Genomic DNA, 57,671 nt, shown 5'->3' with positions numbered 1-57,671 from the left:
GGCCGCACGAGTGGCCTCATTTTTTGCTGAGTTCTCATCTGGTGTTGTTTGAAAGGCTGACGCTTCAAAGCCAGCACCTTCCAGAATATCCAAGACCTCGGCAACATTTTTTTTCATAATTTCTTGTCCAGATGTTGGATTATAAATTAAGCGGGCACGTTTTTGTTTCATATTGAACTCCTATAAATCCAGCAACCAAGCCTCATCTTTTACTTCAATTCCTAGGCTTTGTGCTTTTTCCAACTTACTTCCGGCATCACTACCAGCAACTACTAAATCTGTTTTCTTAGAGACAGAACCTGTCACCTTAGCACCCAGAGCTTCTAGTTTTGCCTTTGCTTCACTACGTTTAAGATGTTCCAATTTTCCTGTCAAAACAACTGTCTTACCAGATAAGATAGCATCATCTGCCACCTTTTGTCCAAGATAGGACAAATTAACGCCATAGGATTCCAGTTCTTTCATAAGAACTTGGGCCTCCTCCTTAGCAAAATAGCGCTGGATGGACTTGGCAATAACCTCTCCTAAACCATCTACAGTAGCAATAGCCTCGACATCCGCACTGGCTAACTCTTGTATACTGCCAAAAGCTTCTAGCAACTGCTTACTAACTTTGGCGCCAACATGACGAATACCCAAGCCATAGAGCAATTTCTCTGCAGAATTTTCTTTTGATGCTTGAATGGCTGCGTAAAGTTTTTCAGCCGACTTTTCCTTGAAACCTTCCAATTGAAGGAAATCCTGACTGTTCAAGCCATAGATATCAGCCACATCTTTAACCAATTCAGCTTTAAAGAGCTTTTCAACCACTGAAGGTCCCATACCTGCGATGTTCATGGCATCTCGAGACGCAAAATGAATCAGGCCTTCCTTGATCTGAGCAGGGCAAGAAGGATTGATACAACGTAGGGCAACTTCATCTTCAAAATGTAAAAGACCACTGCCACAAGATGGACATTGCGTCGGTACTTCCATCGGCTCCTGTGTCGTACGCTTACTCTCTACTACACGAAGTACAGCAGGGATAATATCACCAGCTTTGTAGACAATTACGGTATCACCGATACGAATGTCTTTTTCGGCAATGTAATCTACATTATGAAGGGTGGCCCGACTAACCGTTGTCCCCGCTAATTGCACTGGAGTCAAATTAGCAGTCGGCGTTACTACACCCGTACGACCTACCTGCCAGTCCACTGAGAGAAGCTCTGCTTCCTTTTCCTCAGCCGGGAATTTATAAGCAATGGCCCAACGTGGCGCCTTAACTGTAAAACCGAGTTCTTCTTGCATAGCCAAACTATTGACTTTGATGACAACACCATCAATGTCATAGGCCAAGTGATCACGATCTTCTCCAACAGCTTGAATAAAGTCCCAAATCTCATCCATCGATGATGTGACAATGCGTCGTGGATTAACAGAGAAACCGAGTTCTGCCACTTCATTTAAGACATCATTTTGTGTGAGACGCTCCGTTGGACTAGCTTCCTGATAAAGGAAAGTCGCCAAACGACGCTCTGCAACCACTTTGGTATCTAATTGACGAAGAGTTCCTGCTGCAGCATTACGTGGATTGGCAAATTCGGCCTCACCATTTTCCTGGCGTTGGATGTTGATGCGTTCAAACTCAGCCCGTGGCAGGTAACACTCCCCACGCACCGTAATATTAAGAGGTTGGTCCAACTTCAGAGGAATATCTGAGATACGCTTGACATTTTCAGTGATATTCTCACCTACAGAACCATCACCACGTGTCGCACCTACCTGAAGAATACCAGCCATATAGGTCAAGGAGATAGAAAGCCCATCGATTTTGAGTTCAGCCATATAATCAGCATTAGGAAATTCGTCCTTAACCCTCTTATCAAAGGCATCTAGCTCTTCTCGTGAAAAAGCATCCTGCAAACTATAAAGCGGATACTCATGTTGATATTTTTCAAAACCATCAAGTACCAGCCCTCCCACACGATGTGTTGGACTATCTGCTTGAACAAGTTCTGGATGTTCAGCCTCCAAAGCTACAAGCTCACGATAAAGCTTATCATACTCGGCATCTGACACTGATGGATTATCTTCCGTATAATACTCTTTTGCATACTGGTTAAGTTTAACAACCAGCTCTTTCATTCGTTTTTCCATAGGAACATTATACCACAGCTCAGACAGCAGTCCAAAATGATATTATGCCTATAACCCAAAACAGGACGTCTATGTAAAGACGTCCTGTTTATTTTACGCTAAATCATGTAAAATATTTAAAAGTAACTTTGTTGACTCTTTCAGTTCTTCTACAGTATAGCTGTTATTTAGATTTTCTGGATGATGGATGATATTACGAATGAAGGTTGGAAGAGTTTTTTGCTCTTGCTGAATATCCCCGTTTTTTAATAAACGATGATAGTTTTTATCTTGAGCTACATCTTTATCTACAAGCCATTTTTCGAAATCTTTCTCGTAGTAATTTTTTTCATCCTCATCAATCGCTTTTGCTTGGACAAATCCATATAGTTCATTGTGAAATTCCACGCTGTTTACTTCAAAAGCAATGTAATTTATTTCTCCTATTGTCGGCGAGGTAGTTCCGAATAAATTTAATTTCCGCTTATCAGATACAGAATTCACCCCGTCGTCATTCTTGGAAAAAATATTGATTTGCTGAGTTCTACTATCAAACTTTTTCAATAGATAGGGAGAATGAGTAGTGATAAAAACTTGATATTTTTCAGAAATTTTATTGAGTGAATCAATAAGTTTATCTTGCGCTTTAGGATGTAAAAATGTCTCAGGCTCATCAATAAAAAACATAATTGGTTTAGACGGTGTAGCCTCTTCAGTATCAAGAACTCCAGCATAAACTTGAATTAAACTTAGAGCTAATGCACGTTGCATTCCAGTACCCTTTTCCGATACGGAAGTCGTTATACCATTATCCGAAAGAAGCAAACTGCCTGTCTTAAAGAAATTATCAATTTCTGGCAATCCAAAATTAAATTGAACTTCACCATCTCCATATTGTTCTTTTAGTACCTTTGAAATTTTAGTCGCAATTCCCTTAAGAATTTTGCCTAATCCTTCATCTCCAAAAGTCTTTTTATGGGCATCTTGAAACTCTTTCCAAATATCATCTTTTTGAAAATCTTTTGTTATGTCATTAATTATTTTGCCAATTATTTTCGTCTTACCAAAATCCTGGTAATCTTCATTTTTTATATCCGAATATACAAACTGAGCATCAAATAAAGCAGTAATCGTCCTATCAATGCCAGTAGGGTTTTCAAACCTCTTTATATCGTCTTCCTCAGTTGAATTTGGATTATAAATCCTTACTTTTGAGATATCTAAAGAAACTGTTTTTCTGCCTTGTGTCACTTCACATTCCTGAGATGACCTTAAAACCCTAAGACTATACGTACCATCTTCATTGTCGATTACATAGTCACTGTATTTACTCAGATTTAGATTTTCATCATTAACTATTTCACTGAGATCCGCGCCTTTGAATTCAAGTTCGACAGATACATTTTCAGTCTCAAAACCCTGAGTTACAAAATCTAACTTGTTTTTTCCACCCTGAATGAATTCAATTGCTTTAAAAATTGTCGTCTTACCACAGTTATTGTTTCCTACGAAAAAATTTACACCTTCCGAGAATTCAATAACATGCTCTCCTTTAAAACTCTTAAAGTTTACTAGTTTAATTTTAGAAATATACATTTTCTTATCTCCAACTCCCGTTATGTATTAAAGGGTCCGTAGTTGTTCCTTAACCTCATCCTTACTTACCGCATCATTAAAGAACGGCAAGCCAACAATGCGATAACGGTCATCATCAACCAAGGTTCTTGCCTCGTCTCGCTCAGAGATTTGACGCAAGAACTCTTGTTTCCAGCCTTCCTTACTATTTTTGAAAGTATTATTCGAATCCAAGAATTGACTACCTTTTGGTTCAATGAAAATCTGCCAAGAAACATTACCCGTTTTCTTGTCGTTAGCAAACATGAGAAAATCTGGTTCAAAAGCCTGTCCTTTGTCAAAACTATAAATTCTCACAGCTTTTTCGTTTCGAAGCAAGTAAATATCCGTCCATTTTTCCTCAAGTTCAACCATTAAATCCTTAACCAGGCGAACGAGAAGTTTTTCTTCGCTTGTACCAAAGTTGTCGTTGTAAGCATACCAATTTAGATTATCCAAGTCCTCGAAATATTGTGTCTCGGCTGAATTTTTCTGGGACAAACCGAACTCTGCCTGACTTTGGTGATTAATAGTATATTTCCGCAAAATATTATCTTCAAAGAGATCCTTAATTTTGTACTGTTCAAATTTCTCTGAACCAAAGAAACGCTCCTCGGTCGCAATCAAATCTTTTTCAATATAATGGAGAAGCTTTTCAGTAATATAAAGTTTGTTGTCTGGAGTTAAATCATTCACTCGTTTATACTTTGACTCCACTCGAATATCAATATCTGAAAGCATATCGATAAATCCAGCAACATTTGGCAATCCTACAAAAGCTTTCTGTAGATTATCGAACGAGAACTTTCTATTGCGATTGATAGCCGTTCTGACAATATTGTTGCTGATAACTTTGCCAAATTTGAAGGTAATCGCCTCTAATGAATCTGAAACATAATTTCCTTCATCAAATGCCTCGATATCTCGCACTCCGTTGGTTGGGAGTTTAACTTCGAAAGATTTAGGAATGAAATTTGTATCAAACAGACTTCCTTGACGTTGTTCAAGTAGTTGCTCATAAGAGAGGCGTTTATTCATCCAAACGACGCCATCTGTATAGGTTCGAGTTTTTTTGAAAGAGTCCTTAAGCTTGAGCTCACGTTCTTCCAGATTTTGGTCATCATAAATCCCAGATTCACGCAAGACTTGCTTGAGTTCTGAAATATAGCGAGGGTTGTTCGCAGAATGATAATGAAGTTGTTCAATCACTCGAAGTTCGTTGTTTTCATTCTCATCAAACTTTCGAGTGTATTTTTCATCAAAATTATCTCCAATCACAAAAGGATAATAACGGGCACCACGGCCAATCAACTGCTTCTCGGTATTGGTGGTTTTTCCAGCAATAAATCCGTTTCTTGTGGTCTTTCCATCACGGGTGTCATAAAGTCGGACAATATCGAAAAGATTGAGAACGTCCCAGCCTTCATTCAACATATCCACGGCAAAAATCGCACGGATTTCATTTGTCGGTTGTTCCAATGTATTGAGGAGAGTGAGGCTGTCTTTGTTCTTGTTTTTTCCGTCCACTAATAGCAAGCGTTCTTGTCGAAAATCTTCCTGAAGCTCTGCAATCAAGTCAGCATCAGAAATACTAGCTGTTTCGAAAAAAGCAAACGCTTTTTTTAAGATACTGGATTTTTCATCCATTTCTGAAACTAGTTTTTGCTGGGCTAGAATATCAGCAGGTACAAGATTTTCCAGCAAATTCAAAAATTCGTCCAAATTTTCTTGGCTCTCAGCAATCTTCTGCGATTTGAACATGACCAAAGGTTTCAGATTGATGCCATTTTTTAGCGCTATTTTCTTGCGGTATTGGCTGATAATAATAGCCTGCAGCATGCGATTTTTGACTTCGCCATCCACCAGATGAAAGAGAACGTCTTTCGAATACTTGTCCAGTCGAAACTCCTTCAAATCATATTTGAAAAGCAAGGATTTTTCGTACTTTTGAGCTAGGGTTGGATTGGTTAGATCAATCGTTGCCGTAAACTCAAAAATACTGGATTTTTTAGCGGTTTCCTGGATAGCTTCAATGGTAGCCGTCCAGCTAGTGTTGTCTTTTTTCTCGTTTGTATTCAGTCCAGCGTTCAAGTGATGGGCTTCATCTGCCAGCATAACTACGGAAATATCCTTGAACTGTTCATATGAAAGGCAATTTTCTCGAGGGATGTTCAAATCTTGGTGAAGTTTTTGGATGGTGGTAAAAACGATATTGATGCTGTCGCCACAGCTATCTGAAAAATCCGTCACTTCACGAACTGTCACGATTTGCCCGTCCATGACAATCTTCTCCGCAAAGAGATACTTTCCAGAAGCACTCTCCAAGAAATTATCCTTAGTTTTCGTCAGAATATTGTCGTTATTGACAAAGAAGATGAAATTCCGCTCGCCTTGGTGATACTTTTCCAAAATGACTGCTGCCATCAAAAGTGTCTTTCCAGAACCAGTCGCCATATTGTAGAGAACTTGCTCTGGAATAGCACGATTTTCATCGGTTTTATAATATAAATACCGTCCAATTGCTTCCTCTTGATAAGGACGTAAAGAGTGCTTCAGGTTTTTAGTAATGTAATCTGGCAAATCTACTCGAAAATTTTTGAAGCCAGAGCGACTGACGGTGTCATAGGTTTCGTAAATGAAAGGCATGGCTTACTGTTCCTTTCCGTAGAAAGCGTGATTGAGCTTTTTATCCTCATCTGAAATCCCATAGTCCCTATCATCAATATCAGAGTAATTCACGTAGAGATTATTGTTATCTATAATTTCAGATAGTATTTGCTTTTGTTCTGCTAATGAAAGTAGTTCAAAGTCAGTCTGTTTTAATTTTTTAGGGTCAATACGATAAGACAAGAAGGATGACTTTTTCGCCATTTCAAATAACTCCAGAAGTTCTTCTGTTGTTGTCGCTTCGGAAATAGCATTTTTGAAGTCTTGGGCGTCATTTTTAAGTTCAGCGTAAACAAAACTACCGCCACCAGTCCAACTCACAGCTTTGGAAATACCACCTCGCTCGCCTTCAATCACTTTTTTTAAGCGTTCAACAGCGAGCGTTTCAATATAACTCATTTGTTCAATACCGATATATTGGCGATTCATTTTGTGGGCAACGGCAGCGGTTGTACCGCTACCTAAATGGTAATCTAGGACAACGTCACCCTCTTTTGTTGTCATATCAATTATTCGGCGCAACAAGGCTTCTGGTTTTTTTCCTGTTGGAAAACTGACACCACCTTCATTTTGAGTATTTTGAAAATCTATATCGCCCCATAAATCACCTAATAATTGTACTAACTCCATTTTTCCATTCATATTTAAGATAGTTTTATTTAATGTTGAAAGGCGTTTTCCATTCAAGGCATAAGTAATATCTCCATCATTATTTTTTACAATAACGGTATCTTTTTGTTTTAAGCTTTCTTGTTTTAAGCTTTCTGAAATTGAATTAACTATCCGATAAATAAAATTCATATTTTCAATACAAAAATTCCTAAATTTTTCATTACCCCAACTATTTTCAGTAATTTTTTCCTTTGGATCTAAAACTTTATGTTCAATTAAGTGTTCAAGTAATTTTTTGGGTTTTAGCTTCCCATCTTCGCTAATTAAAATGGCGTTGTAATGTGTATCCCATTTTTGTTTTGCTGTATATTGTGGATTTATTTTTAAAGAATTTTTTTTATAAACAAGAATAGTGTCTTTATTTTTTAAAATTGTTTTTTCTTTATGTTGAGTTTTATTGCCTGAAATAGAATTTGAACGTACTGTAATATTTGCAACAAAATTATCTTCTGTAAAAATTTCATCTAATAAAACACGTAAATAACCATCTTCATTATAATCACAATGAACAAATAATACGCCGTCATCAGCCAATAATGTTTTCGCAATTTCCAGCCGATTTTTCATAAAAGAAAGCCAAGTAGAATGATTAAATTTGTCGTTATATTTAAAACTATCATTTCCCGTATTGTAAGGTGGGTCAATATAAATCAACTTAACTTTTCCAGAAAAGCGTTTTTTCAAACTATGCAGAGCGATAAGATTATTCCCTTTAATGATAAGATTATCAGTATCTTTTATCTCTTCCACGTTATGCTCGCCAGTTTCGTCATAGCGTTTAAAGTTAGTCAAGACCTTATCATCCAGTAAACGATTAATTTCCGTTGGAGCAAGCGTTTCGTTAAAGAAAATCTCTTGGCGTTTAGCATCGTCCTTAGTCTGTCCACCCTCCAGCACGCAGTCTTTGTATGGAAAATTCAGAACAACTTCTTGATTTTCAGAAATGTACTTGTCGCCTGTCGCTAAACCGATTTTCGTCTTGTAAGCTGTAAAGCTGTCAGGGAGAAACTCCTTGTTATTCAAAAACTGTAAAAAGACATCTTTCTTAAAGACTAAGACACCTGTTTCAAGGCTTGAAAAGAAATGATTTGCGATTTTCTCATCACTCATCAAGAGATTGAGAAGTTCAGGATTATATTGTCTTGCCAGCTCTGCTAATTTATTCTTATTGAGCACACCTTCCACCATAAAGGTGTCATTTTGTGCCAGAAGCCGTTCCAGTTCTTTCTTCATATTTTGGTATACCTTTCAGCTGAAAATATTGAAGGGCTGATAGGATTCCTTTATTATGAATATAATAAAGGAAGGGTACCCTTCCTTTATTATGAATATAATAAAGGAAGGGTACCCTTCGGGTTTATTTAATTTACTCGTTCTATTATAGCATATCTAGAGAACGTTTTCATAATATTCCTGCCACTTCGTAAATGCTAGTTTCTTCAGAAAAACACTGGACTTTTCTTGCAAAAAGAGTTATTTTCTGAGAGCATCAACCTAACTCGAAAGGAGATTTTTATGGAAAAGTTAAAATAAGTACCGTTCGCTGGATTAAACAGTACCGAATGACTTCCAGATGTTTACCATCAAGCATATCTTGAACTGGAAGTTAGAGATAGAATTAAACAGTCTCGTTTTGATAACTTTAAGGTAGATTGGAGGACTAGTCGAGGATAAAGAAACTTTCGAAGCATTTTACGATTTGGACGATGATAAAGTCCTGCAATACACCTGCCAGCTCGAAGCACCATATGAAGTTAATACCCTACTGGACAAGATTGAACAAACTGAGTTCTCTTCAGATTACACTCGAGAGTTAATGTCTCAGACGGCTGAAATTTGGGCGATAGATAGCCTTGAAAAGTAGGACAACATATACGAAAACGGCTGAGAAGTTCAGCCGTTTTACTTGCTTTTAATGTTCGCATCGCTATTCGCTTCGCGTGAGATTTGGTTGGCAGAGTGTCGCCGTTTCTTAGGTGTTTCGTCAGGCGACTTATTATCTATTCTGAGGTATTTTCAGGACGTCTGGGTACTATTTCGATAAATGAATAGAAAATATAAATTCCAGCATTCAAACAGTTAAGCTGAGCCATAAACCAAAAATTTAAGTAAGGCGAACATCACCAAGCTTTCAGTATTTACTAAGTTTTAATTTAAAACAATCAATTATTTTAGAAAATAACGTTAAACAAGAATTAACAAAACTTGGCAATAGAATCCGCCAACAAACCTTTTGGGGATTGATACCAGAAATGTCAGAGTGGGAGTTCGATGAACTTGGGGCATACCTGCCCGCTATCAGCCTACCAGTATTCCTTAACAATTTAACCGTTAAAAATAGCGTTATGGGGTTTAAGATAACGAGGTTCGAGCAATTTACCAAACATACTGAAATAGACGAAATTAATGCTACAATTAGAAAATTTAGCACAAAACCGCAAGCGATTATTGATAGCGAAACCGAACAAGAATTTTGCCAAAAGTTGCTTTAGATTTTGTAAAGTAATGAAACGATTAGAACTACCTCAACCGATATTCTTCCAACTCCTCCATACTTTCTGCATCCTCCATTACCTCAACTGGAGCAAGATAAAAATCAATTGGTAAATCAACGTGTTGCCGAACAAATAATTGACACAATTTTCTAAAGAAATCATTGTCTGTTTTCACCTCTAAAATTTCCAAAAGTTTTAAACCGACGGTTGTAAATGAATAACTATTAAAGTGTATATCAAAAGGTTTAGATTCAGTTGTAAACGCAAAAACCAGATTATCATTCTGAAATCCAGCAGGATCACTTTTTACAGAAATGGTGTTATCTACTCTCGCCCCGATATTGATAAGTCCAAACTCTTCCATCAAAAGAAATTCCGCATTGCCAATCCCAAAATCTTTGTAAAGTTCAACTTCCTCATTACTTACTGGAGCGTAGAGATAATATTCCCCATCTTCGTCAATAACAGCCAGCTTTGCTAAAGATTTAAAAATCGTAATTTCCTTGATAGTCATTTGCTTAATAGTTGCCCAAAATTTAGGCGGAAGAGCTTCATTGAGTGTCGCCTCCTCCAACTCATCTCCCCAAGCTGGCAGAGTTGGAGGATTTTTTGTTACAGGAATTGTTGTTGTTTTGTAGCCTATAGCTTTATCATGTCGAGAAGCTAAAGCATAGTAAAAGCACTCCGCTAAGAATAAGTACGGTCTATTGTCTTTATTTTTAGCATAAGACTTAAGCAAACCTCGGTAAATATCTTGATTCAAGTTTGTAGAGTCTTTCAATAGTCGATATGTCTCCTCAACCATCTTCAAGCTATCAAAATTACCATTTCTGAAGTTTTGGTTGTGTAGCCCTGTTTCAACTTTTGACAAATAAGTATCAATTGTTTTCTCAGAGAGAATATCAGTTATATCATTGTAAATGTTTCGACCTTGGTTGACACCAGAAAAAACTTTCGAAGCAATATCGCTAGGATAATGATAATCCGTAAGTACCATCAAAATGGTTTTTGTCATTGCAGTTGGATTCTTCCAGCTGTGATTTTCTTTTTCTAATAGATGAAGTAACTTTTTAATCGTAAACATATCACCTCTCCTTTTTAGCAATCAAATCGCAAGACTTTGGCAAAAAATAACTCTTTACACCTGTTATACTATAACCAAGTTAGCTAACTGAATTATATCAAAAGGAGACCCACTATGTCACATCTACCACAAAACTCTCAAAACCCAGAAGTCTTGCCAATTTCAACACTTAATCCACAGAAAATGGCAATTGCTCGCCAGCTCAACCAAGACATGGCAGTCATTCAAGCCAACGAACTATTGGCTCAAGATGTCTTAAATAAGATTGCTAACCTTTCGGAGTTAGAAAGTCATATCTTGGCACAAAATCCACAAGCAAAAGGTCGGACAGACTTCATTATCAAGGCATTCACTTATGCTTCAGCACAACGTTTCAAATAGGAGGTGACTATGAATTGGTATCTTATCGCTCTCTTGGTGCTCGCTGTTCTCTTCTTTCTCGGATTAGTCTTATTGGAATACGGTGAAGATGAGACAACTTCGAACAATCCAACAGAAATTTACTCGCAAGACGAAATTGCTCTGGCAGAATTTCTAGAAACCCGAGAAGCTATTAACGAAGATTTCCTGATAGCACAGAAAAAGCTACTGGAAACTCTCAACAATGAATGGAGGCGATTTTAAGATAGGACGTTGTATTTCTTACAACAACGAACAAGTCGAGCGAATTTAGCTCACCCGACCACTGTTCATCGCTTTCGCATCGCTCCAAAAGTTCAAAATACTTATGATTTGAAATACCCTAAAGCTAAAGTATAGTTGGAGCGTCTAACAAGACAGAAAGGATTTTCAAATGAAAACACAACAAGAGCAAACCAAACAACACGCATCAAAGAAATTCAAAACTATCCTCGCAGACCCACCTTGGGAGATTGCACAAAAAGGCAAGCTTGGTGCGAGTAGGCACTACAATTTGATGAGCTTGGAAGCTATCAAAAATATGCCAGTCGCAGACCTCGCTGAAGACAATGCTTACCTCTGGCTCTGGACATACCCTGCCGCCCTCGAACAATCTTTCGAAGTAGTGCGCGCTTGGGGCTTCGAACCAAAATCCATCTTTACTTGGGTGAAACCTCGACTTGGATTAGGAAATTACCTTCGAAACTGTACCGAACAAATGATTTTTGCGATACGAGGCAAAGCTCCTATCAAGTTCAAAGGGCAAATGAATTGGGGAATGTTCCCTGTTCAAGACCATTCTCACAAGCCTGAAGAAGTTTATTCGATTATCGAACGCTGTTCAGATGGAGATTATTTAGAGCTCTTTGCACGCCGTCCTGTTCCCTCAGATAAAAACTGGAGCATTTGGGGTAATGAAATTAAAAGTGACATTATCATTCCGAACTATCCCGTCCCAGAGTATTCTGAAAATGCTCGAGATTTCACTAACGGAGGCGATGATGAATGAAGAAATTTCTAAGTCTCGCTGTTTCGTTTTTCTTCGGCTCGTGGCTAATTTACCAAGGAGCGCTATTACTTCAAAATATTTGGCTCTTTCTTGTATTGCTGATTGGGGGAATATTAACAGTTGGTTTAATTGGCAAGTACTTTCTAAACAAAAGTAAATGGAGGTAATATGAAAAGACCACACTCATTAGTTTGGCAACGTGTTGAATGGACAAGACCGTTCGCATTTGAAACGGTTTGTGATTTTATGGCACAGCTCAATGGTTTTTCACGCAGACAGCCTTTCATTTGGGAAATTCGATTAAAACAAAATAAAGCCGACTTCCTGATTGGCGCCGACCCATTAGATATCAAATTTCTCAAAAGTATGATGACCGCTCATCATTCTGTCCGTTTCGATAGCGCAAAACGTTCGAAAGTTGCCAGTGCGTACCACTTAACGCTTTCGAAAAACCATTTCGCCCTCCAAACCAAACAAACAGAAAACTTGGTGCGCACTGTCCTCTCGCATTCTGGCTTACTTCGAAAGAATGAAGTTATCATCATTCAATTGGTTGTTGGAAAATCGACATCTCCAAAACCTCTTCCTAAAGATTTACCAAACCCAAACACAACTTTCTGGCAAACTGTGACAGGTAATATTCCTAAATTGTCATCAGATGAAAAAACGCTCCTTAAAGAAAAGCTTCATCATAGCCAGTTTCAGTTGTCAATGCGTTTAGGATTTCAAGCGGAAAGCAAGCCACGAGAACTTCAGTTACTGAAGAGTTTGTTATCCTCCTTTAGACTATTGGAGCGAGCTGAGGCAAAGTTCTCTGCAAAGCCAACTTCAAGCGAAAAAATAAACCACGGCATGATTCCGTGGCACTTCCAAACGATTGTATCAAGCATTGAACTCGCCAGCCTCTTTCTACTACCAGCTGGCAATGCTCCATACACAGGCGTTTTACCTCTTTCGCCTAAAGCTATTTTACCACCACTTGGACTATCTCATCAAGTCCAAAGACCATTTGGATTAAGTTTAGAAAATCCAGCAAGATTTGTGGGAATTTCAGCTCAAAGCGGACTGTCTCACACATGGATCTTGGGTGGAACTGGAAGTGGAAAATCAACCACAATGCTTAACCTCATCTTGGCAGATGCTAAAGAAAATCGCTCTGCTGTAGTGATTGACCCAAAAGCAACTCTTGTCTCAGATATTTTAGAGAGGCTCCCTAAGGGACGAGACCAAGATACGGTCATTTTAGACCCTAGCCAAACTGGGAAAGCCATTTCAATCAACCCATTTGATTTAGTCGCTTTCGGCGTTCCAGCAGAATTAGTTGCAGATATGTTACTTGGTGTCTTTCAAGAAATTTTCGAAGACTCCTGGGGTGTCTACACACAAGATATTCTCTCCCACACTTTTCACACACTGGCAAAAGTTCACGGATCGACTTTACTTGATTTAGTACCACTCTTAACTAACAAAAGTTTTAGATATCAGTTACTGAAAGGTATCTCAGACCCATTTTTATTGGATTTTTGGCAAGGTTATGACAGTTTGAGTGACTCTGCTCGACAGACCATGATTTCACCCGTTCTCAATAAATTTCGAGGGATTTTACTTCGCCCTGCCCTTCGAGGAATCTTAGGAAAATCTTCAAGCAATTTCTCTTTAAAAGACATCTTCGACCAGTCAAAACTATTATTAGTTCCCTTGAATAAAGGAATTATCGGCTCAGAAAATGCCAAATTTATTGGAGCAATCTTGTTAGGGTGCTTATATCAATTAACGCTTCTCAGAGCCAAAGAATCCTTTCGCAAGCCAGTTTTCATCTATATTGACGAAGTAGCAGATTACCTCAAGCTCCCAGTTTCTCTGGACGATGCACTTTCTATGTCTCGAAGCCTTGGTGTTGGTTATATTTTAGCGAATCAGTTTTCAAAACAGTTGTCTAAACAGCTCCGCCACGCCATTTACGCCAACTGCCACAACCAGATTATTTTTGGACTCTCAATGAATGAGGCGAAGGAATTAGCTGGACTCGTCCCTGAACTCTCCGATGAAGATTTCTACAAATTACCGCCTTTTCAGGTCTATGCTAGAGTCTCAATCATAAAGAATACTTTCAAATGGCTATCTGTTAAAACTTTGCCAGCGCCACCAGCTTTTCGAAAGAAAGACGAGATTTATGGTGAGAGTTTCAAACGATACGGCTCGACTCTTAGAGAAGAACCGCCACGCAAAAAACCAGCCAAACCAATTTCAAACATTGGCAGGAAGAAAAAGGAGGTACAAAATGGAACTGATTAAACAAGATTATGAACTGTTAAGTTTACTTAATCATTGTCGTTATATCACAACCAAACAAATTGTTCGGCTGTATTTCCCAGACAACACTCTTAAAACTGCCACAAGGCGAGCTAACCTTTTTACCAAGAAACTATCTAACTTAGGGCTCATCGCCCACCTTGAACGGCGAATTGGCGGTATACGTGCTGGGAGTGGCTCGTATATTTGGTATCTAACACACAAAGGGACTAAGGTGTTGCATGAGATTGAACCAAACGTCAAACTTCGTTTCAAAAATAAATATGAACCGACACAACATCATCTGAAACACCAACTCTTTGTTATGCAGATTTTCGTGGAGTTGAAAACCTTAGATTTAGAAAAGAAAATCACTCTCGAAACCTTTTCCTTTGAACCAAAATGCTGGCGGAGCTTTGAGACCCTACTCTCCAACTCTACACTAAAGCCCGACGCTTTCACAAAATTAACCGTTGGAGATTTCGAAGATAGCTATTTCTTCGAGGCGGATAACGCAACCGAACACATTGGTAGAGTGGTTGCCAAGTGTAAACAGTATATTCAATATTTCAACACTGGAATTGAACAACGAGAAAATGAGATTTTCCCTTTGGTGATTTGGGTTGTACCAGATGAGAAACGCAAGCTAGCAATATTGAATCGTATCAAGGAGGATTTAAATGCTTACTGGGAGCTCTTCACTGTTGTTACTTTAGAGGAATTACCCGATTTTATTCAAGGAGGACGTGATGAATAAAGAACAGAAACTTAAAATCGGCAAAGTGACAGTTGTGATAGTGCGAAAGTTTACAGGAAAAGATAGTCTTGAAAAGAAACTCCAACGCTTGATTCTGGAGAAAGATTAACTGGACTTCCTAGCCCAACAGAGTTATCATGTCAGTGGGTTATAGGTGAATCGAAAGGAGCACGCTATGAACAAAAGTACATTGACAATTAAAGATATCAAAACACAGAATTTGAATATTTTGCCGGACAGGATAACTGCACTCTATTGCCGTTTGTCTGCTGAAGACGCCAACGAGGGCGAGAGTAACTCTATTTCCAACCAGAAACAAATTCTCGCTCAAGTGGCTATGCGTGAAAATTTGCCAAATCCATTCTTCTTTGTGGACGATGGTTTCTCAGGTTCGAATGCTCAGAGACCAGATTTTCAACTGATGATAAACTTGGTTGAATCTGGTAAAATCCAAGCGGTTATCGTGAAAGATTTGAGCCGCCTCAGTCGAGATTACCTCTTAACTGGACAGCTAACAGAAATCACGTTTCCATCGAAAAACGTTCGCTTCATTTCTTTAAATGAGAATCTGGATAGCTCAAAAAGTAACAGCCAAGACGCTTATCTCGCACCTCTAGTATCCTTGTTTAACAACTGGTATTCGCTCCAATGTAGCGAAAAGATTAAGTTATCCAAGCATACCAAGGCAAAATCTGGCGAAAAAATCAGTTGGATTGCCCCATACGGCTATCTCAAAAATCCAGAAAATCCCAAAGAATGGATTATTGATGAGTACGCCAGCCAAATTGTGAAACGAGTATTTAAGGAGTATTTAGCAGGAATGTCATTGATGGAAATTGCTCGCAGACTTCGAAAAGACAAGATTCTGACCCCTGCTAATTACAAGAAAAAGTTGGGACTTTCGAATTATCGGATTATTGAAACAGACCCTTATTACTGGAAAAATCAGATGATTTGCCAGATGCTCGAAAAGGAGGAGTACACTGGGGCGACCATCAATTTGAAAACAGCAAAAGTTTCCTACAAACAACGAAGTTGTAGATTGCGACCTCGAGAAGATTGGTTGATTTTTCCAAACACTCACGAGGCAATTATCTCACAAGAAGATTTTGAAATGGCTCGTAAAATGCTCGGTCATAAGCGAGTTAGCCAGCGACACAATTGGAAAGATAAGCCTGGTCACGAAAATCTATTTGCAGGTTTAGTATTCTGTGAGAATGGACACAAGCTTAGTTTTTGCCCACAACAGAAAAACGACATCAATCTTGACCACTATAAGTGTTATCACTACCGTCGGGCTGGTGATACATGTTCTGGCTTACATTATCTTCGGAAAGAAGTTCTAGAGGAGTTGGTTTTGAAAGACCTCCAGCAACTAATCTCAGCCATTCATTTTGACGAGAAACAGCTTCTTGAAAAGCTGAAATCTCGCTTTGATATTCAAGAGATTAAGAAACAAGATAGTCTCCGTAAACAGTTATCTCGTTTCAAGAAGCGTTCGAAGGAATTGGATACTATTATCCAAAAACTCTATGAAAAGCAACTGCTGGACGAGATTAGCGATGAGAGGTTTCGCAAGTTAACAGATAGCTACGAGAGCGAGCAAGTTGAACTCAACCAGCAAATTGTAAGGCTTCAAGAGGTTTTGATTAGCCAAACTGAATCCAAGGAAAATGTCGACAAATTTATGCAAACCATTCGCCGATACACGAACCTTGAAACCTTGACGACTCAGTTAGTGAATGAGCTAATCGACAAAATTATCGTCCATCAGCCAACAGGACGTGGCAAGAACCGCCAAGTCATGATTGAACTTCATTACCGATTTATTGGAGAACTATAAAACGAGCGAGGTTTTACCTCGCTCGTAAACTAATAACAGATGGACTGCTCGGTGAGTGGTGGATATTTTAACATAAAAGCAGAAAAAAACGCCTTTACAGACGTTAATTTAGGAAACAAAATCAATAACTTTGGCCAATTTCTTAATAAGAATTGCACCAACTAAGAGAGAAGCCAATTCTCCCATAGCAACAGTGAACCAAGTTGCCCAAAATGGTGCCTGAGTAACCAAGGTCAACTCAGCTGCAATTGTCACCATGAAGAATGAGAAGTAAAAGGCAAAGTAAACATGAGCCTTGTCAAAAAGTCCACCTAAAATATCTTGGTTCTTAAATCGGTCGAAGAAATAAACACCTGAACCGACAAAGACCAGTGTCGAGAGACTTCCGACAACCACATCAATCATGTTAAAGCTAAAGAAATTAGCAATCACACAGCCCAAAGTCACGGCAATGATATACTTGCGATTATAAAATCCTAACAGATTGAACATTTCTGCAATTCGGAACTGGTAGGGACCATACGAAATTAAGTTAAAAGGTGGCACAACAGTCAAGACTACATAAAGAGCTGCCACAATAGCAATATGTGTTAAATCACGAACAGTTTGTTTTTTCATTTTTCCTCCATAATCATTATCTTTTTATTATCAACAAAGGATAATATTCCCGTCAAAAGAGCCTGGATCTCACCAAGCTCTCTTTATCATCTAGGAATCATCCTCATCTTTTTTGTGTTTTTTTGCTGTCACTACCATCTCCAGAAAAGCTCTGAATAATAGTAATCACATCTCCTCTCCTACTTTTCAGTTCACCTTGTCTAAGCTCTTGATAGGTCGCATTAAAGATGGCCCCCAAAATCAAAATCCTGGCCAAGAAGATGAACCAAAGCATGAAGACGAAAATCATAATGGATCCAAATAACTTGATATCAACTAATCGACTCAAGGTACGAATCACATAAGTTCCAAACAAGTTGCTTAAATAGCCAATCACTAAAGTCGTAAAGATAGTCCCTGGCATAACATAGCGGATTTTTCGAATCTTCACATTCGGAAGCACAAAATAAAGTACCATCATTCCCAGGAAGACAACTGCAATACTCAGAGGCTGGATACTATTTAAAATAAACTGAGTCATCTTGGAACCAATAGGATAGGTCTGTGTAATAACTCTAAGGACCGACTGAATAATCGTAGACAGCATTAGTGCAAAGGTGAGCAGGAACAAGATGACCAGACTCATGAAACCACCAACAATGTGACTAATAAAGACATCACGGTGTTCTGAAGCACCATATACCTTGTTAATCGCCTTTTGAAGCGAAGACAAGGACTTAATCATTGTCCAGAATCCCGTCAAAGAGGCAACTCCCAACAACTGTCCAGAAGGTGTCGAGAAGATATCCTGAACAACGTTGGCTGCAGGTGCATAGAACTGCTTAGGAAGGTGCTCATTCATAAACTTCAAGAGATCAGTCGTATCAATATTCAGATAGGGAAAGACATTTGCCGCAATGACAATAAGCGGAAAAACCGTCAAAATGAGATAGTAAGCCACTGCGATAGTTGAAATATCTATCTCTGCACTACGATAATGCCTAAGATAAACCTGCAAAGGGCGCCATTGGAGTTTATCCAATAGACGGGACATTAAGCCTTGTCGTTTCATATTAGTAAGTTCTTTCTTCGCCTTGAGAAGTCAAAATTACTGGACCATCCTTAGTGATAACAAATTGGTGCTCATATTGACAAGAAAGTCCACCGTCAAGAGTTTTGTGAGCCCAACCCGTTTCAAGGTCAGTATCGATTTCCCAAGTACCAGTGTTAATCATTGGCTCGATAGTCAAAACCATTCCTTCTTTAAGACGGAGACCTCGTCCAGCCACCCCATAGTTTGGCACCATTGGTTCTTCGTGCATTGTTGGTCCAACTCCGTGTCCAACCAAATCACGAACAACACCGTAACCACGACTTTCAGCGTATTCTTGGATAGCTGCACCGATATCACCGATACGGTTACCGACTACCGCTTGTTCAATGCCAAGGTACATAGCCTCACGTGTTACTTCCATAAGTTTTTTAACTTCGTCAGATGGCGTTCCAATCGCATAAGCCCAACATGAGTCAGCCAAACCGCCAGAATATGATTCCGTGTATTTTTTAACCTGAGCAACATTGTCAAAATCCAATTTTGACACATCAAGGACTGACTTATCGATAGGTTCTGACAAGACCATATCAACCTTCAAGAGGTCACCATCTTTCAAAATATAGTGACGTGGAAAGGCATGTGCCACTTCGTCATTAAGGCCACAGCATGTCGCATAAGGGTAATCCATAATGCTTCCCTCAACCCCAATCTGAAGGGGAAGGACATTCTCTTCTTTACAACGACGACGCACATACTCTTCCACTTCCCACATGTCTACTCCTGGTTTCAAGAGGTCACGTAGACCAATATGAATGCTAGCAAGAAAATCCCCTGCCCTATCCATTGCTTCAATTTCACGTGCTGATTTTAAAGTAATCATTGTTTTCTCCGTTTTCTTTATATCTTTTATTTTTAGTTACTAAGTTTTCTTAACCACAACGACTGATTTGCAGACGGTATGATTTCCGTGACTAACCATAAGGTCCAGATGGGCTCTACGTCTGGTTTCAGCAATAATACTTGGTGTAATCGTCACCTTGTCATCGATCTGAGCTGCCTGAAGAAAGTAAAACATCATCTCTTCAATCACAAGACCATTTTGTTCCTGTTTTTCCATGATACGATAGACAACCTCTTTAACCATCTCTGCAAGAACACCCTGAGTGAGGTTTCCAGAATTGTCAATCATAGTGGGCTCGACCTCAAAGCTGAAAGCATGCTTGTCCTGGTTTAGGTTAGCTATCATTTGATCGCTAAAGGTGTGCAAGTTGCCACGATTATTGTCCTGAAGTTCTTCCAAAACCTGACGACGGGTGATAACACCTAGATAGTGTTTTTCTTCATCCACAACAGGAATGATATCAAAGTCCTCAAAAATCATCTTTTGGGCCACAGTTGCCAGACTAGTCTCAAGTCGTGTCACCGTCGGCTTGGTCATTATTGCCTTGAGCATGGTCGTCGGTTGCTGATTAGACACATCTCGCATGGTCACAATCCCAATCACCTTATCAGCCTCAGACAGAATAGGAAAACGCACCAAGTTCGTCCGTTTCACCAAATTCTGAAAATCCCTGACTGTCATTTCTGGAGTCATGTAGTTGTAGTCTTCTCGTCTGGTATAGACTTGAGCTACAGTCTTGATGTCTGTTTTGATACGGACATTCGAAAGTGCCTGGTTAATCATGGTTGCCACGGTAAAAGTATCGTAAGTTGTTACCATGACTGGAAATTGCTTCAAACGTGAAAGCTCTTTAACCCTATCGGAAACCTGAAAGCCCCCCGTCACTAGAATAGCATTATTGTGTTCTAGGGCAAGCAATTGAATATCCTCACGGTCCCCAACAATAAGAAGATCTCCTTTGGTTAGATAACGGGTGATATTCTCAATAGTCATGGCTCCGATATAGAACTTACTGAAGACACGTTCCAGACCTTCATGACCAGAGATAACCTCAGACTCTGTAATCTCCGCAATCTCCGCAAAGGTCAGCTTATCAAGGCGAACCTGGACTTTCTTTTCAATTCGAACTGTCCCACTCCGAGGACGTGTCTCAACCAACCCTCGATTTTCAGCTTCTTTAATTGCTCGATAGGCAGTTCCATCAGAAACCTGTAAGTGATTCGAAATACTACGCACACTAACACGCTTACCGATAGGTAAGGCCTCTAGATAATCTAGAATTTCTTGATGTTTACTCACAGTTCTCCTCCTTCTCAAAGCGGAGATAATCACGCATGGTACGGGTGTATCGGTCTGCTCCCTTAAAACGGGACACAAGTTTAAAGCCAGACTTCTCTGCTACACGAATCGATGCCTTATTTTCCAAGTGGGCAATAAGAATAATACGATCCATTCCCATAGCTGTCAAAGCCAAATTTGACAGACAAGTAACTGCCTCTGTCATTAAGCCTCTACCCCAGTATGAGGCATTCAAAAAATAGCCAAGCTCTGCAGTCCGTTTCTGGACATCTATCTTTTCAAAACGAACGACGCCAATCATCTTTTCTAACTCTTTATCTACAATAGCCCATACACCTAGAGGCTCCTTCATGAAGTAATGAACCAAAAGGCAATCCGTTTCATGCTGTGTTTGAGTAGCAGGAAAGAAAAATTGTAGATTCTTAGGATTTGATACAATTTCGTGTAAATCAAAACGATCCAAAAAGATGAGTGGTCTAAAAGAAAGGCGCTCCGACTCAAAGAAGGCAAAAGCACCCAGACTAGTCCAAATATCCATGATAGTATTATAACACAGTTTTAGAAATGGAAAAAGGCTCAACCACTAGGGGTTGAACCTTAGACTTAATCTTCAATCAAACGAATATCTGCACCAAGGTCAGAAAGTTTCTCAATGATATTTGAATACCCACGAAGGATAAACTCAATATTGGTAATTTCAGTTTGACCTTCTGCCATAAGACCTGCCGTAACAAGCGCAGCACCTGCACGCAAATCACTGGCTTTTACTGGCGCACCTGAGAGTTGTGTTGGACCATTGTAAACAATTTGTCCACCGAGTACCTGAATATCAGCTCCCATACGAGCCAATTCAGGAACGTGGTTCACACGTTTTTCATAAATTGTATCTATGATTTTTCCTCGACCACTTGCTTTGAGCAATAATGGTGTCATCGGTTGTTGCAAGTCAGTCGCAAAACCTGGATAAGGCGATGTCTTAATGTCAACAGGTTTTAGATCACCTTGCTCTTCCACAAAGATGGCATCTTCTTCAACTGTCATACGAACACCCATTGCTTCAAGTTTAGCAATAAAACTTTCAAGGTGTTCATAAAGAACATTTTTAACCTTAATTCCCTTACCGATAGCCGCGGCCATAGCAATATAGGAACCCGCTTCAATACGGTCTGGAATAACCTGATGACGAGTGCCATGTAAGCTCTCTACACCTTCAATCGTGATGACTTCTGTACCAGCGCCACGAACACGTGCGCCCATATTGTTAAGAAGAGTTGCTACATCAATAATCTCAGGTTCACGCGCCGCATTCTCAATGACCGTACGACCGTCAGCCTTAGCCGCAGCCAACATGGTATTAATCGTCGCTCCAACACTGACCGTATCCATGTAGATATGAGCACCCTTAATGCGTTGACCAGCATCAGTCGCAATACGCATAGATTCGTCTTCATAGGAAATGCTAGCACCCATCGCTTCAAAAGCCTTAAGGTGAAGGTCAATAGGACGTGGTCCCAAATCACAACCACCAGGCAAACCTACTGTTGCTTGACCGTAACGTCCAAGCAAGCTACCGTAGAAATAGTAAGAAGCACGAAGACTGTTAATCTTACCAAATGGCATTGGCATATCCTTAACGCCTCGAGGATCAATTTCGAGTGTTTCGCCATCACGCTTAACAGAACCACCCATTACTTCTATAATTTCAATTAGGTTATCGACGTCGCTGATTGCTGGTACCCCGTCAAGAGTAACCACTCCATCAGATAAAATGATGGCTGGAATCAATGCAACAACTGAATTTTTAGCCCCTGATACTGTAACTTCTCCCTGAAGTTTCTTACCACCATTGATGATAATTTTACGCATACTGTTCAATCTTTCTTATACTGGAATATTAGCTTTTACATTCTACCATAGATTGAGGTGCATGACAAATTAAGAACTCTAACAATTATCGGACAGTTTCACTTGACCATTTAAACCAGCCCTTAAAACGGATGGCTCCGTCTTTATCTGTTCGTAAAATTTTAATGTGGCGTTGCTTAAAACGTTCTATTGTTTCATCATTTGGATGTTTATAACGATTGTTCTCACCAGCTGAAACAAGTGCAAGGGAGGGGTGCAGCTGGTCCAAAAAAGCTTCAGACGAAGAACCTTTTGAACCGTGGTGTCCAGCTTTGAGGACGCTTGCCCTTAAAGTTGGATAGCTAGCCATCAGTTCCTCCTCTCCTTCTTTTTCCAAATCACCGGTAAACAGAAAACTGCTTCCTAATAGCTTTCCGTAAAGAACTATCGAATCATTGTTACCACCATCACCAATTTTATTGGGATAAAGAACCTGTAGATTGCTTCCCATCATAGGTAATTTGTCGCCAGCCTTTAGAGTGTGAACTGGGCATTTTATAGTCCGAAGTCTTTTAACAAAGCTAGACTTAGTCAAAGCCCCCTGACTGACACAGATTTCCTTAATCTTAAAACACTTGGCCACTTCTTCCAAATCACCAATATGGTCTGTGTCCGTATGCGTCAGGACCAGATAATCAATTTGAGACACTCCTCTAGCCTGTAGATAGGGAATCAAGGTTTTCTCCGCATTGCTCGTCTGGCTAGACTCTTGCCATTTTTCCTTAGTTCCAAACGTCACCTTGCCACCCACATCAATTAGGATGGTATCACCTTTCATACTCCTCAGAAAAATACTATCTCCCTGACCAACGTCAACCACAGTCACCTCATTGGTTAAAGGATGTTTGACCCAGACCATCAAAAGTCCAAAAATCATCAAAAGGCAAATCCTAAACTGAGGCTTTTTCCAAAAATCAAAGAGCATAACCAATACTGCTATCATCAAGCCAAACTGAAACAAACTAGGTTTCCCTAAAATCAAAGGTTGACCTATCCAGGATTGTATCCAAGTCAAAAAGGACTCCATCCATTCAAAAAGTGGGTTGATTTGAGAGAAGATTACCAATCCTGAGAGGGCAAAGAATACTGTCAATACAGGCAAGAGAAAGCTATCAAATACAATTGAAAAGATTGCAGTGAGAATCAAACTAACTGGTTGAAAAGTCCCATAATAGTAGGTTAAAAAGGGTAAAATCCCAATACTCAATACCAAGCTCGTATAGATTGATTTCTTTAAAGATGACAAGTCCTCAAAATCAAACAAACACAACAAGAAGGCATAGGAACAACTTAATACACCTCCCACTGTTAAGAGAAAATGAGGTAACAAGAGAAACAATAGAAGCAAGGTTATTCCCATATTGTCCAGTTTTTTAATACCAAACTCAGCCAGCAAACTTTGAACCAAGGAACGTAGGACTGAAGCTGTCCATCCTGTCATTAAGCCATAACATAAGGAAAAAGGCAGCAAGACGATAAATAGATAATCTTTAGGAAGACCTAAGCGTAGGAGACCGTAGCGAAACCACCCCAGAAAAAAGCCCACTTGCATCCCCGAAAGTGCGAATAGATGAATAATACCTAAACTTGTGTAAAGCTGGCTCTGCTCATCGAACTCCTTATCCAAATATCCAAAGAGCAGGCCTGTCATATAGTGTCTCATAGGACTAGGAAAGTGCGTCTGGATATGAACCAAAGCCCTCCTCCTCAGTTGATGGAAAAAAGTTAGGGGAGATAGAGATTTTTGAGGTACCACTTGGTCCAAGCGCTCAATCTGAGCGATTCGATAAATACCTTGACTGGCTAGATAAGACTGATAATTAAACCCTTGAAAATTACGTTGACCAGTTGCTGGGGTTAACGTAATTTTCCCTTTTAATACTAGCGTTTGGCTAGCAGTCTTGAAAAAATGCTGCTCCTTCTCAGATTTGAGTCGGTAAAAGACCTGATAGTTTTGTCCCTTGGCCTTACCGATAGCGGATAATTGCTCACCATTAACCGATAGCGTATCAGCAATCAGAGTCACCTGATTGATTTCAGCAGGGGCTTGTTTATCTTGTATGCTAGCTCTGTGGTGCAAGAATAAAAAGTAGACCAAAAAGAAACTACCTACAAGTCCCACCAACTTTAGGGCTGTCTTATTCTTCCAATGATGCTTCAAAAAACAGACCATAAGAAAGACAAAAGTCCCAATAGCGTAAACATTAGTGACAAAAATCGTAAAATAAAGGGCAGCTATTAAAAGAGACAAGGAAAAAAGATTGATTGGAGCTTTTTTAAGCCACATAGAGGGACTCTCTGATTTTATCTAATGTTTTATCTCCAATTCCTGAGACATTTTTCAAGTCATCTACGGATTGAAAGCCTCCATGACTTTCACGATAGGCGATGATATCCTCTGCTCGCTTAGCTCCAATTCCAGAAATGGTTTGCAATTCCTCTGCAGTCGCTGTATTTAAATTAATTTTCCCATCCTTAGCATTAGTTTGCCCTCCTTTGTCAGAAACCTGACTAGTTCCTGATTGACCAAGGACAGAAAGGTTTTCATCCTTAGTTGCCACATAGATAACCTCTTCGTCTGACAAGCTTGCGGCTAAATTAACACTCTTAGCATCCGCATCCTCGGTCATTCCCCCAGCGGCTTTGATGGCGTCAGTCACCCTAGCGCTTGCTTTTAAAGTATAAACACCTGGATTGGCCACAGCCCCCTTAACATCCACTGTTACTTTTGACTTATCCTTTTCACTTTCTTCAGTCTTTGACTGAGAAGATACTTCAGTAAGTGATTTTGACCCTTCTTTGGATGAGGAGGTTGACAATGTTGTCACATCTGTATAAGACGTCTCCGCCTCCATGCTGTTGCCGGCACCACAAGTCATCCATAGAAAGAAGCAAAAAATCACCATTAGTACAGCGATGACACTCACAAACAGACGATTATCTTTGACATAGGTTAGAATCTTTTCCTTCACGCTATTCTCCTTAATTGATATATTTTCTTTCTTATTCGTAAAAAATTTAAAAAATACATCAAAAAGTAAAAAACTCCATCAGATCTATGTCTGATAGAGTTTTTAGCTTATTTCTGAGTTTCTTTGGCACGATGTTTTTCAGGATTCCAAACAAAGCTAGCTACATATGAGAAAGCCATGGTCAAAAGTACCGCAATGATAGCCACAATACCGAGAGGTACTCGGTAAATATAAGTCAAAGGATTGGGTTTCTTGCCTGTTTGATAGCTCAAAGCTTCCTCATCAAGGCGATCAAATTCAGACTGGATACGACGAGCAACCTCTTGGATATTTTCGTCATTCAAACGCTTCAAATCTGAAATATCAATAGGATTACCATAGTTCATATCCACACGTTCACCTGTCAAGAGCCCCTTGAGTTCACGAGGTCCTTGATAGACAACCGGCATAATCTTAACCTTAGCCATCTTAGCGATAACTGCAACCCCACCCTTAACATCAGATGAATGGCGGCTACCACTTGGAAACATAATCAAACTACGGTTACTCTTCTTAAGCATGTTAACAGGGTACTTGATAGCTTCTTGACCAGGATTTTCACGGTCAATCGGGAAGGCACCACACATACGAATCCACCAACCAAAGATACGATTCTTGAAAAGTTCTTTCTTAGCCATGAAAATAAACTGCTTAGGACGAGCTGAGAAAGCCATATAAACAGGGTCCCACCAAGTTCGGTGTGGAGCTACCAAGATATAGTTCTCGTCCTTACTCAATAACTTGTCACGATTGTGATAATGGGCATTGCCATTAATAATCCATAGAAGGAAGACAACAAGCCCACGTAAATAAGCGTAAAACACGTTTTTACCTCTTTTTCTACAATTTTTTAACTATTATACCAAAAAAAGGAGTGCTTTTTCATCGAATTTCTTTGTAAAACAATTGAAAATGTTGTGGCACTTTCTAATAGTTTGAGCTATAATGTAACTATGAAAAAATGTATTGAGATTATAGGGAAAAACAGGAAGGCACTTAATCTATGCCTTATTATTGCTAACTTGGCCGTACTGGCTATTCTAGGCTTTGTCTTGTCACAACGCCACAGCTCTAAAGCTGAACAAGTAGCTCAGACTGAAAAAACTGAACAAGTAGCTAACGGAGCAAGTTCTTCTTCAGAACAAGCTAAAGAAAACGACAAAACACAACTCAAAAAGGGTAGTAACCATAGCATTGAAGCCTCTGATTATGCCTACGACGTTACTGCTGTTAATAACACTATCCGTGGTGTATCTCAAGATGTTGACGATAAGGTTGTCTTTTTAACCTTCGATGACGGAATTGATCCTACTTTGACACCAAAAGTCATGGATATCTTGAAAGAATACGGTGTTCATGCCACATTCTTCCACATTGGGAATACCATTAGTCAGGAAAATGCGGACATCCTCAAACGCCAAATTACAGAAGGACACGCTATTGCTAACCATAGCCTAAGCCACAACTTTAACCTACTTTATCCTGGGCGTGTTCCAAACCAAAGTCAAATTGTTTCTGAAGTTGACCAAACCAATGCCAATTTCCAAGCCATCCTAGGTAAGGACTTTAAAACAAGAATTTTCCGTTACCCTGGTGGTCATATGTCATGGCAAGGATTGGAGGCAACTGACCATGCTCTCGCCAATCAAGGTATCCAGTGGATTGACTGGAACATGCTCTGTGGAGATGCAGAACCACTCTCTGTTCGTCCAACCACATCTGAAACTATGATGGCCTACATGGATGGTTCTCAACAGTATTTCCCTGAAAGTCATGTTAAGGTTGTCCTTATGCATGACACTGCTGGTAAGGAGCTGACTGTTCAGACCCTTCCACAAATTATCGAATATTTCAAAAATCAAGGATATACCTTCGGTGTCCTAGAGTAATCACTCGCAACAGTTCCTTTGGGAGCTGTTTTTTGTTACAATTAAAAATATGACAAATCCAATTTTAAAAGATGGAGAACGCATTGACCAACTCTTCTCCACAGATGTGAAAATCATTCAAAATAAGGAAGTCTTCAGCTATTCTATTGATAGCGTCCTCCTCTCTCGGTTCCCAAAAATTCCAAAGAAGGGCTTAATCGTCGACCTCTGTTCAGGAAATGGGGCCGTTGGCCTCTTTGCCAGCACACGCACCGAGGCACCGATTACCTTGGTTGAGTTGCAAGAACGCCTGGCTGATATGGCCAAGCGTTCCGTAACTCTTAATCAACTAGAGAATCAGGTGACTGTTGTCAATGACGACCTAAAAAATTTGCTTGACCATGCCCCACGATCTCAGGTGGACCTTATCCTCTGTAACCCTCCCTACTTTAAGGCGACCGAAACGTCTAAGAAGAATCTGTCAGAGCACTACCTCTTGGCGCGTCACGAAATCACGACGAATTTGGAAGAAATTTGCCAGGTCGCACGTCATGCCCTCAAATCTAATGGACGCATTGCCATGGTGCATCGCCCTGACCGCTTTTTGGATATCATCGACACCATGCGCCAGTATAATCTAGCACCTAAACGCATTCAGTTTATCTATCCTAAGATGGGACGTGAGGCTAACATGCTCCTGATTGAAGCCATTAAAGACGGCTCGACAGATGGCTTGAAAATCCTTCCACCTCTCTTTGTGCACAAGGAAAATGGTGACTATACCGACGAAATCTTTGAGATTTACTTTGGAAAAAAGGCTGAAGGTGAGTCCTAAACGATGACAGAAAAGGATAGCAAGGCCTACATGTATGTGGTTGAGTGTGCCGACGGCACCCTCTATACAGGCTACACCACAGATGTCGAACGCCGCCTCAAAACCCATAACTCAGGCAAGGGCGCTAAGTATACCAGAGCTCGCCTACCAGTTAAACTCCTCTACTCAGAAGCCTTCCCCAGCAAGCCAGAAGCCATGAGCGCCGAAGCACTCTTTAAGAAAAAAAGCCGAGAGAAAAAACTGGCCTATATCAAAGAACACACGGAAAAATAACCGTGTGTTTTTTGACTTTACTTGATACAACTACTTCTACTTTCTAATAATAACTATTTTATACTTATAATGTTTGCGCTTTCATAAAAAATACTATAATTAGGAACTTTGAAAAAGTTCGCTGACGTCCGCACTCACCTAAGGGAAGTCTCAAAAAATAGGTTTATAAAAAAACACTCTATTTTCATAGAGCGTTTTTATTATTTATTTATCACCCTTGTTACGGATAACAAAGCCGTTTTTCTTTTCGCTTGAGGTACGGTGCGGGCGTTTGTTGCCACGGTTTTCGAAGTCACGGCTATTTTTCTTAGACTTGCGTTTGAAGTCACGACGGCCACCGTCTCGGTCATCGCGGTTACGGTCACCACGGTATCCACCACGACGGTTGTTATCGCGACCGCGGTTGCCACGGCCACCTTTGCCGCCTTTACCGCCAAAGCCACCACCTGATGGTTTGAATGGCAATGGTTTTTCACGCGCAATTTCCACTTCTGGCATTGTCTCTGGATCTTGAACGGTCAAGCTCAAGATGTAAAGGGCCAATTCTTCAGGTGTGAATTCTTGAGCCAATTTAACCGCATCGCCCTTGAACTTGTCAAAGTTAGAACGGATAGCTTCATCCGCAAAGTCACGTTCGATTTTCTTAAGGGCAACTTTCTTCTTAGCCTGGAAGGCTTCTTGAGCTGTTGGTGGCTTAAGACCTTTCATGCGTTTCTTAGTCAAGTTTTCGATGATTCCCAAGTAACCCATTTCGTTTGGAGCAACGAAAGTAATCGATTGACCTGATTGGCCTGCACGGCCTGTACGTCCAATACGGTGAACGTAGCTTTCTGGATCTTGTGGAATATCATAGTTGTAGACGTGAGTGACACCTGAAATGTCAAGACCACGCGCTGCAACGTCTGTGGCAACCAAGATATCGATTTGGTCGTTCTTGAAGTCACGGATAACACGAAGACGTTTGTTTTGGTCAAGGTCACCGTGGATACCTTCTGCACGGAAACCACGAAGTTTCAAACCACGTGTCAACTCGTCCACACGACGTTTGGTACGTCCAAAGACGATTGACAACTCTGGTTGGTCAACATCCATAAGGCGAGTCATGGTATCAAACTTCTCTTGTTCCTTCACTCGGATAAAGTATTGGTCAACGTTAACATTGGTCAATTCTTTAGCCTTGATTTTCACATGCTCAGGATCTTTCATGAACTGAACGCCAATACGTTTGATGGCATCAGGCATAGTTGCTGAGAAGAGAAGGGTTTGACGTTCTTCTGGTACTCGGCTAATGATAGCTTCAATGTCTTCAAGGAAGCCCATGTTAAGCATTTCATCAGCTTCATCCAAAATCAAAGTCTCGATATTATTGAGTTTAAGAGCCTTACGTTTGATAAGGTCAAGGAGACGACCTGGTGTCCCTACAACGATGTGGGCACCTGAACGGAGGGCCTTGATTTGTTTTTCAATGCTAGAACCACCGTAGACTGAGCGAACTTTAACGCCCTTGTCACGACCAAAACGGAAAAGCTCTTCTTGAGATTGCACTGCCAACTCACGTGTTGGGGCAATCACAAGGGCTTGGATTGTATTTTCTTCTGTACGAATTTTATCTAGGGTAGGCAAACCAAAGGCAGCTGTTTTACCAGTACCAGTTTGGGCCTGACCGATAACATCCTTACCTTCAAGAGCGAGTGGAATCGTCAACTCTTGGATAGGTGATGGCTTTTCAAAACCGGCAGCTACAACAGCTGATTGGATGTCTTCTGATAGGTTTAAATCTGTAAATTTCAAAGTATTCTTCTTTCTATTTGAAGGCGGTGCGAAGCCACCTTATGAGACTTGGTTGTGTAGTATGTTAACTACCTGTATTTAATAGTCGTTTATTTTAACAACTCATCTAGTCTATCATATTTAAGAATAAAAAGACAGTGAATAACGTTTTAAAACCGCCTCCAATTTGAGAAGACGGTTTCACTCACTAATTATTATTTATGGACCAACCAACGCAGGTAGCGGGCCAAGACCAAACAAAGAATCGCACTACCGATAATGATGAAAATCCAGGCTGGACTGACAGTCATAAACGGTAGAGGAACATTCATCCCAAAGAAACCGGTAATAACGGCAAGCACTCCTAAGAGTACCTCAATAATGGTCAGATTGCTCAAGTTGTTGTTCAAGTTGTTGTTTAGGATATTGTCATAAGAACCTGATAGGTGCTGTAAGACCTTAGAAATAAGATCCGTCATGGCAACCAACTGCCTGGCTTCAATCATGGCATCATCAAACTGCTCTTTTTCGACCTCATTGAGACGACGATAAATGGCGTGCCCCTTGATGTGTTCCAATAGAAGACGGTTTTGTGTGGCTGCAGCCACCAAATAGACCATGCCTATTTCCAAATCTGAAAGATCGTAAAGATTCTTACTCGTCGTTGTCTGTCTTAGGCGTCGACTAACCTCATCTTTTTGCTGATCCAAACATTCAATGACGGGATAGTAGGCATTTGAAATCATCTCAAGTCCTGCAAAGAGCAATTTGTAGATAGACAAATCCTCATGGTTATCCACATAATCTTGCATCTTGCTTATCACATAAGCGTTATCCTCGTTACTAATGGTCACCAAACGCGTATCTTGAACAATAAAGGTCAGAGGAATGGTTTCATAGTATTCCTTGTCCTTTTCAAGTGCCAGAACGTTATAGATAAAGGTGATTGTCCCATTCTCACGATTGTAGTCCATGTGAGCTCGTTCATTTTTATCCAAAGCATACTCTATGGTTTCCTGATCAATATCATACTTGGTATAAAGATAGGATTGCTCAGAAATAATATCTGAGTCGATATTAATCCAGTGACGCTTATAACCCAGTTCTTTTTCAATAAACATTTTTCTTCCTCATTACTCTAGTACTGCTGCTGCCAAAGCTTGTTGGATTTCAAAGACATTATTATCACTCTTAAATTGAAGCACTTCTGCAGGCTCAAGTGCTGATGAAATCCAAATCTTAAGTTCAGCATCTAGGTCAAAGTGCCCCGAACTTTCTACAGTAAAACGAGAAATCGAGTGATAAGGGATAGACTTGTAAGAGGTTTTCTTCCCTGTGACACCTTGTTTATCGACTAAAATCAAGCGCTTCTCTGTAAAGACAATCAAGTCACGAACTAAAACATAGGCTAACTCCACCTGTTCACCTGGAATTAAGATACCTTCCAATTGGCGCTCAACCTTATCATTATCTTTTTTAGATGCGTTACCAAGCAGTCCTGAAAAAAGTCCCATAGTTGTTTCTCCTTTTTTATTGTAAAGATAATCCTTGCTTTAACTATACCACAATTTTAGGATTTCAGACACTTGCAGAAATGGGTTTCTAGTAGTACAATTAAAGAGTCACAAGAGGAGCAATTGCTGAGAATGGCTAGCTTGATTTTTTCGTCAAGACCTGCCTAAACTCTTACCACCTGATCAGGTTAGGACCTGCGTAGGGATGTGTCTCAAAATAGATTGAAATAGAGGAACTTCTATGACGTCGTTTTGATGTGGCAAAAAACAGCCAATCAAGACGATTGGTATAGGAGGTTTTTTATGTCGAAAACAAATATTCGGCCAATGATTGAGGTTGCCCTTTTTGCAACCATTGCTTATATCCTGGACCTAGTCACCCAGCCCATGTCACTAGGCCCTTGGATTTCCCTTTCCTTTAAAATGGTGCCCATCTTTCTCCTCAGTTTTCGCTGGGGCTTAAAAGCTGGTGCTATGGGAGGTCTTATCTGGGGACTACTTCAAGTGGTGACAGGACAGGCAGCCGGTGGTTGGCTAACCTTAACACAAGGTTTTCTGGAATATTTTGTCGCCTTTAGTCTGATTGGTATCAGTGGTGTGGTCAAACCAGCCCTTGATAAAGCTATTAAAGAAGGCAATAAAGTCAAGTCTCTGATGGTGATTACTGAGGGGATTCTGCTTGGTAGCTTTGCTCGTTACCTCATTCACTTTATAGCCGGTGTCATCTTTTGGGGAAGCTATGCCCCTAAAGGACAAAGCCCTTATCTCTATTCATTTATTGTCAATAGCTCATCCTTCCTTGGAGAAACATTGGCCAGCCTCATCGTTTTCTTCGCCCTACAACGATTCCTAGGCAGGTTACTAAATACAGAAAAATAAAAGAAACCATCGGATAGTCTTATGTGACAGTCCTATGGTTTTTCTTGTTTTCATAACATATTACGACACGAAGTCAGACGGCTAGCTAGCCACAAGATAGGGGCTAGTGTCAAAAAATGAACGATTTGCACTAACTATACATAGTTGAGATGTAGTTTCTAACAACTAAACAAAATATGCTAATAACTACATGCCACAGTAGTTAATTTGGCGCTCCATTACTCGTCTTTTCCTTAAATTTTAACTGAGAATATTATTATCCAACTAAGATAACAATAATTCCTTCGCAAACTAAAACAACCAATAACAACAATTTTTGTTTCTTCATATTAATTACCTCACTTTTGTTTTACTGTATTTTATGTTAAGATACAAAAAAACATATATATTCCCATATGTGCAAACTGGAGGTTTTCCATGCAAAAATTTGGAGAAGTTTTAAAAAAATTTCGTGAATCAAGAGGGTTACGATTAAAAGATATCGCAAAAGCAGGTATTTCAACGTCTCAACTATCCCGTTTTGAAAAGGGACAGACAGATTTAACCATTTCAAAGTTTATGTTGATCTTAGATGAAATTAATATGCCTATTGACGAATTTATGTATGCCGTCCATGATTTTCATCGTGATGATCTGAATGAGCTATTGTCAAAAATTCGACTTTTTGTATCGACTCATGATATCGATGGATTAAAGAAGTTACTTAATTCTCAATTAGAGTCAGAACCTAAACGAGAGAAGTTTCATCACATTAATACTATTTTATTAAAAATTCGCTTGCAGGATTTATCGGGAGAAAGCTATTATACACAGCAAGACCTAACCGATTTAACCGATTATCTATTTAGTGTTGAGTACTGGGGTTATTATGAATTATTGATTTTTGCAAATACCTTAGATGTGTTGAACCATGAGACTCTTATGGTTTTGGCAAAGGAGATGTCTAGAAGGTCTGATTTTTACAAAGAGATTCCTAATAATCGACGCATGATATCAACCATGTTATTAAATGTTTATATTACATGCATAGAAAGAGAAGAACTCATTGATGCACTGTATTTTGAAAAACAATTAAACCAATGCTTTTTTATCGAGACTGAAATTTATGAACGATTGGTTTTTCAATATGCACAAAATTATTATCAATATAAAAAAGAAGGAAATAATCAGTCCATTATCGAAATGAAAAAATATATTGGGGCCATGAAATTGGCAGGGAGCGAGCATATTGCAAAGACTTATGAAGCACATTTGAAAAAATTGATAGAGGAAAATAGTTAGAAAGCATATATGGGAATTTATTAAATAAGATTATTATTCTTGTAAAATTATTTTGTTTAATAAATATGTGAATCCAATTTCATTTCCAGATTTGGTAACCGATATGGAGAAACGATATGTCTAAATCCTTTCTGAAATTACTTCTCTCTCAATTATTTGCTAATTTAGCTGATATTTTCCTCAGGGTATCTCTCATCGCAAACATCTACGTCATTACAAAATCCGTTATTGCGACTTCAATGGTTCCGATTCTAATCGGATTGTCAGCTTTCGTGGCAAGCCTTCTAGTGCCATTGGTGACTAAAAAACTAGCCCTAAATAGAGTGCTTTCATTCACTCAATGTGGAAAGACTTTTCTATTAGCAATACTCCTTGTGATGCTCTTTAAGGCTCAATTTGTTCCAGCCTTAGGAATGTATATCTTTGTTGTCGCTATTTCTATCTTAGATGGCTTTGCGTCGCCCGTATCTTTTGCCATGATTCCTAGATATGCCACAAATTTGGGAAAGGCAAATGCTGCCTTATCAATGAGTGGTGAGGGAGTGCAATTGATTGGTTGGGGACTGGGAGGACTCCTTTACGCTTCGGTTGGCCTATTTTCTACAATGATGATAGTCCTATTTCTTTATCTTCTTTCTACTTCTGTGATGCTCTTTCTCCCTCAGGCTAAAATAGAGCAGTTAGAGGCGGAAACTAATCTGGATACTCTAGTAAAAGGATGGAAGTTAGTTGCAAAAAATCCTAAATTAAAGTTATTTGTCCAAGCAAATTTATTAGAGGACTTCTCCAATACAATCTGGGTATCATCTGTAATCCTTGTTTTTGTAACCGAGGTATTAAAACAAACTGAAAGTTACTGGGGCTACTCAAATACAGCCTATTCCCTTGGTATCATTTTAGGTGGAATAATTGTCTACAAACTATCCGAAAAGTTTTTAGCTCATAAGTGGAAAAGTATTCTCTTTCCACTCTTAGCAATGGCGACCATCACAGCCAGTATCCTCTTTTTCTCAAACACACAAACATTTTTAATTTTCTCAAGTTTAATCGGCTTCTTTTCTCAGTTAAAAGAAGTCCCTGAAAGTGTCTTTCTTCAGGAAACTGTGGATGAAAATCAGTTAGTACATGTTTATTCTGTATTTGAAGTCATTTCAACCCTTGCTTTTTCAGTTTTCGTCTTTCTGATGAGTTCTATTACTGAAAGTTTTGGAATTACAACAAGTTTCTGGCTATCATCAATTTGCATACTTTTGGAAGCTGGCTTGATTTATCATAATCGTGATTATCTAAAGTAATTAATCATAACTATACTTGATAACTATTAGGTTTATAAAAAATATAGGACTATCTGATTAGATAGTCCTATATTTTGTGTTGTTTTAGAGACGTGGCATAGATATCATTATTAAGATATTACGACACGAAGTCAGACGAATCGATATTATTCGTCTGACGCAGTTAGTGAGACGGCTAGCTAGCCACAAGATAGTAGCTAGCGTCAAAAGATGAACGAATTACATAAACTATACATAGTATTACGACATGAGAAAACGGAAACTATATTTTTCCGTTTTCGAGTTAGTAAGGGACTTAGCCACGGTCTCATAGTATGTAGTGTAGATATCATTATTAAGATATTACGACACGAAGTCAGACGAATCGATACTATTCGGCTGACGTAGTTAGTGAGACGGCTAGCTAGCCACAAGATAGTGGCTAGCGTCAAAAGATGAACGATTTAAAATCGTCATCTTTTGTGCCGTATTACATCTTCTCTTCCAATGTTACATCTGGATATTTATCCGCAAACCAACGGAGGGCAAAGTCATTTTCAAAGAGGAAGACTGGTTGGTCAAAACGGTCTTTTGCCAAGATATTTCGGCTTGATGACATGCGTTCGTCAAGATCCTCAGGTTGAATCCAACGCACAGTCTTTTTACCCATTGGTGTCATAACGACTTCAGCATTGTATTCATTTTCCATACGGTGCTTGAAGACTTCAAACTGAAGTTGACCAACAGCACCAAGCATGTATTCACCTGTTTGGTAATTGGTGTAGAGCTGGATGGCTCCTTCTTGCACCAATTGTTCGATTCCCTTGTGGAAAGACTTCTGTTTCATGACGTTCTTAGCAGCAACTTTCATGAACAACTCGGGCGTAAAGGTTGGTAGTGGCTCAAATTCAAATTTGTTTTTACCTACAGTAAGAGTATCACCAACCTGGTAAGTACCTGTATCGTAAACCCCGATAATATCTCCAGCCACGGCATTTTCGACATTTTCACGGGACTCGGCCATAAACTGAGTGACGTTAGAGAGCTTAGCTCCTTTACCTGTACGGGTTAGGTTAACACTCATACCGCGCTCGAATTCACCAGACACGATACGAACAAAGGCAATACGGTCACGGTGACGTGGGTCCATATTGGCTTGGATTTTGAAAACAAAACCAGAGAAATCCTTGTTGAGAGGATCAATCTCGTCACCATCCACTGTCTTGTGGCCATGTGGTTCTGGTGCAAATTTGAGGAAGGTATCGAGGAAGGTTTGAACCCCAAAGTTAGTAAGGGCAGAACCGAAGAAGACCGGTGTCAATTCACCTGCTAAAATAGCTTCCTCAGAGAATTCATTACCCGCTTCTGTCAAGAGTTCAATATCTTCTTTAGCTTGCTCATAGAATGGGTTGTTGGCAAAAAGGGTATCACCATCTTCAATCTTGGCAAAGCGCTCGTCACCTTTATAGAGCTCCAAGCGTTCGTTATAGAGGTCATAAAGTCCTTCGAAGGCTTTACCCATACCGATAGGCCAGTTCATTGGGTAGCTGGCAATACCAAGCACTTCTTCCAACTCTTCCAAGAGGTCAAGTGGCTCACGTCCATCACGGTCCAATTTGTTCATGAAGGTGAAGACAGGAATACCACGGTGTTTGACAACTTCGAAAAGTTTTTTGGTTTGGGCCTCGATACCTTTGGCTGAGTCAACGACCATGACGGCAGCATCAACCGCCATAAGGGTACGGTAGGTATCTTCTGAGAAGTCCTCGTGCCCTGGGGTATCAAGGATATTGACACGTTTGCCAGCATAGTCAAACTGCATCACAGATGAAGTTACTGAGATACCACGTTGTTTCTCAATATCCATCCAGTCTGATTTGGCAAAGTTTCCGGTTTTCTTACCTTTTACGGTACCAGCTTCACGGATTTCACCCCCAAAGTAAAGCAATTGTTCAGTTATTGTTGTTTTACCGGCATCGGGGTGAGAGATGATGGCAAAAGTACGGCGTTTTTTGATTTCGTCTTGAATGCTCATAGTTTTCTTTCTTCTTTAAAAATTATCTTTTTGTTACTTTTCCTTAGTGGTATGGATGTCAGCACCTTCTTTGTAAATCTCAAAAATCCCATGTCCCAGAGCTACTAATAGCAATAGGGTTTTTACCAGAACGAAAAGCAAGATCGTTGTAGCTCTTCTTTCAGAAAATTTCTGTCTTTTGAAAGCTACATTTGTTGTCAAGGCTTGCGATAATTCTCGCAGGCACAGCACTTTTATTATATCCAAATTACAGTTTGAAAGCAATTCTGAAAGCGTTTTGTGTTAGAATAAAACAAATAAATGAAGAAACACGCTATCAACTTTCTGATAGCGTGTTTCTTCATTTATTTAATATTTCTCTTCAAATTGCTCCAGACCTTTTTTCATGATTATCATGAGAATAATCAGAGCTCCTGAAACAGCAAGGTATTTGACAAGTAAGGGAGTTCCCATAATAAATGGTGTGTGTTTAAGCATGCCATAGTTTCCACCGATGGTCTGATTAACTATTACTAAAGCTAGATTTAGTAATAAGGTAGCCACCACAATCATCCGCTTGCTGATGGGATGGATTTTATAACTGTTAAAAATGACATTGAGGCTATTGACCAGTAGGGCATAGTGACCAATTAGGAAAGAAAAGCCTGTGATATGTGGAAACTCATAGGGATCAAATACTGGATAAATCAATGCACAGTAAGTCCCGACAACTCCCATAATAGCGAAATAGCTCTTTATTCTACTATTTTTCAGGAGGAGAACAGCAAACATGGCCATGCGGCAATGGTAAAGGGGCAAACTAATGTAAAGTGGAAAGCCCTGCCAGAGGTACCAAGTATAGAGGGCAAAGAGTTGAATGGCTTGGATAGTGAGAAAGGTCCAACGCCATATCTTATTCTTATACCAACGCCAACTCAAGTAACTCAAAAGTACCATCGCCAAAAGCATAAGCAAATAATAGGGCAAAGGTATCTGGGGTGGATGAGTTTGGGTGGTTGTCAAAAAATCCTTCATTCTCTTCTCCTGATGAAATTACTATGCCTGCTATTATATCAAATTTCAGTGTAAAGCAAAAACCTGCTTTAGAAAGCAGGTTAGAGAACTTAATCCTTGGCTTGGAGTTCTTCCACAACCTTAGCTAGATTCATAGAGTTAGAGCCCTTGAGCAAGATTTGATCGTGCTCACCTAGGCTTTCTTTGATTTGTTTGACCATAGCGTCAAATTGGTCTTCGTCAGCTGTTTTCTTGAAATAATAAACATGACCAAGAGGGAACATTTGACTAGCAAGTTGTGACAATTCTGCAATGTCTTCACCGTAGAAAATCACCGTATCAATAGCATCTGGTGTCAGACTTAGAATCATCTGTGTGTGAAGTTGAACAGACTGTTCACCGAGTTCTTTCATATCGGCTAAGACAGCGATTTTCTTGCCTCCTTCATTCTTAGGAATAGCTGAGAAGGTCTCCAAAATGAGCTTCATGGCTGTTGGATTGGCATTGTAGACATCTGAAAGGATGTCGGCACCGTTAGCCGCTTTTTTCCATTCGGTACGATTCTTTGTCAGCTGTAAGTTAGCAAGAGCTGAGAGGATATTTTCTTCAGTTACACCCAAATGTTTTGCGACATAGGCAGCAACCATGGCATTTGTGGCATTGTATTTTCCAGTAACTGGCAAGGTAACTTGTCCGTCTAGGAAATTTGTTGAGAAGGTGAGGTGATCCTTGAATTCTGTTAACTCAGAGACTGTAAGCTCTGCACCTTCTCCAAAGCGTACCACTTTAAGATTGCTTGGCAAGAATAGATCGACGATAGGATCACTAGGTACAAGCAAGAGGCTACCATCAGGCATACCGTCTTGCATTTGCATTTTACCTTGAGCAATCTTGTCACGGCTACCAAAGAATTCCAAATGAGCCTCTCCGATTAAGGTAACAACAGCTGTTTTTGGCTTCGCCAAGGTTGACAAGAGGTGAATGTCTCCCATGTGGTCTTGCCCCATCTCAAGGACGATTTTCTCTGTATCATCAGGCATGTGGAGGGCTGTATAAGGAAGACCAATCTCATTGTTGTAATTACCTTGGGTCTTGTAAGTACGATAGGTTGTGGCCAAGATATCATGAATCATGTCCTTGGTCGTTGTCTTACCGTTAGAACCAGTCACCGCAATAACGTCAACACCAGTCTTTTCAAGATAGTAGGCAGCCAGTTTTTGGAAGGCTTCAAGAGCATCATCGACTAGGATGTGGGCTTGATCAGCTGGCAATTCTTTTTCTGTGAATGTCGCTAAAGCACCATTGTCAAAGGCTGTTTGGATAAAATCATGTCCATCACGCGCACCTTTGAGCGGCAAAAAGAGGTCGCCCGCTGTAATCTTACGGCTATCAAACTCAATTTGGTTAATGGCAACATCTTCATAGGCTGTGACATCATTTTTAGCGCCAACAACCTTGGCAATTTCATGGAGTGTCAGTTTCATCTTAAAATCCTCTGTTTTATTTTTACAAGTCTGGCAAGAAATAAAATTTTCTTGCCCGCAATCACTCCCAATTATATCACAAATCAGGCTAGCTTTTGCTTGGGAGATGAATTTGTTACAATGGTTGATGAGAGGATTAGGCATGACAAAGAAAAAATTAATCACTCTCTCTAAAGGAGAGGAAAATATAAATAGCGACTGCCAAAGTATTGAAGAACCCAAAGGATGGCGCTTTGATTGGAGAAAGATAATCCCACTAGAGCCAACATCTGAATTGATTATCTTAGTGCTGCTTGCACTGCTGTATGGTGGTTTTTATTATTACGATCATTATACAGTCAACAAAGATAACATTTATGGTCTCTGGCAGTCTGATTATCATAAGTTAGCGATTTCCTATAAGTATATTCGGAAACGAGGAAATATCGACTGGCAAGTCGTACAGGATGGTAAATATATTATCTATGCTGCTAGAACTCGCCCGATCAAGCGTCTTAATGACGGGACTCTTCACATGGAGCTCTACACTGTGGAAGGCTACCTGACAGACCTCCCCACCAAGGACGGCTTCAGCTATATGGATTTCTATCTTCGCAAAAATAATTATCTTACCTATGACGGTGAGTCCTACAAGCGTATCAATTCTGGAAACAAGACTATTACTTGGAAAGATGGTTCTACCAGCCCTTATGGTGAACGGAAAACCACTATAGATGAGGTTTTTGAAGCCTTCTATTTGATACTTATGGGGATTTGCTCATTTCTTATCATTATAGAGGCTCGGCAAAAGAGGAGAGAAAAACTCAATGAGACACCAAACAAACAGAAAATACGCTGACCGAAAGAAACTCAATCGAAAGTATCAGTCACGAAAAGCATATCGAAAAGAACAAAAATGTAAAACGGGATGGCGAGCACGCTGGGATAAATTTACAGACCGTTTAGCTAACATTTTGGGGATAGGTTTCCTAATCATCTTACCTATATTCATTATCTATGTTATTTTCTTTGATCATAACGTATATAAAGACAGTATCTATGGCCTTTGGCAATCTGAAAGCCATCAGCTTGCCATATCCTACGAAGGAGGTTACAAGTCAGGTAAGCGCAATTGGGAGATTGTTCAGGATGGAAATGTCCTCATCAAAAATGCACGCATTGATGAGATTAAACGCTTTAATGACGGTACCCTCTACATTGAAGTTTATGCCGAGGAGCGCCTGCTTTCAAACCTCCCCACTAAGAACGGCTACAACTATTTGAATATGTATGTCCGTAAAGACAATTACTTGACCTATGATGGCGAATCCTACGAACGGATTGATGATGAAAACAAGAGCATTACCTGGAATGATGGTTCAAAATCCCTTTATGGTCAACGAATAAACTTGTTTGATCGTCTGAAACCTTATATCGTATTTGGAATGTTTGGAGGCTTGTTTATTTATGTCTTTTTCGTTGAATGGAAGATTAGAAGAAAATATAAAAACAAGTAAAACCACTCCTGCTTCTAGCCAGACTAGATATAAGCAGGAGTGGTTGTTTATTCTTATTAAGCAAGACTTACCTCTTTAAGAGAGTGCCAGTCTTATTTCACTTCTCCACCTTCAACGACGAGATCATCAGCATTTGCTGCATCACCGTAGGTTGGGTGAAGTGTTTTTTCATAATCTTTGTGGAAGAAATTCTCTTCGCCAAGTTTCTTAATGTCTTTATTGATAAAGTCAAGGAGTTCTTTGTTACCTTTTTGAACGGCTGGGGCAATGGTATCTGGGTTACCAAGTGATGTGATTCCAACTTCGTAACCTTTATTTTCTAGAGCCCAAGCAAGAACTTCTGTATTATCTGTTGAGAAGGCATCGCCACGACCATCAAGGAGGGCTTGGTAAGCGTCGCTATATTGGTCATACTTTTGCAATTTGATATTTGGGTAGTTCTTTTCAAAGTAAGTTTCAGCAGTTGTCCCCTTAGTAACAATCAAAGTCTTACCTTCAAGCTCTTTAACGTCCTTAATGACCTTGTCTTTAGGTGACACCACACCGATTGAGACTTTCATATAAGGAAGAGCGAAGTCCACTTGTTTCTTACGTTCATCAGTTACTGTGAAGTTGGCAAGCGTAATATCTACCTTGTTTGAAATCAAGAATTCTGCACGGTTGGCCGCATCTACTGAGACGTATTTAGGTTTAACACCCAAGTCTTTAGCCAAACGGTTACCAAGTTCAATATCGTAACCTTGGTAAGCACCCTTGTTATCTACATAACCGAAAGGTTTCTTGTCCGCAAAAACGGCGATACGGAGTTCACCACTCTTCTTAATTTCTTCAATAGTACGTGCTTTGGCTGTTGATTTACCAGAGCTACTGTTACTTGAGCAAGCAGTCACTGCCACCAAGGCAAAGACGAGGGCTAATAGGGCAAAAATTTTCTTTGTTAATTTCATAAATATCTCCTAAAATATTATATTTTTTACTAAAAACAATGGGTTACAAATAGGCACCAAACTGGCTGAAGTCAAAGACATTGAGGAACTCTTGAGCTCGCTGTGTCTTTGGATGATTGAAGAATTCTTCAGCAGTACCTTCCTCAGCGATGACACCCTTATCCATAAAGATAATACGGTCAGCGATGGCACGCGCAAACTGAAGCTCATGGGTTACAATCAACATGGTACGCCCTTCTTGAGCGAGGTCATTGATTAATTCCAAAACTTCACGAACCATCTCAGGGTCAAGCGACGCCGTCACTTCGTCGAAGAGAATAACTTCAGGATGCATGAGCAGTGAACGGACAATGGCTACACGTTGCTTTTGACCACCCGACAGTTGTCGCGCAAAGCTATGCTTCTTGTCCAAAAGTCCCACACGGTCCAAAAGTTTCTCAGCCTCCGCAATAACCTCTTCCTTGTTACGCCCTTGAGCTTTGACCGGTCCCAAAATCAGATTTTGCAGGATGTCCAAATGCGGGAAGAGGTCATAACTTTGAAAGACCATTCCGATTTTCTGACGAATCAAGTGAAAATCCTTCTTGCTACTAGTGATAGACTTGCCATCCAGGAGAATATCCCCTCCTTGAATAGTCTCCAAGCCATTGATACAACGTAGCAAGGTCGATTTCCCACAACCTGAGGAACCCAGGATAACAACGACTTCACCTTGTTTAACATCCAAGGAGATGCCTTTGAGAATCTGATTGTCCCCAAAGGACTTTTTCAAATCCTTGATTTGTAAAATGCTTTCTGTCATCTTAATTCCTCCAACGATTTTCAAGATAAGTAGACAGCTTAGATACTGGGTAACAAATGGCAAAATAAAGAATCAAAATCGTGCCATAAATCCAGAAAGAAGCTGTTGGAATAGTCAGGCGGTTACTATCAATAATCTGCTGACCAACCTTGGTCACCTCTACTACGCCAATCAAAACCACCAAGGATGTGGTCTTAATCATACGTGTCACCAGGTTAATAGCCTGAGGCAACAAGCGACGCAAGACTTGTGGGATAATCACATAGGTATAGAGTTGGCCATTGGTCAAGCCAAGGGCCCTTCCGCTCTCAAACTGGTGTCTAGGTAGTGACGTGATTGACCCACGCACCAAATCACCCATCTCAGCCGTTCCCCATAGGGTAAAGACGATAATAGCCGATAGCTCGCCTGAGATATTGATGTTAAAATTCCTAGCCAGACCAAAATAAACAATGAAGAGCAAGACTAACTGGGGCATGATACGAATAAATTCCAGATAAATACGTGACAAAAAACGTACAATCTTAGATTTAGAAGTCATGACAATTCCAAAAAGGGTTCCTAATAAAAGGGACAGAAGCACCGAAACGATGGAAATCCCAATAGTTACGCCTAAACCTTGTAAGATACGTAGGAAATTATTCCCCTGAAGAAGAACCTGAAAGCCCGAATCCTGCATAGCGTAACCTCCTTTCAATCCAACTAAAGACTAGAGAAATCGGCAGCAACATCAAGAGATAAGCCACCACCAACATGCCTAGAGCCACATCGGTTTCGTAGTAAAGACCAATCAAATCCTTAGCCACATACATCAAATCCGCCAAGGCTACCGCTGAGAATACTGACGTTTCCTTGATAAGGAAAATAACGTTAGCACTAAATGACGGCAACGCCACAGCTACTGCCTGAGGAAGGACCACATAGCGAAAGACTTGGAACGGCGTCAAACCAATAGACAAGCCCACTTCATGTTGGGTCTGACTAACAGCCTCTAGACCACTTCGGAAGGACTCCGCCATATAGGAACCACCCAAGAAAATCAAACCTACCACAGCACAAGCCTCTGAGGATAGAACCAAACCTATACGAGGCAAGCCAAAGTAGAGAAAGAAGAGCTGAATTAAGAGCGGCGTATTACGAGATAGCTCAATATAAGCCGTCGAAAGCTGACTCAAAACCGGCACTCGATAATGACGAATAACACTCACCACCAAGCCCAAAAGGAAGGAACCAAAAATCCCCAGAACGGCAATATGTAAGGTTAAAAAGAATGCCTTCTGATAAAAGGGCAAATACTGTTGAACAATGGACCAGTCCAAAACTTACCTCCTCATTTAAGATACAAAGGGCGTAGAAAATTCCGTAAGCAAATAGGAAACTGACGGCGTGTGCGGGCACACTAGGAAGTTTATCTTTTGTCCTAGGAATTTAGCCTGTGTTCAATTCTACAAGATACAAAAGGCGTGTAAAATTCCGTGAGCATTCACTGCCATCTACTTCTAGCCCTTTGACCCTTCTCTCGCATTTGAAAAGCACAGCTTCACAAAACACGAATGAATTGCTCTATTTCATTTGAAACGTTAGATTTATTCTACCACCTGTTAGATTATTTGGATAATATGTATTTTTTATCAGCGTGATAAAGAAAAGATATAAATAAAATCTAGATTTCTGTAAAGAAAAAAACACCTCTGTCTCAGAGATTTCTCCAAAACTAAGATGTCTGTTTTATAAATCATAGTGCTTAAATCAAATGGCTTTCACGTTTTTCGAACATTTCTTGTCCCAAGGCTACCAATTCCTTGATAAGGTCTGAGTATGAAAGTCCCATATTTTCCCAAAGTAGTGGGTACATTGACCATTGAGTGAAACCTGGCATGGTATTGAGCTCGTTAAGGTAGATTGCTCCATCCTCTGTCAGGAAGAAATCACAGCGAGCAAGACCACAACCACCAAGAGCACGGAAGGCCTTGGCTGCATAGGCACGCATTTGCGTCATGACTTCTGCAGGCATGTGAGCTGGAATATCCATGGTAATCTTATTGTCAATGTATTTAGCTTGGTAATCATAGAAAGCCACGTCTTTGACCACTTCACCTGGATCTGTCGTTTTGACAGTTGTATTTCCAAGGATACCAACCTCGATTTCTCGGGCAACCACACCTTGCTCAATCAAGATACGACTATCATATTTGAGAGCCAGATCAATCGCTGCACGAAGCTCCGCTTCGTTTTCAGCTTTCGAAATCCCAACAGATGACCCCATGTTAGCAGGTTTTACGAAAACTGGGAAGGTCAATTTTTCAAGCGTCTCTGCTACTGCTGCTTCCAAATCTTCACCCTCGATGTAGACTGTGTAGGCAACCTGAGGGACACCTGCAACTTCAAGAATATGCTTGGTCATAATCTTGTCCATAGCCACACTTGATGACAAGACATTAGTACCCACGTATGGCAACTTGAGGGTTTCGAGGAAACCTTGGATAGATCCATCCTCACCCATAGGTCCATGGAGCACAGGGAATACGACAGCGCCTTCCTCATAAATATCGCTTGGTTTGATAGCCTGACTAGCCACAACTGTGTCATTAGTCATGAGCTTCTCATCATCACTTGGTGTTTCTGTAAATTCTTGTGTTTTGATAAAATCACCAGACTGAGTGATAAAGTAGGTTTTAACCTCAAATGCGCTGTAATCCACCGCCCGCATAACACTCTCAGCTGAGAGCACAGACACTTCACGTTCTGCTGAACGTCCACCGTAGAGAAGGATAAGGGTTTGTTTAGACATAGGTATACCGTTTTCTTTTCTTGATTTTCTAGTCTCAGTTTTGAGAACATAATTACCTTAATCATATCACAAAAGGAAGGGATTTTCAAAAGAATATAGACAGAAAAAAACAGCCTAATAGCTGTTTCATTCCTGTCTTAAATTTCGTCACCAAGCTCGAATTTAGTACCTTTAAGGGCACGTTTGAGAGACCATTTCCAAGGTTTCCCTTCGATAGTGACTTGTTTGTTTTCAAGGTCAACTTGAACCTTGTCTACGCCTTTGACAGCGGAGAGTTTTTCAGTAACGGTGTTAACACAGCCTTGACATTTCATTCCTGTGATGTTATATGTTTTTGTCATTTTTCTTTCTTCCTTTTCTTTAATTATTTTTTAGTACACAGCTTAAGTCGCAGAGGTCACAAGCAATCAATGCTTAGACTTTGCGACGTTTGAGGCGCAGAGCATTAAGGACGACCGAAACAGAGCTAAAGCTCATGGCAAGTCCTGCTATCATTGGGTCAAGAAGAGGACCTCCAAAGAGGTGGAGGACACCCATAGCTACTGGGATAGACAAGATATTGTAGATAAAGGCCCAAAAGAGGTTCTCTTTTATCGTTGTGATAGTCGCCTGACTAATTTTCAGAGCCTTAACGACATCCATGAGATTGGGTTTCATAAGGACCATATCAGCACTTTCCATAGCAATATCTGTTCCTGATCCCATGGCAATACCAATATCGGCAGTCGCAAGGGCTGGGGCATCATTGATACCATCACCAACCATGATGACTGATTTTCCTTCTGCCTGAAGGTCGCTAATCACCCTAGATTTCTCTTGCGGAAGCACTTGACTGATAACGCGTTTGATGCCAACTTTTTGAGCGATAGCTTGAGCTGTTTGGTCATTATCCCCAGTCAACATGATGACTTCCTTGCCCATTTGATGAAGAGCTGCCACCATATCTGCACTGTCTTCTTTAACCTGATCGGCTACACCAAAGAGTCCGATTAACTTACCATCTTCAGCTAGGAAAATAGGGGTTTGACCATCAGCCGTCAAGTATTGGAAATCAGCTTGTGCTGAAGTCAAGTCGACTTTTTCCTCTGTCATAAGGGTTTGATTCCCAGCTATATAAGTCTTACCAGCATAGCTGGCAGTAAGTCCTCGTCCAGTCAAACTTGAAAAGTTATCCATCTCTAACAAGTCCAAGTTAGCATTTTCTGCTGCCACAAGAATTGCTTGACCCAAGGGGTGCTCAGACTTGGCTTCCAAAGATGCCAAAAGCTGCAAGGCTGCTCCACTATTGCTATAAGTATAGCTAGAAACCAACTGAGGTTCCCCTTGAGTAATGGTTCCTGTCTTGTCAAAAACGAGGACATCAGCCTTGTGAGCTAGCTCAAGCACATCCCCACGCTTGTAGAGAATACCGTGTTCGGCACCAAGGCCTGTACCAACCATGATAGCTGTCGGTGTCGCAAGACCCAAAGCACATGGACAAGCAATAACCAAGACACTAACTGCTACTGTCATAGCGAAGGTAAAGGTTTGTCCCATGACAAAGTACCAAAAGAGACCTGAAACAAGTGCGATAGCCATGACAACAGGAACAAAGACCGCTGACACTTGATCGGCAATCTTGGCAATCGGTGCCTTGGTTTGTTGGGCATCCTCAACCAATTTAATGATTTGGGAAAGCAAGGTGTCCTTACCAATCTTTTCAGCCTCATAAATCAAGCTACCTTGACCATTAATAGAACCAGCAAACACTGGCTTACCAACAGATTTTTCAATAGGGAGAGACTCACCTGTTAGCATGCTCTCATCAATCGCAGAGCTACCTGAAATCACCTGACCATCCACGGCTATCTTTTCCCCAGGTTTGACCACAATATGGTCACCAAGAACAACCTTATCCACAGGAAGCTTGACTTCCTTACCATCCCGAAGGACGGTTGCCTCCTTGGCTGACAAGTGCATGAGTTTCTTGATAGCATCTGAAGTCCGACCTTTAGAGAGGGTTTCAAAATACTTACCTAGAGTAATCAAAGTCAAAATAACAGCCACTGACTCAAAATAAAGCTGGTGGGCGTGATGGGCATGCCCCAAAGAAATGTGATAAGTACCATAGAGACTATATAGAAAGGCCGCCGAAGTTGCCAAGGCTACCAAGGCATCCATGTTTGGGTGACCCTTGGCCAAGGTACGAAAACCATTACTATAGAAAGAACGGCCCAACCACATGACGGGCACTGTCAAAACCAGTAGCACCAAGGCATAAGTCAAGGCTGCATGGTGAGGAGACAAGAAGTTTGGCACAGGCAATCCGACCATTGGCCCCATAGCCAGATAAAAGAGAGGAATGGTGAAGACCGATGACCAAATGAGGCGCTCACGCACCTTGTGAATCTTGTCTTCTTCACGTTCTTCCTGGCTTTTGGCTGTGTCTGGATTGTAGACTTCAGCCTCATAGCCAGCGTCAGCCACAGCCTTTTCAATAGCTTCTGTACTAACCTTATCCCCAGCGTAATCCACAGACATTTTTTCAGTGGTTAGATTAACCACAGCCTTGTCCACACCATCCAACTTATTAACAGCATTTTCAACATTGGCTACACAGGATGCACAGGTCATCCCATTAACCACAAAGGTTTCTTTTGCCATTTCCTATATCACCTCCATATGATGCCCACAAGCACATTGACCAGGCACACAGTCACAAACCACCTGATCCACAGGTTCTTTTGCTGCAAGCAAGGCCTGTAACTTATCCACATCGGCTTGGGTCATCGGCGTCTTTGCCATGAGTTGACCCAACAAATCGCTATGTTTGGTCAAACAAATCTTATCAAAAACAGCTTCTAAAGCCTGAAAATTCGCCTCATCTTCCCCCAAGCTAGCTTGATAGATAAACCCTCGTCCTTGACGCTGACTGGTTAGATAACCCTTGTCCGCCAAACGTCCAATCAAGGTCTTTACTGTCGAAGCCGACCAGTCTAGCTTCTTAGCTAGAATCGCTATAATCTCTGAAGAAGTCGCCTGCCCTTTAGCCCAGAGCACTCGCATGACTTCCCATTCCGCAGATGAAATTGTCAGCATGATAGTTCCTTTCTGAATGCCATTGTTCGTTTACGTTTGTAGATTTATTTTAACACTATCGCGAAAGTGTGTCAAGAGTTTTTTGTCTACATTTGTAGATTTATTTTAAAAAAACAAACACCTCCTAAGAGGTGCCTCACTTTACTAAGATAAAATTGAGTTGACAAGGCTACGGCCAAAATCCCTGCCTTCAACATACAAAAATTTAAACATGCCAGGGTAAATAAAAGCCAAACAAATAATCATAAAGAGTATTGCTAGAGCTTTCTTGTGTGATACAAAGAATGAAAAAATATGATCAATCATGTTCAGTGATGCCCTCTCTTCCTTTCTTTTTAGTTATAAAATCATTCTATAGCTTCCAAAAAGAAAAAAATAGTGACATAAATGTCACTAAAAAGGCTTATTCATTCAATACGAGATTTAACCCTCAGCTTAAGCCCTTATAAAAATACAAGGCACCAACCACAAGGAAAATCAATGCATAGTGATTTTCTCCACGATAGAAAAATAGTAAGGCTCCTATTAAGAAACAGACACCTAGTATTACCCTTAATGATACTTTCATTTGTCTACCTTCTTTCTATAAGTAAGATGAAAATAAGAACAAGAGATAAATGTAATTGCCACTCCTCACTCATAGTATAATACTGGAAACTAAGAAAATCAAAATATCCCAAAGAATGATTTTGATGAAAAAACACTCCCCATTTCTGGAGAGCATCATCTTCTATTTTTCAAAATGTGAGCCGAATGTAACAAATTCAGCGACGTCTTCTTCCTTACCGTCGTGGAGGTCACGGACAATTTTTGATCCCACGATAACACCGTCTGATACGGCGTTAAAGCGTTTAATGTCTTCCTCTGTTGACACACCAAAACCTGTGAGAACTGGAATGTCTGCATGGGCAGTCAAGTTAGCCAAGTGTTTGTCAAGGTCATCACGGTAATTACCAGTCTTACCTGTGACACCATTGATGGCAACGGCGTAGATAAAGCCTTCTGCACCATCAATCAACTGTTTCTGACGGTCAAGTCCTGTAGTTAAGCTGACCAAAGGCACGAGAGCAATATCACTGTCTTTCAAATAAGGGGTGATAAAGTCAGCGTGTTCGTCTGGCAAATCAGGAATAATGAGCCCCTTAACAGATGTCTCAGCTAGGTCCTTAACAAAGGCTTCAATACCATATTGATAAACTGGGTTGATGTAGGTCATGATAACCAAAGGCACCTGTGTTTTTTGTTCTTGAAGCTTCTTGATAATAGCTGTCAAAGTCACGTCTTTAGCCAAACTACGTTGTCCTGCTAGTTCAATAACCGGACCATCTGCCACTGGGTCAGACCATGGAATACCGACTTCGATAGCTGAGACACCACTATTTTCCAAGAGAGCAATGGTCTCAAAGAGTCCGTCTAGGCCTTTAGCGTGGTCACCCGCCATGATATAAGGCACGAAAATACCGCGTTTACTGTCTTTGATAGCTTGTAGGTGTTTTGTTAGTGTTTTTGTCATGGTTTATTTCCCTTCTGCTTCAGCTTCGAAACGTTCTTTAACCTGCATAACGTCCTTGTCCCCACGACCTGAGAGGCAGACGATAAGGCTTTGGTCTGGCGACATCTTAGCTGCCACTTTTTGCGCAAGGGCAATGGCATGGCTAGACTCAAGAGCTGGGATAATTCCTTCCAAACGTGACAGAAGTTTGAAACCTTCTAGCGCTTCTTCATCTGTGATAGAATCGTAAGTCGCACGGCCGATTTCGTTGAAATAACAGTGCTCAGGACCAACCCCTGGGTAGTCCAGACCAGCTGAGATAGAGAAGGCTTCCATGATTTGTCCATGAGCATCTTGGAGGACATCCATAAGCGCTCCATGAAGGATACCTGGACGGCCTTTGGCAAAGGTTGCGGCATGTTTTTCAGTATCAAGCCCCAAACCAGAAGCCTCAGCACCATACATAGCTACTGATTTATCATTAACAAATGGGTAGAACATACCGATAGCATTTGAACCACCACCGATACATGCCATCACAGCATCAGGCAGTTTACCGCCAGAAATCTCTGCATATTGGCGTTTGGCTTCACGACCGATGACAGATTGGAAGTCACGGACAATTTCTGGGAATGGTGCAGGACCAAGGGCAGACCCCATGATGTAGTGAGTGTCATCAATACCTGCTACCCAAGCACGAAGAGCGGCATTTACGGCGTCCTTAAGCACGCGCGAACCATCTGTGACGCTAAATACCTTGGCACCAAGTAATTCCATACGGAAAACGTTAAGCGCCTGACGTTTAACATCTTCCTCACCCATATAGATAGTACAGTCCATGTCGAAAAGGGCTGCGGCTGTTGCTGTTGCAACACCGTGTTGACCTGCACCAGTTTCGGCGATGATTTTCTTCTTGCCCATACGTTTGGCAAGCAAGACTTGACCAAGGGCATTGTTAATCTTGTGGGCACCTGTGTGGTTAAGGTCCTCACGTTTAAGATAAATTTGTGCCCCACCAATATGATCAGTCAAACGTTTGGCGTGGTAAAGAGGCGTCTCACGGCCCACATAGTTTTTGAGGAGATCATCCAATTCCGCTTGGAAACTTGGATCTTCCTTGGCTTCACGATAGGCCTTGTCCAATTCAATAACGGCTGTCATCAGCGTTTCAGGAACGAACTGACCACCGAATTTTCCGAAAAATCCTTTTGCATCAGGTTGTTGATATGTCATGCTTTCACTCTTTCTATAAATGCTTTAATCTTATCTAAATCTTTGCGACCATCTGTCTCGACACCTGAGGACACATCTAAGGCATAGGGCTGAAAAGTTTCCTTGGCCTCTGCCACATTATCCACAGTCAAGCCACCAGCGATGAAATAATCCTGCTCAATCTGCTTGTCAGCCAAGAGTTGCCAGTCAAAGGTCTGACCACTGCCTGCAATAGGAGCATCAAAAAGAAGATAATCCGCCTGGCTCTTAACTTGAGAATCACTATCTGAAATCTGAATAGCTCGAATAACTGATACTGATATCTCTGGAATCAGAGTCTCATCAAAAGTTCCATGAATCTGAACGATATCTAAGGGAACCTGACTAATCGCTTCTTCCAGTTCTTCAAGACTTGGTGAAACAAAGACACCGACGATTTTTGTCTGCCCTATCACCCCTTTAGCCAGCTCGTGAGCTTGTTCAAGACTCACTTGACGCTTGCTCTTGGCGAACACAAAGCCAATGTAGTCAGCACCAGCTTCAACTGCAGTTGCTACCGCTTCTGGTGTCGATAGTCCACAAATTTTAACCTTTGTCAATTTGCAACTCCTTGACCTTTTCAGCCACATTTTCAGCTGTCATAAGGGCAGTTCCTACTAGAATCCCATTAAAATATGGGGCAACTAAGGCAGCATCCTGACCTGTAAAAATAGCCGACTCAGAAATATAAACAGGCTTGTCCTTGAAATGCGTTGATAACTCTAGACTGGTGTTAATATCTGTCTCAAAAGTGACCAAATTACGGTTGTTAACACCGATAATCTCTGCACCAATACGATGAGCCACTTCCAATTCTGGTAGGTTATGCGTCTCAACCAAGACTTCCAATCCAAGGCTAGTCGCAAAATCATAGAGCTCCTTGAGACGAGCTTCTGGCAAGGCCGCTACAATCAAGAGAATGACTGTCGCACCCGCATTACGGCTACGCACAATCTGTTTCTCATCAATAATGAAGTCCTTAGCCAAGGTTGGAATAGCCACCTGTGACGAAATTTCTTTCAAATAGGAAATATCACCCTTGAAGAAAACCTCATCCGTCAAAACAGAAATCATGGCTGCTCCATTTTCTTCATAGGTCTTGGCCTGAGCCACAATATCCACATCTAGGTTAATATCACCCATACTTGGACTAGCTTTTTTCACTTCAGAAATAATTTGCAGCTTGTTTTGATTTGACTTGAGAAACTCATAAAGACGATAGGTCTGACGCAAGGGCTGCAAGTCTTCCATGACCAACTGGGCCACTTCTTTTTCTTTTTGTTCTAAGATTGTTGGGAGAAAGGCTTTACTCATACTTGTACCTCTTGGAGTTGGTGAAGTTTCTCTAGGGCTGATCCGTCCGCAATCAGTTGGCGAGCAAGCTCAACGCCTTCTTTAATGGTCGCAACCTTACCATTGGCAAAGAAGCCGAGACCTGCATTAAGCACTGTTGTTTCAAGATAAGGACTGGCTTCGTTTTTCAAGACACTAAGGAGAATCTCTGCATTTTCCTTGGCATCGCCACCTGTGATATCAGACAACTCAACCTTCTCCATACCCAAATCTTCATAAGTGAAAGTGTGCTGGCTGATGTGACCATCTTCCAAAAGGGTGTAGGTGTTAGTGCCATAGAGAGCAGCTTCGTCCATATTGTCAGGACCTGTGATAATAACCGCACGTTTACGTCCCAACTGTTGGATAGCATTGGCAACAATCTCCTGCAATTCCACACGGTAGAGGCCCATAAGTTGTGTCTCAAGGTCAAGCGGATTAGCCAGTGGTCCGACCAAGTTCATAATCGTTGGAATCCCAAGAGCTTGGCGAGCTGGACCGATAAAACGCATGGCTGGGTGCATGGTTTGGGCAAAGATAAAGGCCAAACCAACCTCATCAAGTGCTTTAGATAGGGTTTCTGGTGACGCCGCAACGTTGATTCCAAGGGCTTCAAGGACATCTGCCGAACCAGATTTAGAGGAAATCGAACGATTACCAGCCTTGGCCATACGAATACCACCTGCTGCTAAGACAAAGCAAACCGTTGTTGAAATGTTGAAGCTATAAGACTGGTCCCCACCAGTTCCACAGTTACACATAGCATCTGTGAAGGTCTCAGGCAAGACCGTCGCATGCGATTTGAGAGCACGCACGATACCTGTAATTTCATCTGCTGTTTCTCCCTTAGTTTTAAGCCCCATAAGGAAGGCAGCGATTTGGCTTTCTGAGACTTCATTTTTGAGAATGCGGTCAAAGACTGCTTGGACTTGGTCTTGAGACAAGTCTTGTCGATTTGAGATTTGTAGGAATATTTCTTTCATATCTGTTTTCCTTTTAAAAACGGTTCAATGTTTTCTGATGCACGAGGAGATGTTTTGAGCCTAGACCAATCTAGTCAAAAGACTGTCTAACTAGTCTGCAACAATTTTCACGAAATTTTCAACCATCTTGAGCCCATCTGGACTTCCGATGCTTTCTGGGTGATATTGCAAACCATAAATTGGTAGCTCCTTATGTTGAATGGCCATGATTTCTTGATCATCAGTTGTGATAGCTGTCACATCAAAGCCCTCTGGCATTTGGTCAACAACGATGGAATGGTAACGCATGATTGGGACATCATTGTCAATATCCTTGAAAATTGGCGATGGCGTTTCAAAAGTAATATTGCTTTGTTTGCCATGCATGACATTCTTAGCCAAGCCAAGTTTACCACCAAAAGTTTCCGCAATAGCCTGATGCCCCAAGCAAATTCCCATCATCGGTTTTTTACCAGCGAAATCCTTAATCAAGGCTTCCATTTTACCCGCATCAGCTGGCCAACCTGGACCCGGTGAAAAGACTAGCCCGTCAGCTTTTTCTGCCTCTTCATAGAGCTTCTCATCATCGTTACGCAAGACCTTTACCTCTGTAAATGTCCCTAGGTATTGTGCCAAATTATAGGTAAAAGAATCATAGTTATCAACTAATAAAATCATTGGGCATCTCCTATTCTTGTCATAGCTTTCGCCTTGTTAATCGTTTCGTAAAATTCATTTTCAGGAACACTGTCATAGACAACACCTGCACCTGCCTGAACATAGGCTTTTTGATTTTTGAGAATCATAGTACGGATAGCAATGGCAAAGTCCATATCTCCTGTCGCAGACAGATAACCAATAGCTCCCGCATATATACCACGTTTTTCCTGCTCAAGCTCATAGATACGACGCATGGCACGAATCTTAGGCGCTCCCGACACGGTTCCAGCTGGTAGGGTTGATTTAAGAGCATCTAGTGCTGTCAATTCAGGCAAGAGTTGCCCTTTAACCACACTGGTAAGGTGCATCACATAGCGGAAATACTCAACCTCCATATACTTGGTCACCTTGACCGTACCATTTTTAGCAATCTTACCAATATCATTACGCCCCAAGTCAACCAACATACGGTGTTCCGCAGTTTCTTTAACATCATGTGAGAGTTCATCCGCCAAGGCAGCATCTTCAGCATCATTGGCACCACGAGGGCGAGTCCCAGCAATCGGATTGGTGACCACCTCTCCATTTTTTACTGAAACCAAGCTCTCTGGGCTAGCACCAATCACCTGATAATCTCCAAAATCATAGAAATAAAGGTAGTTTGATGGGTTGGTCACGCGCAAGTTACGGTAGTAATCCAAAGGATCTCCCTCAAAGTCCGCTGAAAAGCGTTGGCTAAGCACACATTGGAACATATCTCCCTCACGAATGAGTTTCTTAGCCTTAGCCACCATATCCATGAAGACCTCTTTTTCGATATGATTTGAAAATTGCAAGGCTTGCAAGGCCTGAGGTGTAAACTCGTTTGGCGCCTGAGTCTGTAGGTCCGTTACCACCTGCCCCAGAGCTTGACGCACCGCATCGTTGTCACGACCAGAATAGATATTATCCTCAACCACATAAACCTTTTCCTTCTTGTGGTCAAAAATCAAATAAGACTCGTAGATGAAGAAATGCATATCAGGTGTTCCAATCGTATCTTCAGGAATCTCACCGATATTTTCATAGAGACCAATCATATCATAGCCTGCAAACCCGATAGCACCGCCTGCAAAAGGTAGGTCAGACTTGATACCCTTGACTGTTACTTGGTCCAAGTATTCGAAAGGATCGTAATCAATCGCCTTACCATTTTCATAAAGCACACCATCCTTGAAGGTTACTTCAAAGACCGGATTGTAGGCAACAATGGAAAAACGCGCATTTTCTTTCTCACGAGGAATGGATTCAAGGATAACCTTGTGTTCCCCCTGAACACGCATATAAGCCAAGATTGGTGTTAAGGTATCGGCTGGTAAAATTTTTCTCATAGTATTTCCTTTCAAACTGGTTTATCGAGAGTAATAAGACTGATACAAGACTCCTTTATAGGATGTATCGGCACCATTATTGTTCTTTGTTCACTTTCTCTTCCAAAGCAATAAATGCTTGAATCATGCTTCGCCAAACACTTTCAGCCACATCTGGCGATAAGCCAAGCTCTAGTACCTCCTTGCGACGGTTAGCTATGACTTGAGCAACACGATCACTAGCCTGGACAGCAACCTTGTCTCCCTTGGGCTTCAGCCGCCCTGCCTTTTCCACAAGTATTTGACGTTGGGCCAGTAGTCGAATTAACTGACTATCAATATTATCAATATCACTTCGAATATCGTTTAATGCATCCATAATACCCAACCTTTCATTGAATAATGAAATAATACTTCTTTAAGGTAAATAGACCTTTAAAGATAAAAGTAAATAAAAAACCTCACAGAGAAAAACTCTGTGAGGGCATTAAATCTAGTTTAACACGGTACCACCTCAGTTAATGGTCTCAAAAAAACGACCATCATCTCTATCTCCTCTAACAAGGAGTTGCACGGTAAGGGGTGCCAACCGAGAAGAATATGTGTTACCTTCTCATTATCATCCAATCAGCCCAATGTTCGCTCATCTCGATTACCTACTCACAATCACCGCAGGCTCCCTGAAAATCTAAGACCAGTTACTTTCTGATTTACTAACTATTGTACTCCTTTTTAAAAAGATGTCAAGAATTTTCTGTTAATTTTGACAATTCTTTTCCTATAAGATTCGTCTATAGCTAATCCATAGAGTGAGATAGTCTTGTCACGTCACTTTACAAAAAAAGCCCCCGAAAGGGACTTCTTGGGTTGATAAACAACGGCAGGGTGACAGTCCTGCATCTCTTTCAGACCCGAAGGTGCGGCGGCTGCCTCTTCCGCCCTCGTTGTTATTTCTTATCTATATTATATCATATTTTCTTGGCTCTACCAGCATTTAGATAATTTTTCAGCTTAGAATCTTTAATCACAAACATGGTACGGACATTAAGTTTATCACATAATCTGACCGCTACCAAAACATTACCATCAATACGTTTGATGTATTCCAAGGACTGGCCATTAGGATGGTGCCCAATATAGTCCGGATGAGCAATAATCTCTGGAATCCGTTCATAGGTAGCATCAAAATCACTGAATTCCTGGCGATGTTTTTCCATATGCTTCTTACGTTGTGCAGACAGTGTGATTTCTTCACCAGGCTTGTAGTCCAAATCAAAAGTTTTAATGACTTTTGGCGTCAAGTGACCTACTATTTTCATGCTTCTATTGTACCACACCTCATACACATCAAGGCTTTTCCTACTGTTCAGCTATCAAAAAACTCAAGCCTGTTACCAAGCTCGAGTTTTGCTGGCTCTATAATTTCTGTAGTGGGTAAAACCACTGTAGAGATTATGGAGCTTTTTCAATGTACACAAAAAGTCCCATAAGAACTATAATGAAAAGCGACCAAACCATCATTAGGAAGAACTCATGAGACTTATTAAGAATACCACAGAATTAATCGGAATTAAAGACCCTAACATCA

General features: G+C 40.6%; 51 protein-coding genes, 1 pseudogene and 1 riboswitch (1 of these 53 running past the window's edge). Of the genes and pseudogenes, 14 read left to right on the top strand and 38 right to left on the bottom strand.

Features of this window, described 5'->3' with window-relative positions; genetic code table 11:
- From AX662_RS04715 to AX662_RS04685, 6 genes are all read right to left on the bottom strand, one after another.
- Positions 1-171, bottom strand: the 5' portion of a protein-coding gene (locus tag AX662_RS04715; RefSeq protein ID WP_021143749.1) for a diacylglycerol kinase. Its footprint begins 843 nt before the window's first position; only the first 171 of its 1,014 coding nucleotides appear in the window; it begins with the start codon at positions 169-171; its stop codon lies beyond the left edge, outside the window.
- 9 nt (positions 172-180) lie between these two features.
- The gene (ligA, locus tag AX662_RS04710; RefSeq protein ID WP_060971753.1) at positions 181-2,139 is read right to left on the bottom strand and encodes an NAD-dependent DNA ligase LigA; all 1,959 of its coding nucleotides are present in this window, start codon (positions 2,137-2,139) and stop codon (positions 181-183) included.
- A gap of 93 nt (positions 2,140-2,232) precedes the next feature.
- A complete protein-coding gene (locus AX662_RS04705) occupies positions 2,233-3,714 on the bottom strand; it encodes an AAA family ATPase (RefSeq protein ID WP_004183148.1) in 1,482 nt (493 codons plus the stop codon).
- Positions 3,715-3,741: 27 nt separating this feature from the next.
- Positions 3,742-6,378, bottom strand: a complete 2,637-nt coding sequence (locus AX662_RS04700) for a DEAD/DEAH box helicase family protein (protein WP_004183149.1) — start codon at positions 6,376-6,378, stop codon at positions 3,742-3,744.
- Positions 6,379-6,381: 3 nt separating this feature from the next.
- Positions 6,382-8,304, bottom strand: a complete 1,923-nt coding sequence (locus tag AX662_RS04695) for a DNA methyltransferase (protein WP_004183151.1) — start codon at positions 8,302-8,304, stop codon at positions 6,382-6,384.
- Between the two features lie 1,287 nt (positions 8,305-9,591).
- Positions 9,592-10,650: a DUF2806 domain-containing protein gene (locus tag AX662_RS04685; protein ID WP_060971752.1), complete on the bottom strand. Its 1,059-nt coding sequence runs from the start codon at positions 10,648-10,650 to the stop codon at positions 9,592-9,594.
- A gap of 114 nt (positions 10,651-10,764) precedes the next feature.
- Here AX662_RS04685 and AX662_RS04680 point away from each other — a divergent pair, with 114 nt between their 5' ends.
- The 6 genes from AX662_RS04680 (at position 10,765) to AX662_RS04655 (ending at position 16,950) form a co-directional block, all read left to right on the top strand.
- Positions 10,765-11,031 (top strand): hypothetical protein, encoded by a 267-nt coding sequence (locus AX662_RS04680; RefSeq protein ID WP_004183157.1) that lies wholly within the window; start codon positions 10,765-10,767, stop codon positions 11,029-11,031.
- A 9-nt stretch (positions 11,032-11,040) separates the two neighbouring features.
- Positions 11,041-11,274, top strand: a complete 234-nt coding sequence (locus AX662_RS04675; RefSeq protein ID WP_004183159.1) for a hypothetical protein — start codon at positions 11,041-11,043, stop codon at positions 11,272-11,274.
- Between the two features lie 169 nt (positions 11,275-11,443).
- Positions 11,444-12,058: an MT-A70 family methyltransferase gene (locus AX662_RS04670; protein ID WP_004183160.1), complete on the top strand. Its 615-nt coding sequence runs from the start codon at positions 11,444-11,446 to the stop codon at positions 12,056-12,058.
- A gap of 168 nt (positions 12,059-12,226) precedes the next feature.
- Complete coding sequence (locus AX662_RS04665) at positions 12,227-14,353, top strand: type IV secretory system conjugative DNA transfer family protein (RefSeq protein ID WP_004183165.1); 2,127 nt, start codon at positions 12,227-12,229, stop codon at positions 14,351-14,353.
- Entirely contained in the window at positions 14,340-15,107 is a 768-nt protein-coding gene (locus AX662_RS04660) for a replication-relaxation family protein (RefSeq protein WP_004183166.1), read from the top strand. Before AX662_RS04665 ends, AX662_RS04660 begins: the two co-directional genes overlap by 14 nt.
- A gap of 175 nt (positions 15,108-15,282) precedes the next feature.
- The gene (locus tag AX662_RS04655; protein WP_004183168.1) at positions 15,283-16,950 is read left to right on the top strand and encodes a recombinase family protein; all 1,668 of its coding nucleotides are present in this window, start codon (positions 15,283-15,285) and stop codon (positions 16,948-16,950) included.
- Between the two features lie 108 nt (positions 16,951-17,058).
- On the opposite strand, the gene AX662_RS04650 is transcribed toward AX662_RS04655, so the two are convergent.
- The 9 genes and pseudogenes from AX662_RS04650 to AX662_RS04610 all read right to left on the bottom strand — a co-directional run bounded on the left by AX662_RS04650 (position 17,059) and on the right by AX662_RS04610 (position 26,541).
- Positions 17,059-17,568, bottom strand: coding sequence for a QueT transporter family protein (locus AX662_RS04650; protein WP_004183169.1), 510 nt, complete (start codon positions 17,566-17,568; stop codon positions 17,059-17,061).
- Positions 17,569-17,658: 90 nt separating this feature from the next.
- Positions 17,659-18,619, bottom strand: a pseudogene (locus tag AX662_RS04645) (YihY/virulence factor BrkB family protein).
- 1 nt (position 18,620) lies between these two features.
- A complete protein-coding gene (locus tag AX662_RS04640; RefSeq protein ID WP_004183173.1) occupies positions 18,621-19,481 on the bottom strand; it encodes a methionyl aminopeptidase in 861 nt (286 codons plus the stop codon).
- Positions 19,482-19,520: 39 nt separating this feature from the next.
- The gene (gene spxR, locus AX662_RS04635; protein WP_060971750.1) at positions 19,521-20,801 is read right to left on the bottom strand and encodes a CBS-HotDog domain-containing transcription factor SpxR; all 1,281 of its coding nucleotides are present in this window, start codon (positions 20,799-20,801) and stop codon (positions 19,521-19,523) included.
- Positions 20,794-21,339 carry a GNAT family N-acetyltransferase gene (locus AX662_RS04630; protein ID WP_048673823.1) on the bottom strand — a complete coding sequence of 182 codons (546 nt, stop codon included), beginning with the start codon at positions 21,337-21,339 and terminating at the stop codon, positions 20,794-20,796. Before AX662_RS04630 ends, spxR begins: the two co-directional genes overlap by 8 nt.
- A 65-nt stretch (positions 21,340-21,404) precedes the next feature.
- Positions 21,405-22,667, bottom strand: coding sequence for a UDP-N-acetylglucosamine 1-carboxyvinyltransferase (locus AX662_RS04625; protein WP_060971749.1), 1,263 nt, complete (start codon positions 22,665-22,667; stop codon positions 21,405-21,407).
- 85 nt (positions 22,668-22,752) lie between these two features.
- Positions 22,753-24,993 (bottom strand): DNA internalization-related competence protein ComEC/Rec2, encoded by a 2,241-nt coding sequence (locus tag AX662_RS04620; RefSeq protein WP_060971748.1) that lies wholly within the window; start codon positions 24,991-24,993, stop codon positions 22,753-22,755.
- Positions 24,983-25,678 (bottom strand): helix-hairpin-helix domain-containing protein, encoded by a 696-nt coding sequence (locus AX662_RS04615; protein WP_060971747.1) that lies wholly within the window; start codon positions 25,676-25,678, stop codon positions 24,983-24,985. Before AX662_RS04615 ends, AX662_RS04620 begins: the two co-directional genes overlap by 11 nt.
- Positions 25,679-25,785: 107 nt before the next feature.
- On the bottom strand, positions 25,786-26,541 hold the full coding sequence (locus AX662_RS04610; protein WP_060971746.1) for a lysophospholipid acyltransferase family protein: 756 nt from the start codon (positions 26,539-26,541) through the stop codon (positions 25,786-25,788).
- Between the two features lie 129 nt (positions 26,542-26,670).
- On the opposite strand from AX662_RS04610, the gene AX662_RS04605 reads away from it, so the two are divergent.
- The 3 genes from AX662_RS04605 to AX662_RS04595 are packed head-to-tail and all read left to right on the top strand — an operon-like array spanning position 26,671 to position 28,693.
- The gene (locus AX662_RS04605) at positions 26,671-27,606 is read left to right on the top strand and encodes a polysaccharide deacetylase family protein (RefSeq protein ID WP_060971760.1); all 936 of its coding nucleotides are present in this window, start codon (positions 26,671-26,673) and stop codon (positions 27,604-27,606) included.
- A 49-nt stretch (positions 27,607-27,655) separates the two neighbouring features.
- Complete coding sequence (locus AX662_RS04600; RefSeq protein ID WP_014634900.1) at positions 27,656-28,420, top strand: tRNA1(Val) (adenine(37)-N6)-methyltransferase; 765 nt, start codon at positions 27,656-27,658, stop codon at positions 28,418-28,420.
- A 3-nt stretch (positions 28,421-28,423) separates the two neighbouring features.
- Positions 28,424-28,693 carry a GIY-YIG nuclease family protein gene (locus tag AX662_RS04595; protein WP_060971745.1) on the top strand — a complete coding sequence of 90 codons (270 nt, stop codon included), beginning with the start codon at positions 28,424-28,426 and terminating at the stop codon, positions 28,691-28,693.
- A gap of 204 nt (positions 28,694-28,897) precedes the next feature.
- Here the strand turns inward: AX662_RS04595 and AX662_RS04590 are convergent, their stop codons facing one another.
- The 3 genes from AX662_RS04590 to AX662_RS04580 all read right to left on the bottom strand — a co-directional run bounded on the left by AX662_RS04590 (position 28,898) and on the right by AX662_RS04580 (position 31,977).
- Positions 28,898-30,484 (bottom strand): DEAD/DEAH box helicase, encoded by a 1,587-nt coding sequence (locus AX662_RS04590; protein WP_004183188.1) that lies wholly within the window; start codon positions 30,482-30,484, stop codon positions 28,898-28,900.
- Positions 30,485-30,678: 194 nt separating this feature from the next.
- Complete coding sequence (locus AX662_RS04585; RefSeq protein ID WP_014634904.1) at positions 30,679-31,584, bottom strand: magnesium transporter CorA family protein; 906 nt, start codon at positions 31,582-31,584, stop codon at positions 30,679-30,681.
- 12 nt (positions 31,585-31,596) lie between these two features.
- Entirely contained in the window at positions 31,597-31,977 is a 381-nt protein-coding gene (locus tag AX662_RS04580; protein ID WP_021152428.1) for a PH domain-containing protein, read from the bottom strand.
- A 103-nt stretch (positions 31,978-32,080) separates the two neighbouring features.
- A riboswitch (TPP riboswitch) is annotated at positions 32,081-32,200 on the top strand.
- An 80-nt stretch (positions 32,201-32,280) separates the two neighbouring features.
- Between AX662_RS04580 and thiT the strand changes: the two genes are divergently transcribed.
- From thiT to AX662_RS04565, 3 genes are all read left to right on the top strand, one after another.
- A complete protein-coding gene (gene thiT, locus AX662_RS04575; RefSeq protein WP_049553635.1) occupies positions 32,281-32,856 on the top strand; it encodes an energy-coupled thiamine transporter ThiT in 576 nt (191 codons plus the stop codon).
- A gap of 417 nt (positions 32,857-33,273) precedes the next feature.
- Positions 33,274-34,137 carry a helix-turn-helix domain-containing protein gene (locus AX662_RS04570; RefSeq protein WP_060971744.1) on the top strand — a complete coding sequence of 288 codons (864 nt, stop codon included), beginning with the start codon at positions 33,274-33,276 and terminating at the stop codon, positions 34,135-34,137.
- Positions 34,138-34,253: 116 nt separating this feature from the next.
- On the top strand, positions 34,254-35,432 hold the full coding sequence (locus tag AX662_RS04565; protein ID WP_060971743.1) for a ryptide export MFS transporter: 1,179 nt from the start codon (positions 34,254-34,256) through the stop codon (positions 35,430-35,432).
- Between the two features lie 469 nt (positions 35,433-35,901).
- Here the strand turns inward: AX662_RS04565 and AX662_RS04560 are convergent, their stop codons facing one another.
- From AX662_RS04560 to AX662_RS04550, 3 genes are all read right to left on the bottom strand, one after another.
- Positions 35,902-37,446, bottom strand: coding sequence for a peptide chain release factor 3 (locus AX662_RS04560; RefSeq protein WP_008535319.1), 1,545 nt, complete (start codon positions 37,444-37,446; stop codon positions 35,902-35,904).
- Between the two features lie 348 nt (positions 37,447-37,794).
- Positions 37,795-38,460 carry a YwaF family protein gene (locus AX662_RS04555; protein WP_060971742.1) on the bottom strand — a complete coding sequence of 222 codons (666 nt, stop codon included), beginning with the start codon at positions 38,458-38,460 and terminating at the stop codon, positions 37,795-37,797.
- Positions 38,461-38,549: 89 nt separating this feature from the next.
- A complete protein-coding gene (locus AX662_RS04550; RefSeq protein WP_060971741.1) occupies positions 38,550-39,923 on the bottom strand; it encodes a UDP-N-acetylmuramoyl-tripeptide--D-alanyl-D-alanine ligase in 1,374 nt (457 codons plus the stop codon).
- A 142-nt stretch (positions 39,924-40,065) separates the two neighbouring features.
- Between AX662_RS04550 and AX662_RS04545 the strand changes: the two genes are divergently transcribed.
- Both AX662_RS04545 and AX662_RS04540 read left to right on the top strand, forming a co-directional pair.
- Positions 40,066-40,761 carry a hypothetical protein gene (locus AX662_RS04545; RefSeq protein ID WP_229040625.1) on the top strand — a complete coding sequence of 232 codons (696 nt, stop codon included), beginning with the start codon at positions 40,066-40,068 and terminating at the stop codon, positions 40,759-40,761.
- Positions 40,730-41,419 (top strand): hypothetical protein, encoded by a 690-nt coding sequence (locus AX662_RS04540; protein WP_060971740.1) that lies wholly within the window; start codon positions 40,730-40,732, stop codon positions 41,417-41,419. Before AX662_RS04545 ends, AX662_RS04540 begins: the two co-directional genes overlap by 32 nt.
- 92 nt (positions 41,420-41,511) lie before the next feature.
- Here the strand turns inward: AX662_RS04540 and AX662_RS04535 are convergent, their stop codons facing one another.
- The 17 genes from AX662_RS04535 to AX662_RS04455 form a co-directional block, all read right to left on the bottom strand.
- Positions 41,512-42,366: a cysteine ABC transporter substrate-binding protein gene (locus tag AX662_RS04535; RefSeq protein WP_060971739.1), complete on the bottom strand. Its 855-nt coding sequence runs from the start codon at positions 42,364-42,366 to the stop codon at positions 41,512-41,514.
- 43 nt (positions 42,367-42,409) lie between these two features.
- The gene (locus AX662_RS04530; protein ID WP_060971738.1) at positions 42,410-43,168 is read right to left on the bottom strand and encodes an amino acid ABC transporter ATP-binding protein; all 759 of its coding nucleotides are present in this window, start codon (positions 43,166-43,168) and stop codon (positions 42,410-42,412) included.
- 1 nt (position 43,169) lies between these two features.
- A complete protein-coding gene (locus AX662_RS04525; protein WP_002891585.1) occupies positions 43,170-43,847 on the bottom strand; it encodes an amino acid ABC transporter permease in 678 nt (225 codons plus the stop codon).
- Positions 43,807-44,487, bottom strand: a complete 681-nt coding sequence (locus AX662_RS04520) for an amino acid ABC transporter permease (protein ID WP_003094028.1) — start codon at positions 44,485-44,487, stop codon at positions 43,807-43,809. The genes AX662_RS04525 and AX662_RS04520 overlap by 41 nt, the downstream gene beginning before the upstream one ends.
- Positions 44,488-44,912: 425 nt before the next feature.
- Complete coding sequence (locus tag AX662_RS04515; protein WP_060971737.1) at positions 44,913-45,959, bottom strand: D-alanine--D-alanine ligase; 1,047 nt, start codon at positions 45,957-45,959, stop codon at positions 44,913-44,915.
- Between the two features lie 137 nt (positions 45,960-46,096).
- Positions 46,097-46,300, bottom strand: a complete 204-nt coding sequence (gene copZ / locus AX662_RS04510) for a copper chaperone CopZ (RefSeq protein WP_002891592.1) — start codon at positions 46,298-46,300, stop codon at positions 46,097-46,099.
- 73 nt (positions 46,301-46,373) lie between these two features.
- Positions 46,374-48,602: a heavy metal translocating P-type ATPase gene (locus AX662_RS04505; protein ID WP_060971736.1), complete on the bottom strand. Its 2,229-nt coding sequence runs from the start codon at positions 48,600-48,602 to the stop codon at positions 46,374-46,376.
- A gap of 3 nt (positions 48,603-48,605) precedes the next feature.
- Positions 48,606-49,037, bottom strand: coding sequence for a CopY/TcrY family copper transport repressor (locus tag AX662_RS04500; protein ID WP_060971735.1), 432 nt, complete (start codon positions 49,035-49,037; stop codon positions 48,606-48,608).
- Between the two features lie 730 nt (positions 49,038-49,767).
- Positions 49,768-50,550, bottom strand: coding sequence for a tryptophan synthase subunit alpha (trpA, locus tag AX662_RS04495; RefSeq protein WP_060971734.1), 783 nt, complete (start codon positions 50,548-50,550; stop codon positions 49,768-49,770).
- Positions 50,551-50,553: 3 nt separating this feature from the next.
- Positions 50,554-51,762: a tryptophan synthase subunit beta gene (gene trpB, locus AX662_RS04490; protein ID WP_060971733.1), complete on the bottom strand. Its 1,209-nt coding sequence runs from the start codon at positions 51,760-51,762 to the stop codon at positions 50,554-50,556.
- Positions 51,759-52,340: a phosphoribosylanthranilate isomerase gene (locus tag AX662_RS04485; protein WP_060971732.1), complete on the bottom strand. Its 582-nt coding sequence runs from the start codon at positions 52,338-52,340 to the stop codon at positions 51,759-51,761. Before AX662_RS04485 ends, trpB begins: the two co-directional genes overlap by 4 nt.
- A complete protein-coding gene (gene trpC, locus AX662_RS04480) occupies positions 52,327-53,094 on the bottom strand; it encodes an indole-3-glycerol phosphate synthase TrpC (protein ID WP_060971731.1) in 768 nt (255 codons plus the stop codon). Before trpC ends, AX662_RS04485 begins: the two co-directional genes overlap by 14 nt.
- On the bottom strand, positions 53,091-54,095 hold the full coding sequence (trpD, locus tag AX662_RS04475) for an anthranilate phosphoribosyltransferase (protein WP_021146337.1): 1,005 nt from the start codon (positions 54,093-54,095) through the stop codon (positions 53,091-53,093). Before trpD ends, trpC begins: the two co-directional genes overlap by 4 nt.
- Positions 54,096-54,185: 90 nt before the next feature.
- Positions 54,186-54,752: an aminodeoxychorismate/anthranilate synthase component II gene (locus AX662_RS04470; protein WP_002951622.1), complete on the bottom strand. Its 567-nt coding sequence runs from the start codon at positions 54,750-54,752 to the stop codon at positions 54,186-54,188.
- Complete coding sequence (gene trpE, locus AX662_RS04465; protein ID WP_060971730.1) at positions 54,749-56,104, bottom strand: anthranilate synthase component I; 1,356 nt, start codon at positions 56,102-56,104, stop codon at positions 54,749-54,751. Before trpE ends, AX662_RS04470 begins: the two co-directional genes overlap by 4 nt.
- A gap of 76 nt (positions 56,105-56,180) precedes the next feature.
- Positions 56,181-56,462: a chorismate mutase gene (locus AX662_RS04460; RefSeq protein WP_060971729.1), complete on the bottom strand. Its 282-nt coding sequence runs from the start codon at positions 56,460-56,462 to the stop codon at positions 56,181-56,183.
- Between the two features lie 589 nt (positions 56,463-57,051).
- Positions 57,052-57,402: a PBECR3 domain-containing polyvalent protein gene (locus AX662_RS04455; RefSeq protein ID WP_060971728.1), complete on the bottom strand. Its 351-nt coding sequence runs from the start codon at positions 57,400-57,402 to the stop codon at positions 57,052-57,054.
- Positions 57,403-57,671: the final 269 nt, after the last annotated feature.

Source organism: Streptococcus sp. CCH5-D3 (assembly GCF_001556435.1).
Lineage (GTDB): Bacteria > Bacillota > Bacilli > Lactobacillales > Streptococcaceae > Streptococcus.
This window is presented reverse-complemented; position numbering and strand designations above follow the sequence as displayed.

Bases quoted from the DNA above. Each gene is read 5' to 3' on its own strand.
- AX662_RS04505 (WP_060971736.1), bottom strand. From the start codon at position 48,602: ATGGCAAAAGAAACCTTTGTGGTTAATGGGATGACCTGTGCATCCTGT.
- AX662_RS04665 (WP_004183165.1), top strand. From the start codon at position 12,227: ATGAAAAGACCACACTCATTAGTTTGGCAACGTGTTGAATGGACAAGA.
- AX662_RS04650 (WP_004183169.1), bottom strand. From the start codon at position 17,568: ATGAAAAAACAAACTGTTCGTGATTTAACACATATTGCTATTGTGGCA.
- AX662_RS04555 (WP_060971742.1), bottom strand. From the start codon at position 38,460: ATGAAGGATTTTTTGACAACCACCCAAACTCATCCACCCCAGATACCT.
- AX662_RS04560 (WP_008535319.1), bottom strand. From the start codon at position 37,446: ATGAGCATTCAAGACGAAATCAAAAAACGCCGTACTTTTGCCATCATC.
- thiT (WP_049553635.1), top strand. From the start codon at position 32,281: ATGTCGAAAACAAATATTCGGCCAATGATTGAGGTTGCCCTTTTTGCA.
- trpA (WP_060971734.1), bottom strand. From the start codon at position 50,550: ATGACAAAAACACTAACAAAACACCTACAAGCTATCAAAGACAGTAAA.
- AX662_RS04455 (WP_060971728.1), bottom strand. From the start codon at position 57,402: ATGAAAATAGTAGGTCACTTGACGCCAAAAGTCATTAAAACTTTTGAT.
- AX662_RS04655 (WP_004183168.1), top strand. From the start codon at position 15,283: ATGAACAAAAGTACATTGACAATTAAAGATATCAAAACACAGAATTTG.
- AX662_RS04600 (WP_014634900.1), top strand. From the start codon at position 27,656: ATGACAAATCCAATTTTAAAAGATGGAGAACGCATTGACCAACTCTTC.
- AX662_RS04525 (WP_002891585.1), bottom strand. From the start codon at position 43,847: ATGCAGGATTCGGGCTTTCAGGTTCTTCTTCAGGGGAATAATTTCCTA.
- AX662_RS04540 (WP_060971740.1), top strand. From the start codon at position 40,730: ATGAGACACCAAACAAACAGAAAATACGCTGACCGAAAGAAACTCAAT.
- AX662_RS04675 (WP_004183159.1), top strand. From the start codon at position 11,041: ATGAATTGGTATCTTATCGCTCTCTTGGTGCTCGCTGTTCTCTTCTTT.
- AX662_RS04685 (WP_060971752.1), bottom strand. From the start codon at position 10,650: ATGTTTACGATTAAAAAGTTACTTCATCTATTAGAAAAAGAAAATCAC.
- AX662_RS04695 (WP_004183151.1), bottom strand. From the start codon at position 8,304: ATGAAGAAAGAACTGGAACGGCTTCTGGCACAAAATGACACCTTTATG.
- AX662_RS04535 (WP_060971739.1), bottom strand. From the start codon at position 42,366: ATGAAATTAACAAAGAAAATTTTTGCCCTATTAGCCCTCGTCTTTGCC.
- AX662_RS04580 (WP_021152428.1), bottom strand. From the start codon at position 31,977: ATGGGACTTTTTTCAGGACTGCTTGGTAACGCATCTAAAAAAGATAAT.
- AX662_RS04470 (WP_002951622.1), bottom strand. From the start codon at position 54,752: ATGATTTTATTAGTTGATAACTATGATTCTTTTACCTATAATTTGGCA.
- ligA (WP_060971753.1), bottom strand. From the start codon at position 2,139: ATGGAAAAACGAATGAAAGAGCTGGTTGTTAAACTTAACCAGTATGCA.
- AX662_RS04515 (WP_060971737.1), bottom strand. From the start codon at position 45,959: ATGTCTAAACAAACCCTTATCCTTCTCTACGGTGGACGTTCAGCAGAA.
- AX662_RS04460 (WP_060971729.1), bottom strand. From the start codon at position 56,462: ATGGATGCATTAAACGATATTCGAAGTGATATTGATAATATTGATAGT.
- AX662_RS04660 (WP_004183166.1), top strand. From the start codon at position 14,340: ATGGAACTGATTAAACAAGATTATGAACTGTTAAGTTTACTTAATCAT.
- AX662_RS04670 (WP_004183160.1), top strand. From the start codon at position 11,444: ATGAAAACACAACAAGAGCAAACCAAACAACACGCATCAAAGAAATTC.
- trpB (WP_060971733.1), bottom strand. From the start codon at position 51,762: ATGACATATCAACAACCTGATGCAAAAGGATTTTTCGGAAAATTCGGT.
- AX662_RS04550 (WP_060971741.1), bottom strand. From the start codon at position 39,923: ATGAAACTGACACTCCATGAAATTGCCAAGGTTGTTGGCGCTAAAAAT.
- AX662_RS04700 (WP_004183149.1), bottom strand. From the start codon at position 6,378: ATGCCTTTCATTTACGAAACCTATGACACCGTCAGTCGCTCTGGCTTC.
- AX662_RS04585 (WP_014634904.1), bottom strand. From the start codon at position 31,584: ATGTTTATTGAAAAAGAACTGGGTTATAAGCGTCACTGGATTAATATC.
- AX662_RS04620 (WP_060971748.1), bottom strand. From the start codon at position 24,993: ATGTGGCTTAAAAAAGCTCCAATCAATCTTTTTTCCTTGTCTCTTTTA.
- AX662_RS04640 (WP_004183173.1), bottom strand. From the start codon at position 19,481: ATGATTACTTTAAAATCAGCACGTGAAATTGAAGCAATGGATAGGGCA.
- AX662_RS04530 (WP_060971738.1), bottom strand. From the start codon at position 43,168: ATGACAGAAAGCATTTTACAAATCAAGGATTTGAAAAAGTCCTTTGGG.
- AX662_RS04500 (WP_060971735.1), bottom strand. From the start codon at position 49,037: ATGCTGACAATTTCATCTGCGGAATGGGAAGTCATGCGAGTGCTCTGG.
- trpC (WP_060971731.1), bottom strand. From the start codon at position 53,094: ATGAGTAAAGCCTTTCTCCCAACAATCTTAGAACAAAAAGAAAAAGAA.
- AX662_RS04545 (WP_229040625.1), top strand. From the start codon at position 40,066: ATGACAAAGAAAAAATTAATCACTCTCTCTAAAGGAGAGGAAAATATA.
- AX662_RS04605 (WP_060971760.1), top strand. From the start codon at position 26,671: ATGAAAAAATGTATTGAGATTATAGGGAAAAACAGGAAGGCACTTAAT.
- AX662_RS04625 (WP_060971749.1), bottom strand. From the start codon at position 22,667: ATGCGTAAAATTATCATCAATGGTGGTAAGAAACTTCAGGGAGAAGTT.
- AX662_RS04680 (WP_004183157.1), top strand. From the start codon at position 10,765: ATGTCACATCTACCACAAAACTCTCAAAACCCAGAAGTCTTGCCAATT.
- copZ (WP_002891592.1), bottom strand. From the start codon at position 46,300: ATGACAAAAACATATAACATCACAGGAATGAAATGTCAAGGCTGTGTT.
- AX662_RS04570 (WP_060971744.1), top strand. From the start codon at position 33,274: ATGCAAAAATTTGGAGAAGTTTTAAAAAAATTTCGTGAATCAAGAGGG.
- AX662_RS04565 (WP_060971743.1), top strand. From the start codon at position 34,254: ATGTCTAAATCCTTTCTGAAATTACTTCTCTCTCAATTATTTGCTAAT.
- AX662_RS04595 (WP_060971745.1), top strand. From the start codon at position 28,424: ATGACAGAAAAGGATAGCAAGGCCTACATGTATGTGGTTGAGTGTGCC.
- AX662_RS04705 (WP_004183148.1), bottom strand. From the start codon at position 3,714: ATGTATATTTCTAAAATTAAACTAGTAAACTTTAAGAGTTTTAAAGGA.
- AX662_RS04630 (WP_048673823.1), bottom strand. From the start codon at position 21,339: ATGGATATTTGGACTAGTCTGGGTGCTTTTGCCTTCTTTGAGTCGGAG.
- trpD (WP_021146337.1), bottom strand. From the start codon at position 54,095: ATGAAAGAAATATTCCTACAAATCTCAAATCGACAAGACTTGTCTCAA.
- trpE (WP_060971730.1), bottom strand. From the start codon at position 56,104: ATGAGAAAAATTTTACCAGCCGATACCTTAACACCAATCTTGGCTTAT.